Below are 56,125 nucleotides of genomic sequence, written 5' to 3'. Positions count from 1 at the left end.
TGGGCGTGCGGCGGAACAGCACTACGCCCAGCAAGTCTTCCAGCGCGCGGATCTGCTGGCCGACGGCGGCGGGGGTAACGGCCAGCTCATCCGCCGCGCGGGTGAACGACAGATGCCGGGCAGCGGCATCGAACACGCGCAGGGCGTTGAGCGGCAGATGGGTGCGCTTCATGCTCCCGCGCCTAGCCCGCCGTGGCCGGGGCCGCCAGCGGGAAGAACGGGATCGCCGCTTCCATCAGCGAGCCATCCTCGCAGCGGAAGGTATAGAACCCTTCCATCGAGCCGTACGGGGTGCCGAGCGGGCAGCCCGAGACATAGTCATGGCTGCCGCCGGGCGGAATGATCGGCTGTTCGCCCACCACGCCTTCGCCTTCGACGAAGTTGACCATGCCCCGGCCATCGGTGATCTGCCAGTGCCGGGTCAGCAGCTGCACGGCCTGGTCGGCATGGTTCTCGATCCGGATGTGATAGACCCAGAACCACTTGCCGGCCTCCACCCGCGACTGTTCGGGCAGGAAATTCACCGTGACGCGCACGGTGATCCCGTCGGTGGTGGCGGCATGCTGGAACAGCTCTTTCATGGGGCGCAAGGTAGCGATTGACCGGCGAGGCGACAAGGTCATGACTGCGCCAGCAGTATAACCCCCGCCACCATCAGCGCGCAGCCCGCCAGCCGCGCCCGGCCCACCGGTTCGCGCAGCAGCACCATGCCCAGCAGCGCGACCAGCATCATCGACATCTCGCGCATCGGCGCCACGACGCTGAGCGGGGCGCCCTGCTGCATAGCCCAGAGCACCAGGATATATCCGAAGGGGGCCAGTACCGCGACTGTCCAGGCACTGACCCAGTGGCCCTGCATGACGGCAATGCTGCCCTGCCGGTCGCGCAGGACATGAGGGGTGAGCAGCAGCGTGCGGACCACGTTCGCCCCCCAGTCCAGCAGCACGGGCGAAAGCAGCAGCAGCTTTACCGCCGCGCCATCGACCAGGGTGTAAGTCGCGATCAGGCTGCCGGTCAGCAGCCCCCAGCGCAAACCTGCCATGGCTCCCGGCCGGGTGAAGGTCGCCAGACGGCCATCGGTGGCGATCAGCAGGATCCCGCCGACCACCCCGGCGAGGCCGAGCAGCCGCAGCGGCCCCGGCACTTCCGCCAGCAGGACAAATGCCCCCAGCGAGGACAGCAAGGGTCCGGTCCCGCGCGCGATCGGATAGACCACCGAGAGGTCGGCCTTGCGATAGCCGGCCTGGAGCGCGTGGCTGTAGGCCAGGTGGAGGAACCCGCTGGCCACCATCGCTGCAGCCAAGATCCAGCTCCAGACAAAGCCGTCCTGCAGCACGATCCACAGCGCCCAGGGCGCGAAGACCAGCGAGGAAAGCAGCGTGGTCCAGAACAGGAAGACCCCGCCGGCATGGGCGGCGCGCTTGGCGGCCAGGTTCCAGGTGGCATGGCAGACCGCCGCTAGCACCACCAGCAGCAGCGCGGTGGTGCTCAAGCGCTAGAGCCCGACAGCCTTCAGCGCCTGGTCTAGGTCCTCGATCAGGTCATCGGGATCTTCGAGGCCGACGTTGAGCCGCAGCATCCCCTCGCTCACGCCCATTTCCTCGCGCGCCTCGGCGCTGACCGAGTAATGGGTGGTCGAGGCATTGTGACACATCAGCGAGCGGGAATCGCCGATGTTGTTGGAGATGTCGATCAGCTGCAGCGCATTCAGCAGGCCGTGGGCCTGGGCACGATCCTCGACCTCGAACGAGAAGATCGAGCCGCAGGCATCCATCTGCTTCACTGCCAGTTCGTACTGGGGATGGCTGGGCAGGCCCGGATGGTTGATCCGCCGCACCCGCTTTTCGAGGAACGCGCCGACCTTCACCGCATTCTCGCTCTGCCGCCGCACCCTGAGGTCCAGCGTCTCAAGCCCCTTCAGCACCACCCAGGCGTTGAACGGCGCGAGGTTTGGCCCCGTATTGCGCTGGAACGGCAGCAGCGCGTTGTTGATGAATTCGGCGCTGCCCGAAACCGCCCCGGCCAGCACGCGGCCCTGCCCGTCCATCAGCTTGGTGGCCGAATAGGCCACCACATCGGCGCCCCATTCGATCGGCCGCTGCAAGGCCGGCGTGGCAAAGGCATTGTCGACCACGGTGACGATCCCGTGGCGGCGGGCCAGGGCGCAGACGAATTCCAGATCGACGATGTCCATCGTCGGGTTGGCCGGGGTCTCGAAGAAGAACACCTTGGTATTGGGCCGGATCGCGGCTTCCCACTGGGCATTGTCGCGCGCGTCGATGGTGGTCGACTGGATTCCGAACCGCGGGAACAGCTGATCGACCAGCCAGCGGCACGAACCAAAGGCGGCGCGCCCGGCCACCACGTGATCGCCGTGGCTGAGCTGGCACAGCAGCGCGGCGGTCATCGCCGCCATGCCCGATGCCTGGACCCGGCAGGCCTCGGCCCCGTCCATCAGGGCGATGCGTTCTTCCAGCATGGCCACGGTCGGGTTCTGGAGCCGCGAATAGGTCATCCCCGGATCTTCGCCCCGGAACCGCGCGGCGGCGGTTTCGGCGTTGTCGTAGGAAAAGCCCGAGGTGAGGAACAGCGCTTCGCTCGTCTCCCCCTGCTCGCTGCGCCAGGTGCCGCCGCGCACGGCGCGGGTGGCAGGCCGCCACTTGGCGGTGATCGAACGGTCGGTTCCGGTGGTGCGCTTCATGATTGCGCGGCTCTAAGCGGCAGGCGGCGCGCCTGCAAGAGCCCAGCAACAGCATTGCCACACCCGCCGCGCCCCGGTAATCGGCGCTCCATGCCCGCCGCGCCGCGCTTCACGACCGAACAGGACCCGGCCGACTGGTGCGCCACCATCGCGATCCTGTTCCTGGCGCTGCTGTGGTGGCGGCTGGGCATTCCCAGCCAGATCTATTTCGACGAGGTGCACTACGTCACCGCCGCGCGGCACTATAACGAGGGCACGCGCTTCAACCCCGAACACCCATTGCTGGCCAAATCGATCCTGGCCGCCGCGATCCGCTGGCTGGGGGATGAGCCGCTGTACTGGCGCGTCCCATCGGCGCTGGCCGGGGCGATCGGGCTGTTCGCGCTGGGGCGGCTGGTCTGGTTCGTCACCGGAAAGCGGCTGGTCACGCTGGCAGCGATGTTCCTGGTCGCCTCCAACTTCCTGTGGTTCGTGATCAGCCGGATCGCCATGCTCGACATGATCATGGTGCTGTTCGGCATGATCGCCCTGTGGCTGGCGGCCAGCGCGGTGCGGCTGCCCCACCAGGGCCGCTGGCGGCTGGCGCTGGCAGGCGTGGCCATGGGGCTGGCACTGGGGGCCAAGTGGTCGATCGCGCCGCTGCTGCTGGTGCCGGGGCTGGTCTTCCTGGTCTGCAAGCTGCGCGATCATGGCTGGCGCGGGCTCTATCGCCGGACCGGCGGGGCCGTGCCGGGGATTACCCTGGCCGAGGCCGGACTGTGGCTCGGCCTGGTGCCGCTGGCAGTCTATTGGCTGACCTACTGGCAGGGCTTCTTCTGGGCGAAGAACCCGATCGACCCGTTCGATCCGCTGGGCTGGCACGCCTACATGCTGCAATTGCAGGACAGCGTGACCCGGCCCCATCCCTATCGCTCGGTCTGGTACGAATGGATCGGCAACTGGCGCGCGATCTGGTTCCTGTACCAGGATGTCGACGGGGCCTATCGCGGCATCCTGCTGATCGGCAATCCCTTCACCATGCTGGCGGGCCTTGCGGCGCTGGGCTGGTGCCTGTGGGCCGGGTTCCGGCATGGGCGCAGCGATGCGCTGGTCTTTGCCGGGTTCTATGCCTTGTCGCTGCTGTTCTGGGCGCTGTCGGGCAAGCCGGTGCAGTTCTATTACCACTACCTGCTGCCCGCCGCCTTCCTGATGGTCTGCCTGGCGCTGGCGCTCGACGCCTTGTGGCGCCGCAGGGATCGCTGGCGCTGGCTCGCCCCGGCCACACTGCTGGCCAGCCTGGCCGTGTTCATCCACTTCTACCCGATCCTCTCGGCCGGGCCGCTATGCTGCGGCCGGCCAAGTTTCGAATACTGGATGTGGCTCAGAAGCTGGCGCTGAGGCCGCAACCTGATAAGCGGCCTAGTATTTGCCCCAGACGAACTTGCTCGACAGCGCGAAGTTCCACACCGACCCCAGGATGATGCCGACGATCACGGCGATCACGTCGTGGAAGCCCATTTCCTTGAGCACGGCGGCCGAGCCGACATTGGTCAGCAGGCCCAGCGAACAGGTCAGCGCGAACTGCGCCCAGCCGCGCAGCAGCGGGCCGAAGCCGCGCAGCCGCTTGTCGGCATAGGTCAGCTCGTTGTTGAGCACGAAGTTGAAGGTCATCGCCACGATCGCGGCGACCGAGTTGGCGACGTTGAAAGTCGTGCTCTCGTCCCAGTTGCCGTAAACGAACCGCTCCCCGAAGACGAGGTGCAGCATCACCCACAGCGCGGCGAGCTGGACGAAGACCCCCAGCGCACCGACCGTGCCGAACAGGGCAAAGCGCGTCGGGATGAACCGGCCGAGCCACTTGTCGTAAAGCCCGATCAGGAATTCGAACACCACGGTGCGGTCCAGCTTGCTTTCGCCTTCCGCCCGCGCGGCGAAGTTCATCGGCAGCTCCTTGATCCGCAGCGGCGTTTCCACCGTGGCCAGGATATCGAGCAGGATCTTGAAGCCCACGCCCGACAGCTTGTGGGCATTGGCCCTGAGCGTCGCGGTGCGCAGCATGAAATAGCCGCTCATCGGGTCGGTCAGCTCGACCCCCGTCACCGAATTGGCGATGCGATTGGCAATGTTGGAGGCCTTGACCCGGTCGGGGCGCCCCCATTCCTCGGTGCTGGCCCCTTCGGCAAAGCGGCTGCCATAGGCCAGGTCATAGTCCCCGCCCTCGATCGCGGCGAGCATCTGCGGCAGCAGCGCGGGATCGTGCTGGTGGTCGGCGTCCATCACCGCCACCACCGGCGCGGCCGTGGCGCACATCCCCTCGATCGCGGCGGAGGACAGCCCGCGCCGCCCGATCCGCTGGATCACCCGCACGCGCGGATCGGTCTGGGCAATGGACCGCGCCTCGTCCGACGTGCCGTCGGGGCTGTTGTCATCGACCACGATGACTTCCCAGCCGATCCCGGCCAGCGCGGCATCGAGCCGTTCGATCATGGTGCGCAGGTTCTTGCGCTCATTGTAGGTCGGCAGGACGACGCCCAGTTGAAGGGGGCTGGGTTGCAGGGTCATGTCAGAGCCGCTCCAGCACCGCGTCGCCAATCGCCGCCGTGCCGTGGCTGCCGCCGAGGTCGCCGCCGCGAATGCCATCGGCAAGCGCCTTGGCCACCGCCGCCTCGATCCGCGCAGCCTCGGCTTCCAGCCCCAGCGAGTGGCGCAGCAGCATGGCGGCGGACAGGATCGTGGCCATCGGGTTGGCCAGCCCCTTGCCGGCGATGTCGGGAGCAGAGCCGTGGATCGGCTCGTAAAGGCCGAAGCTGCCCTCGCCCAGGCTGGCCGAGGCGAGCAGGCCGATCGAACCGACGCACATGCTGGCCTGGTCCGAGAGGATATCGCCGAACAGGTTGCCGGTGACGACGACATCGAACTGGCCCGGATTGCGGACCAGCTGCATCGCGGCATTGTCGACATACATGTGGGTGAGTTCGACCGAGGGGTATTCGCGCGCCACCTCGATCATCACGTCGCGCCAGACCTGCGAGGTTTCAAGGACATTGGCCTTGTCGACCGAGCAGAGCCGGTTCCCGCGCGTCATGGCGGCGCGGAAGGCGACGTGAGCGATCCGGCGAACCTCGTCCTCGGCATAGGACATCATGTCCCAGCCCTGGCGGCGGCCATCAGGCAGGGTGCGGATGCCCTTCTCGCCGAAATAGACATCGCCGTTGAGCTCGCGCACCAGCAGCAGGTCGATCGCTCCGGCCACTTCCGGGCGCAGGGCGGAGAAATCCTCAAGCCCCGCAAAGACCTTGGCCGGGCGCAGGTTGGCAAACAGGCCCAGTTCCTTGCGCAGGCCCAGGATCGCCTGCTCGGGCCGCAGGTGGCGTTCCAGGTTGTCGCAATCGGGATCGCCCACCGCGCCGAACAGGATCGCATCGCTGGCGCGGGCAACAGCCAGCGTTTCGGGCGGCAGCGGATGGCCGTGGCGCTTGTAGGCCACCCCGCCGACATCGGCCTCGTCCAGCTCGAGGCCCGGCAGGCCCAGCGCCTCAAGCACCCGCACGGCTTCGCGCGTCACTTCCGGTCCGATCCCGTCACCGGCGAAAACTGCAATCTTCATGGGGTCCCCAACCTCAGGCAATCCGACCCAGCCGCTCGCGCAGCATGGCGCGGGCCGCCATAACATCGCCGCGCCGATCGGCAAGCGGATAGCGCGCCACCAGCGGCCCCAGTACATCGAAGGCAGCCAGCTGCGCCGCCCAGTCGCCATCGCCGCCGCGCGGCACCTCGCCATAGCCCAGTTCGCGCAGCAGCAGCGCCTCGAAGGCGGTCATCCCCGGCAGCCAGCCCCGCGCCGAGGGGGCATGGCAAACCGCATCGAGCAGTGCAGACAGCGCCTGGTACAGCGCCGGGAACGGCTGGCGTTCCGGCAGGGCGGCGGCAGCCAGCGTGGTCGCCCAGCCGATCGCGGCGGCGGGCAGCGGCTCGCCCAGCCAGGGGCCGCGGCTGGCCACCAGTTCGACCCGCGCAGAGGGCAGCTGGCTGCCCGGCCGGGCGCGCAGTTCGGCCTCCACCAGATTGCCCGGCATCAGCACCGGGCGCAGGCTGCGCCCCCGCCCACCCGCAACATAGGCCGCGACCAGGCCATGCTCTTCGGTCAGCACGCGCAGGATCACTCCCGTTTCGCCATGCGAACGGGCGGCGCAGACAATTGCGGGGGAACGCAGGTGCATGGCGGTGGTCTAGCCGCCCGCAACCAGCTTGGGAAAGGAGGTTAAGGTAGCGGGGCCTACTTTTTCGCCTTGGCGGCGAGCGCGGCTTCGAGTGCAGCGAGCCGTTCGGCCAGCTTCTCGTTTTCTTCCCGTGCCTTGGCAGCCATATCTTTCACCGCGTCGAACTCTTCGCGGCTGACGAAATCGAGCCCGCCCATCGCCTCGCGGAAGCGCTCGCGCGCGCTTTCGCGGGCTTCGCGGCTCATGCCGGCAACGGTACCGGCGGCGCTGCCCAGCAGCTTGGCCAGATCGGCGAACAGGGGGTTCTCGCTTTGCATGGTGGCTAGATGGCCTCGCCCGGCGCAGCGTTCAAGGCCTATTCGAACGACACCGAGGTGACCGCCCCTGAAACCTCGCGCCCATCGGCATCGGGATTGGCTTCAAGGAACTGCCAGTTCAGCACCGCCGCGAACAGCACCCAGGCCAGGTACGGCACCAGCAGGGCCCCGGCCAGCGGCCGCACCCGCCAGAACAGCACCAGTGTGACCAGCACGGCAAAGTCGATCGCCAGCAGCAGGATCAGCGCCGCAGTGATCTGGTGTGCGGCGAAAAACAGCGGCGTCCAGGCCAGGTTCAGCGCCAGTTGCAGGCAGAAGGCGATGATCGCCAGGCGCCGCCCCGGCGCGCCCCGCGCGGTCACCACCATGACCAGGGCAAAGGCCATCATGACGTAAAGGATCGTCCAGACGATCCCGAAGGTCGCTGGCGGCGGATAAAGCGACGGCTTGACCAGCGAGGCGAACCACGGCGTGTTGGCCCCGCCCCCCACCGTCCCGCTGAGCGCGCCCAGCAGGACAATTCCGGGCACCAGGAACAGCGACCAGCGGATGAAGCTGGCGCGGAGCTGGGCGGGCGAAGCAAGTGCCATCATCAGAAGGTTCCGATTCGAACAGGAAAATGCCCGGCGAGGTATGGCCGCAGCCCGCCCGCTAGGCAATCACCCGGAGTGGCACCCGGAGTGGGGTGTCCCGCGATGGGCCGCGATCAGGAATTCGATATTGCCCTCGGGCCCGGTGATCGGGCTCTCAACGATCCCCTGCACGGTCCAGCCGCTGCTCTCCAGCCAGTCGCGCACCTCGGTGCAGACGCGGGCATGCAGCGCGGGATCGCGCACCACCCCGCCCTTGCCCACTTCGCCCCGGCCAACCTCGAACTGCGGCTTGATCAGGGCCACCAGCCGGCAATCGGGTGCGGCGAGATTAAGCGGCACTTCCAGGACCTTGCGCAGCGAAATGAAACTGGCATCGCAAACCACCCAGGTGCATGGCCGGTCGATCTGCGCGGGTGTCAGTACGCGGGCGCTGGTCTGTTCCTGCACGGTCACGCGCGGATCCTGGCGCAGCCGCCAGGCCAGCTGGTTGGTGCCGGAATCGACTGCGAAAACGTGGGCCGCGCCCTTTTGCAGCAGGACATCGGTGAACCCGCCGGTCGAACTGCCGATGTCCATCGCGGTCACGCCCGCTGGGTCGAGCCCGAAGTGATCGATCGCATAGGCCAACTTGATCCCGCCGCGCGAAACCCACGGGTGATCGCGTCCACGCACATCCAGCGGGGCATCGACGGGGAGCGCGTGACCGGGCTTGGCGAGCTTGGTTTCGCCGCTGAACACCAGCCCCGCCAGCACCAGCGCCTGGGCCCGGGCGCGGCTTTCCGCAAGGCCGCGCTCGACCAGCAACTGGTCAACGCGCATCTTGGGCGGCTTGGCGGATCGGGGCTGGGTCATATGGTGCGGGGCTTGTCGGCTGGCCCGCCTCATTCCATAGGGAAGCGATGAAGGCAAATTCCCTGCTGTCAGGCGCGGTCGCGGCGCTGCTGCTGGCCGGTTGCGCGGCCCGCACGCCGCCTCCGGCTCCGGCCCCGGTGGCGAGCCCCGAACCCGCTCCCGCGCCCAGCCCCGCTCCGCCGCCGCCACCGCGCCCGGCGGGGGACTGGCGCGAGGCCCCGATCACGCCCGGCACCTGGCGCTGGAGCATGGTGGATGGCCAATCGACCGCGCGATTTGCCCAGCCCGGGCTGACCCCGCTGGTCGAGCTGACCTGCCTGCGCGATCGCGGCGTCGTGCGGCTGGCCCATGCCGGTGAGGCCACGATGCCAGTGCCGCTGGTGCTGGTGACGACCTCCGGCACCTTTCCGCTGCTCAGCGATCCCGCCGCCGGCACTGCCAAGCAGGTGGCGGTGCTGATCCCGGCGCGCGATCGTTCGCTTGATGCCCTGGCCTTTTCGCGCGGCCGCTTCGCGATCGAGGTGACGGGCCTCAGCCCCAGCTACCTGCCGGCCTGGCCCGAAGTGGCGCGGGTGATCGAGGATTGCCGCTGATCCGCACGGCATTCTGCGCGGCTGTGGATTAAGCGCGAAGTCACGGATTCTGACGCAAAAAAAAACAAACGCAAGACTTGTTGTGCAGCGCGGAATGATTCACATTCCATCCCAAGGCCCATCGGGCTCGCCGATGGCCCCGGCTTCCCTGATCGGAAGTCCATGGCTCAACAGCGCGAAAGGAGGTGACCGATGTCTCATGGTTCAGCAGGGAGGTCGGTAACCCGCACAACGGAGCATTATCGCTGAGTCTGACCCAAGCGATAGAGGTTTCGTGAGCGGCGCTTCCGGCCGCTGACCATGCGAAGGGCCACCCGGTTACGCCGTGTGGCCCTTCTCATTTCTTCGCTTCGCCCTGCCCGCCCCACCCAGTTACGCCGTGCGGCCCTTCTCATTTCCGGCACCCGCAATGGCGCTATTCGGGGCTGGACCAGCCAATCGCCAGATCGGTCACGACGGGCAATGCCGCGCGCACCTTCGCCTCGGACGATTGCAGGGTAACGTCCCCCAGGATCCCGTTCTCGACCGCGCCCTTGCCCGACAGGCCAAAGCGCACCGACACCCGGCACCCGCCCGGCAGCACGCCCAGCTTGCCGCCGCGCGCATCCTGCAGATAGCCACCATAATCCCATTCGAACCCGCCAAGCTGGAACGGCTTGCCGTTGATCGCCTCGACCCTGGCCAGGCTGTCACCCAGCCGGATGCCGCCCACGCTCCAGTGACGCGCACCATCGCCCAGCAGGACGCCGGCTGGCTTGGTCATCTGCTCGTCCCAGAAGGTCACTTCCAGCCGGCGGCGCGGATCGCGCGCCCAGAGCACGACGGCCTTGACCGTGGTGCCTTCCGGTCCGGCAATGCTGGTGACAACCGCCGCCCGGCCAAACCGCCGTTTCAGGCTGGCGGCGCTATCACGCTGACTGACCGGCAGCGAACAGGTCAGCGGCTGCGCGACGGGCGCACCGGCCACAGCAGGTTTCGCGGCAGCGGCTTTCGAAGCGGCGGCAAGCGGCGCGGCCAAGAGCGCCAGGGTCAGCGTGGGGAGCCATCTCGGCACGGTCATTTTCCAATCCGTCTCTTGTCTCGAACGCCCCCGAGGCCTGCGTCAATACACGGGCATCCCCTTGGCCCGAACAGGAAATCCGCCTAAGCCGAAAGGAGATCGAGCCCTTCGAACGATAATTACATTAATCTTGCCCGTGACGTAATTTTCATTCAAAGGCCCCGAATCCAAACCGAAAGGATCCGTCTCGTCATGTCTGCCGCCCTGCCCTTCACCCATGTGCCCCACCCCGCCCCGACGGCGGAAGCGGTACGCGCCGGGCTGATTGCGGACCCGGGCTTCGGCAAGATCTTTTCCGATCACATGGTGACGATCGAATGGACCGAGGGCCAGGGCTGGCATTCGGCGACGCTTGGGCCCCGCCAGCCGATCGCGCTCGATCCGGCGGCGGCCGTGCTGCACTATGCCCAGGAAATTTTCGAAGGTCTGAAGGCCTATCGCCTGGCCGATGGCACCATGGCGCTGTTCCGGCCCGAGGCGAACGCCCGTCGTTTCAACGCTTCGGCCAAGCGGCTGGCCATGCCGGAACTGCCCGAGGACCTGTTCATCGAGGCTATTCGCCAGCTGGTGAAGGTTGATGCCAACTGGTTCCCCGGCGTCGAAGGCGGATCGCTCTACCTGCGCCCCTTCATGATCGCGACCGAGGCCTTCCTGGGCGTGCGCCCGGCCAAGGAATACAAGTTCATCGTCATCGCCAGCCCGGCGGGCAACTATTTCAAGTCGGGCGCCCCGGCCGTGTCGATCTGGGTTTCGGACTATACCCGCGCCGCCCCCGGTGGCACCGGGGCAGCCAAGTGCGGCGGCAATTACGCCGCCAGCCTGGTGCCGACCGCCGAGGCCTTTGCCCAGGGACATGACCAGGTGCTGTTCCTCGATGCGGCCGAGCACAAGTGGGTCGAGGAACTGGGCGGCATGAACCTGTTCTTCGCCATGGCCGATGGCCGGCTGGTCACCCCGCCGCTGACCGGCACGATCCTGCCCGGCGTGACGCGCGACAGCCTGTTGCAGCTGGCGGCCGAGGAAGGGTTGAACGTTTCCGAAGAACCCTACAGCCTCGATCAGTGGCGCGCCGATGCCGCCTCTGGCGCGCTGCTGGAAACCTTTGCCTGCGGGACCGCCGCCGTGGTGACGCCGGTGGGCAAGGTTGCCGGGCGCGATGGCGAATTCACCATCGGCAGCGGCGGTCCCGGCCAGATCACCCAGAAGCTGCGCGCGCGGCTGGTGGCGATCCAACGCGGCGAAGCGCCGGATCCGCACGGCTGGGTGCTGAAGCTCTAACCAAGGCCAGTCTTCGTTCTTCGTCACCCCGGACTTGATCCGGGGTCCCGCTTCTAACGCGAGGCTGACGAAGAACAGCGGGATCCCGGGTCAGGCCCGGGATGACGGGGAAGATAGAGCCGGCCCACTCTCCCCTAGCGCTTCACCTTCTCGATCAGGTCGATCAGTTCGCCGAACTTGGCGCGCTGGGCCTCGGCGTCGCCCGAGGCGATCGCTTCCGATACGCAGCAGGCGGCGTGGTCCTTGAGGATCTCGCTCTCGGCACGGGCCAGGGCGGACTTGATCGCCTGGACCTGGTTCAGCACGTCGATGCAGTACCGGCCTTCCTCGACCATCTGCGCCACCCCGCGCACCTGGCCTTCGATCCGTTTCAGGCGATTGACGATCGCTGCGTTCTGCTTACCCATCCCGACCCTCTTGAAATACCCTAGGGGGGTATATATATGACGGCGGCACGAACCGTCAACCTGGGTTGCCTTTCATCATGCCGCTGTCCCGTCGCCAAGTTCTGACCACCGGCAGTGCCGGGTTGCTGCTAGCGCCCCTGCCGGCCTGGGCGCAAGGCCACGGAATGGCGCATGGCGGTGGGCATGGCGGGCACCATGGCAAGCCCGGCGGACTCAGCTTCCCGCCCGGATCGGGCGTGCTGACCGGCACGGAAATCGACCTGACCGTCAGTGCCGGGATGCACGAAGTGGGCGGCAAGCGCGGCTTTGGCGTGGCCGTCAACGGCACGATCCCTGGCCCGCTGGTGCGCCTGAAGGAAGGCAACGAGGTGACGCTGCGGGTGCGCAACACCCTGGCCGAGGATACCTCGATCCACTGGCACGGCCTGCTGGTGCCGTTCCAGTTCGATGGCGTGCCGGGGGTCAGCTTTCCAGGCATCAAGCCGGGCGAAACCTTCACCTACAAGTTCCCGCTGCGCCAGTCGGGCACTTACTGGTATCACAGCCATTCCGGCCTGCAGGAACAGTCCGGCCACTATGGCCCGCTGATCGTGGATCCGGCCGAGCCCGATCTGATTGTGTCCGACCGCGAATTCGTGCTGCTGCTGAGCGAATTCACCGCGATGCACCCGCACAAGATCTTTGAGCGGCTGCGCACCGGCGAAGGCTATTTCAACCGCCAGAAGACCACCTGGACCGACGATTACGCCATGACCGGGGCCGAGCGGCGGATGTGGGCGCAGATGCGCATGCCCGCGACCGACATCGCCGATGTCTCCGCCCCCACCTATACCTACCTCGCCAATGGCCTGCCGATGCAGGCCGCGCCCGAATTCCTGTTCCGGCCGGGTGAGCGGGTGCGGATCCGGCTGATCAACGGATCGGCCATGACCTTCTTCAACGTCCGCATCCCCGGCGTGGAGCTGACGGTGGTGGCCGCCGATGGCCAGGCAGTGAAGCCGGTGACGGTCGAGGAACTGCAGATCGCGGTGGCCGAAACCTATGACCTGATCGTCGAACCGGCAGCCAGTGCCCATGCGATCGTCTGCGAGTCGATGGACCGGTCGGGCATGGCGCTGGCCGTGCTGTCCGACCGGGCCGGCCTGCGCCCCGCAGTGCCCGCCCTGCGCAAGGCGCCGCTGCTGACCATGGCCGACATGGGCATGAACCACGGGGATGGCGGGCACGATCATGGCGGCGGCGGCAAGTCCTCCACCAGCATGGACGGCATGCCGATGCGCGACATCAGCCTGCTGCCGCCCGATGTGAAGGTCGGCCCGGGGATCGACATGGTTTCCATGTCGCCCGTCGACAAGACCGGCGAGCCGGGCATCGGCCTGAACGATGTCGGCCACCGGGTGCTGACCTATCGCGACCTCTCCGCCCTCATCCCCAATGCCGATACGCGCGAGCCGAGCCGCCTGCTGGAACTGCACCTCACCGGCAACATGGAACGCTACATGTGGTCGTTCGACGGGCGGATGTTCAACGCCGTTTCCGACGTGCCGATCCGCTTCGCCTGGAACGAGCGGGTGCGGGTCAAGCTGATCAACAACACCATGATGGCTCACCCGATCCACCTGCACGGGATGTTCTTCGAAGTGGTCAACGGGCAGACCCCGGCGCACCAGCCGCGCAAGAACGTGCTGACCGTGCAGCCGGGTGCCAGCGCCACTTTCGATCTGACCGCCAACGAGCCGGGCGACTGGGCGTTCCACTGCCACCTGCTCTATCACATGCATGGCGGGATGATGCAGATCGTCACCGTGATGGGTCCGGAGGGCGCGAAGTGAGAACGCTCGCCCTGTCCCTCGCCATCCTTGCCCTCACCGCTGCCGGTCCGGCGCTGGCGCAGAACCACGATGCGCACGCCGGGCATGACCATCATGCCGGGCACAAGATGAAACCACCGGCCGATCCCTCGCCCGGGCCGACCATGGAACTGCCCCCGCCCGAGGAAGCCGGTTCGGGCCCGCCGCGCGCGGCCGATGCGATCTGGGGCGCGGAGGCCATGCGTCCGGCGCGCGAGGCGCTGAAGCGCGAGCATGGCGACATGCCCGTCACCTGGATCCAGGCCGACCGGCTGGAGTACCAGGCCCGCGCCGGTCACGATGGCCTGCTGTGGGACCTGCGGGGCTACTACGGCACGCCGACCAGCAAGTTCTGGTTCAAGAGCGAGGGCGAGGCGGCGCTGGGCGAAGGCGTCGAGGATGCCGAGGTCCAGGCGCTCTGGTCAAAGGCGGTCGCGCCTTACTGGGACTTGCAGGTGGGGGTCCGGCAGGACCTCGCCGGTGAAACCGATACCCATGCGGTGATCGGCATTCAGGGCCTCGCGCCCTATATGTTCGAGATCGACGCCGCCCTGTTCCTCTCTCAGCGGGGCGACCTGACCGCGCGGATCGAGGCCGAACTGGACCAGCGGATCACTCAGAAGCTGATCCTGCAGCCACGCGTCGAGCTGAGCCTGGCCGCGCAGGACAATGCGGCGCGCAAGGTTGGTGCCGGGATCGACAAGATCGAGGCCGGCCTGCGCCTGCGCTATGAGATCGTGCCTGAATTCGCCCCCTACATCGGGCTCGAACAGGGCTGGAAACTGGGCGGCAGCGCCCGTTATGCCCGCCTCGCGGGCGAGGACCCCAGCGTGACCAGCCTGGTCATGGGCGTGCGGTTCTGGTTCTGACATTCAACAGGAGTATCCCCCATGTCGTTTCGCCTCCCCACCCTGCTCGCCGCCGCCGCGCTGACCCTCTCGGCCCCGGCCCTGGCCCACGTGAAGGTCGCCAGTTCGACCCCGGCCGAAGGGGCGACCGTCGCCGCGCCGAAGACCGTGGTGCTGAACTTTTCCGATACGCTGAACCCGGCCAAGACCGGTGTCGAACTGGTGATGACCGCCATGCCCGGCCACGCCAACCACGGCATCATGCCGATCAAGAACTTCGTGCCAGCCTGGTCCAACGGCAACAAGACCCTGACGCTCAACCTGCGCCAGCCGCTGCGCACCGGCACCTATGAGGCGCGGTGGCAGTCGGCTGGCGGGGATGGTCACAAGATGGCGGGCAAGATCACCTTCGTGGTGCGCTAGGCCTCAACCCACCGGGCGGCCGCACAGCACTTCGGCGATCTGCACCGCGTTGAGCGCGGCGCCCTTGCGCAGGTTGTCGCCCACCACGAACAGCGCCAGGCCGTGTTCGACCGAGCGATCGGGACGGACACGGCCGACGAAGACGGGGTCCTGGCCGGTCGCCTGGAGCGAATTGGGCGCCTCGGTCACCACCACGCCGGGCGCCTTGCCGAGCAGTTCCAGCGCCCGCGCGGCGCTGATCGGACGCTCGAATTCGGCATTGATCGACAGGCCGTGGCCGGTGAAGACCGGCACGCGCACGCAGGTGCCCGAGACCGGCAGGGCCGGAATGTTCAGGATCTTGCGGCTCTCGTCGCGCAGCTTGAGCTCTTCCTCGGTATAGTCGTCCTCGCCCAGCACATAGTTGAGCGACGAGATGTTGTGGGCGATCGGCGCGGTCCACTTTTCCGCCGCGGGCAGGAAATCGGCCTGGCCATCGCGGGCCAGCTCCGCCGCGCGATCGCCGACCTGGGCCAGCTGGCGGCTGAGGATCTCGATCCCCGCAAGGCCCGCGCCCGACACCGCCTGATAGGTCGAGGCGACCAGCCGCTTGAGGCCGGCTTCATCGTGCAGCGGCTTCAGCACTGGCATGGCGGCCATGGTGGTGCAATTGGGATTGGCGACAATGCCCTTGGGAATATTCGCCAGCGCGTCCGGGTTCACTTCGGCCACGACCAGCGGCACGTCCGGGTCAGAACGCCAGGCCGAGCTGTTGTCGATCACCACCGCGCCCGCCGCCGCAACCTTGGGCGCCAGCGCCTTCGAGGTGGAACCCCCGGCCGAGAAGAACACCACGTCCAGCCCGGCATAGTCGGCCGTTTCGGCATCCTCGACCGTCACCGGCTGCCCGTTGAAATCGACCTGCTTGCCGGCCGAACGGGCCGAAGCGAACAGGCGCAGGGTGCCAACCGGGAAATTCCGCTCTGCCAGCAGTTCGCGCATCATCGAGCCGACGAGGCCCGTCGCCCCAACCACGCCGACATTGAGCAACTGACCTTCTGAAAAACGCTGTCCCATCCTCACATCTCCTGAAACTTGCGGGAGCCTGCGGGGACCTGGCGCTTGCTGATGGAAGGCCCCGCATCGTCCGCGGGGCTTTGGTTCGCTTGGTTTACGCCTTGATCCAGCGCGCACCACGAACCGCCCCGCTTGCGCGAGTCGGTTTAATGGTAATCGGCTTGGTGGTGGCCATCAGCATGGCGCGCGCCCTAGCCATGCTGCACTGCAATGTAAAGGCTAGGCCAGCAAGCTTCACGTTTGCGCCGCAAAAGCTATCCTTTTCGCAGGCCGGCCAGCCACCGAGCGACCTGCGGCCGCACGATCAGGGCCACCACGTCAATCGCGGCATGAAGGATCATCAGTTCGACCAGCGATGTTCCCCGCACGAACAGCAGCATGAACACCCCGCCGACCAGCATGGTCATCACCACACCCGCCCAGCCCTGATAGGCATGGGCCAGGCCGAACAGCACCGTCGCCCCGATCAGTCCGACCAGCACCGATCCGCTGACCTGTGCGATCAGCAGCGGCAGGGCGAGGCGGAACAGCAGTTCCTCGCTGAAGCCGGCGTTGAGGCACAGCGGCAGCACGGCCAGCCGTTCCTTGCCATTGCGCGGGAACAGCGGTTCGATCTCTGGCGCCAGCGGCTTCATCATCTTGCGCAGCCGCCAGGCCTGAACCGCGATCAGGATCGCCATGCCGATGCCAACCCCCATGGCGAAGCCCAGCCGACCGTCCTCCGTTTGCTGCACCTTGTCGCTGCGCAGGCCGGCCCCGATGGCCTGGAACTCCGGCGGCAGGCTGAAACCGTCGCCGGCCCGGCCAAGCACCAGCAGGGTGATCACGCTGGCGCCGGTCAGGATGACAAAACTCTGCCAGGTCCAGCGCCAGTAGCACTCCCGGCGCGCAGCGCTGTCCTCCAGCTGGCGGAACGCGACGAACTGGCGTGCATCATGCCAGGTCCAGGCGATCAGGATCGCCACCAGAACCACCAGCCAGATAGTTGCAAGCATTGGACAAGCCTTTGTTTTTCAGCCTAGATACTGCCGAACTGATCTTCACTTTCCAACTTGTCAACTCATAACTTGACAATTTGGAAAGTGACTGCCATCGCCTTTGGCGAGGAGACGCGATGCAACCCGATAGCCAGCCGGAAGAACTGAAACAGGCCGCCCGGGCAGCCCTGGAGGCGGCGAATCAGGCGCGGCAGCAACTGGCCGGGCAAGCCCATTGGTCATGGCCCCGCCACGCATTGGTCGGCCTGCAGCTGGGCGCGGTGGTCGCCAGTCCTGCCTTCGGCCCCTATGTCATGATCGCGGTTCTCGGCCTGGTGCTGATCTCCACCCCGCTGGTGATCTGGTTCGATCGGCGCCGCGACGGCTTCTTCGTCAATGGCTACAAGTCGGGCCCGACCCGCCGGGTGGCCTATCTGATGGCCGCCAGCGGCATCGGCTTGCTGATCGGCGGCCTGGCCCTGCGCGACCGGTTTGACTGGCCCTCCGCGCCGCTGGTCTGCGGGGTGATCGCGCTGCTGGTCGGCACATTCGGCAGCCGCTGGTGGGAACAGGTCTATCGCCGGGATCTGGACCGCCCGGCATGAGCGCGCCTGACGGGTTCGATCCGCTGATCCATCCGCCCGCCCGCCTGCAACTGCTGGCCGTGCTGAGCCGCGTCGACGAACTGGAGTTCGCTGCCGCGAGAGAGCTGCTCAAGGTCAGCGATTCGGTCCTGTCCAAGCACGTCGCGCTGCTGGCCGAGCCGGGCTATCTCACCCTGCGCAAGGCTGCCGTGCTGGGACGGCAGCGGACCTGGCTGGCGATCACTCCGGCGGGCCATTCAGCCTATACCGCCCATGTCGCGGCGCTGCACCGGCTGCTTGAAGGCGGTTAAGCCGCGCCCCGGCCCACGGCCGGCGATAGGCCGGATTTCCCCTGGGCAAGCAATCCTGTCGGCTTGCCCCCTTGCGTCCCGGTCCCCTGCCCGCCACCTTGCGTTGCGAAGTGCAACGAAAGGTAAGGCGCCATGGCCGATAACGAATATGTCCCGCCCAAGGTCTGGACCTGGAACAAGGAAAACGGCGGCCGTTTCGCCAACATCAACCGGCCGATTTCCGGCGCGACGCATGAGAAGGAACTGCCGGTGGGCGAGCATCCCTTCCAGCTCTATTCGCTCGGCACGCCCAACGGGCAGAAGGTGACGATCCTGTTCGAGGAGCTGCTGGAAGCCGGCCACAGCGGTGCCGAATACGATGCCTGGCTGATCAATATCGGCAATGGTGACCAGTTCGGATCGGGCTTCGTTGCGATCAACCCCAATTCGAAGATCCCCGCCCTGCTCGACCGTTCCGGGCCGGAGCCGATCCGCCTGTTCGAAAGCGGGGCGATGATGCTGCACCTGGCGGAAAAGTTCGGGGCTTTCATCCCCACCGATGCCAAAGGCCGGGCCGAATGCCTGTCGTGGCTGATGTGGCAGATGGGCAGCGCGCCGTTCATCGGCGGCGGCTTCGGCCATTTCTATGCCTATGCGCCGATCAAGATCGAATATGCAATCGATCGCTATGCCATGGAAACCAAGCGGCTGTTCGACGTGGCCGACAAGCGGCTGAGCGAAGCGCGGTTCCTGGCCGGCGACGAGTACACGATCGCCGACATGGCGGTCTATGCCTGGTTCGGCCTGCTTTATCGCGGTTTCGCCTACAACGATGCGGCCACTTTCCTGGCGCTGGACGAATATACCAATGTCGGCCGCTGGGTGGAGGAAATCCTGGCCCGCCCAGCGGTAAAGCGCGGGCAGAAGGTCAATGTCGCCACCGGCCTGATCGAACGCCATTCGGCCGCGGATTTCGCCAAGCTTGAAGAGAGCAAATAGCCCCCTTCCCTATCCCGCGCGGCGTGCTAAAGGCCGCGCGGCTGCTGGGGCGTAGCCAAGCGGTAAGGCAGCGGTTTTTGGTACCGCCATGCGAAGGTTCGAATCCTTCCGCCCCAGCCAAGCACTCTTGCGGTGATCGCGGTCCCGCCAAAAACTGCCTGCTCCGGATGGGAGAGCCACATGACCGACAGCCTGATCAGCCTTGCCCCCAGCCCGCGCGCGGTGGAGATCGCCGCCCGGGTCGAACGGTTCGTGCGCGAAGTGGTGGTGCCCTATGAGCAGGATCCGCGCCGCGATCATCACGGCGCGCCGCTGGACGAGCTGGTCTATGAAATGCGCGAACACGCCCGTGCCGCCGGAGTCCTCACCCCGCACATCCTGCCCGATGGCAGCCACCTGACCCAGCGCGAGACGGCGCTGGTGCTGATCAAGTCGGGCCTCTCGCCGCTTGGCCCGCTGGCCTGCAACACCATGGCGCCGGACGAGGGCAACATGTACCTCCTCGGCCACAAGGCCACGGCCGAGCAGAAGGACCATTTCCTGAAGCCGCTGGTCGAAGGTCGCGCCCGCAGCGCCTTCTTCATGACCGAACCGTCGGAAGAGAACGGCGCCGGGTCAGACCCGTCGATGATGCTCACCACCTGCCGCCAGGATGGCAATCATTGGGTGGTGAGCGGCCGCAAGACCTTCATCACCGGGGCGGATGGGGCGAGCGTCGGGATCATCATGGCCCGCGACGAGGCCGGCGGCGCCTGCATGTTCCTGGTCGATCTGCCCGATCCGGCAATCCGGATCGATCACGTGCCCAACACGATCGACAGCTCGATGCCCGGCAGCCACGCCACGGTCACGATCGACAACCTGCGCGTACCCGCCAGCCAGATGCTGGGTGAGCCCGGCGAAGGGTTCAAATATGCGCAGGTGCGCCTGAGCCCCGCCCGCCTGTCGCACTGCATGCGCTGGCTGGGCTGCTGCATCCGCGCGCACGAGATCGCCAGCGACTATGCCTGCCGCCGCATGGCCTTTGGCAAGACGCTGATCGAGCATGAGGGCGTCGGCTTCATGCTGGCCGAGAACCTGATCGACATCAAACAGGCCGAACTGATGATCGACTGGTGCGCGGGCGTGCTCGACACCGGCAGCCTGGGCACGACCGAAAGCTCGATGGCCAAGGTAGCCGTGTCCGAAGCGCTGATGCGGATCGCCGACCGCTGCGTTCAGGTGATGGGCGGCACCGGGGTGACCGACAAGACGATTGTCGAGCAGGTGTTCCGCGAGGTGCGCGCCTTCCGGATCTATGACGGCCCGACCGAGGTCCACAAGTGGAGCCTGGCCAAGAAAGTGCGCCGCGACTGGCGCGAAGCGAACGCCTGAACCGGAGAGACGATCATGCAAGCAGTCCAGGCCTTTATCGAAGCCAATGGCGGCCCCGAGGTGATCCAGTGGCGGAACGTCGATCTGCCCGCCCCCGGCCCCGGTGAAGTGCTGATGCGGCACGAAGCGGTGGGGCTGAACTTCATCGACACCTATATCCGCACCGGGCTCTATCCGGCCAAGCTGCCGACCGGGCTGGGCTTCGAAGCCGCCGGGGTGGTCGAGGCAGTGGGCGAAGGCGTCACCCACGTTGCGCCGGGCATGCGCGCGGCCACTTTTGGCGGTGCGCCGGGGGCCTATGCCACGGCGCGGATCGTCGCGGCGCGCGATGTCTATGCCCTGCCCGATAGCGTCGATGCGCAGACCGCTGCCGCCGTGTTCCTGAAAGGCGCGACGGCCGAAATGCTGGCCGAACGCTGCGCTCCGGTTGCGCCGGGCGGCTGGGCGCTGGTCCCGGCGGCGGCCGGCGGCGTCGGGCAATTGCTGCTGCAATGGCTGCAGGCACGCGGCGTGCGGGTGATCGGCACGGTCGGTTCGCCCGACAAGGTCGCGCTGGCCCAGGCTTGCGGGGCTGAACTGGTGTTCCTTGCTGACGATCCGGACCTTGTCGCCAAGGTGCGCGAGGCCACCGGCGGCAAGGGCGTGGCCGTATCCTATGACGGGGTCGGCGCGGCCAGCTGGCGCACCTCGCTCGATTGCATGGCCCCGCGCGGCACGATTGCGAGCTTCGGCAATGCCAGCGGCCCGGTAACCGGCGTCGCCCTGCGCGATCTCGCCACGCGCGGCTCGCTCTATGTCACCCGCCCCGGCGTCTATGACTATTACCGCAACCCCGATGAAGCCCGCGCCGGTTCGGCCCGGGTCTGGGAAATGGTAGCCGAGGGCGTGCTCAAGGTGTCGATCGGCCAGACCTATGCCCTGACCGACGCGGCCCAGGCGCACATCGACCTTGAAGCGCGCCGGACGGTGGGATCGACGCTGCTGTTGCCCTAGGCCGCTTCGCGCGCGAACCAGATGACGTGGCGGGGGCCCTTGCCCTTGCCATTGGCATCATAGCGGGCACGAACCTCGACTTCCTCGACCTCGAACCCGACGCTTTCCATGCGGCGGACAAATTTGTCGTCGCGTTCGGCTGACCAGATCGCCAGCACCCCGCCGGGGGCCAGGGCCTTGCGGGCATTGTGCAGGCCCGCCTTGCCGTAAAGCCGATTGTTTTCCGGCCGGACCAGGCCGTCCGGACCGTTGTCGACATCGAGCAGGATCGCGTCGAACGGTTCGGGCGCGAGCAGGATCGCATCGCCGACATCGTCCATCACCAGCCGGACGCGCGGATCGTCAAGGCAGCCGGCGGCGACCTCGGCCATCGGCCCGCGCGCCCACTGGATGATTTCCGGCACCAGCTCGGCCACGGTGACCCGCCCTTGCGGACCGAGCCGGGCCAGCGCGGCGCGCAGGGTAAAGCCCATGCCATAGCCACCGATCAGCAGGTTCGGTGCGGAGCGCCCCTTCAGCCGGTCGAGCGTCATCGTCGCCAGGGCCTCTTCCGAGCCGCGCATGCGCGTGCTCATCAGCTCGTTGTGGCCCATCACGATCATGAAATCGCGGCCGTGGGCGAAGAGTTTCAGCTCCTCGCCGCCCGGCACCTGGGCGCTGCCCAGCAGTTCGCGGGTAATCACGCCGCGCGCTGGGCGCGTTCGCCGGCTTCGAGGTTGAGCGCTTCGGCCAGCAGGAACGCGAGTTCGAGCGACTGCGCCGCGTTGAGCCGCGGATCGCAGTGGGTGTGATAGCGATCGGCCAACCGTTCATCGCTGATCGCGATGGCCCCGCCGACGCATTCGGTCACGTCCTGCCCGGTCATCTCGATGTGGATGCCGCCCGCATGGGTGCCTTCGGCGCGGTGGACCGCGAAGAAGCCCCGCACTTCGCGCAGGATCCGGTCGAACGGACGCGTCTTGAAGCCGCTTTCCGCCTTGATCACGTTGCCGTGCATCGGATCGCACGACCAGACCACCGGGTGCCCTTCGCGCTGGACCGCGCGGACCAGCGGCGGCAGGCCGGCTTCCACCTTGTCATCGCCGAAGCGGCTGATCAGGGTGATGCGGCCCGCCTCGCGGCCGGGGTTCAGCAGGTCAAGCTGGCGCAGCAGCTCGTCGGGCGAGAGCGAGGGACCGCACTTCATGCCCAGCGGATTGCCCACACCGCGCAGGAACTCGACATGAGCTGATCCCTCGAAGCGCGTGCGATCGCCGATCCACAGCATGTGGGCGGAGGTATCGTACCAGTCCCCGGTCAGCGAATCCTGGCGGGTCATCGCCTGCTCATAGGGCAGGTGCAGCGCCTCGTGGCTGGTGTAGAAGCTCGTGCCCTGCAGCTGCGGCACGGTGCGCGGATCGATCCCGCAGGCTTCCATGAAGTCCAGCGCCTCGCCGATCCGGCTGCTGACTTCGGCGAACTTGTCAGCCCAGGGCGAGCGGCCCATGAAATCGAGTGTCCACTGATGGACCTGGCGCAGGTTGGCATAGCCCCCGGTCGAGAAGGCGCGAACCAGGTTGAGCGTGGCGGCCGACTGCGAATAGGCCTGGAGCAGCCGCTGCGGATCGGGAATGCGGGCTTCCGGCGTGAACTCGATCCCGTTGATATTGTCACCCAGGTAGCTCGGCAGTTCGACCCCGTCGATCACCTCGACCGGCGATGAGCGCGGCTTGGCGAACTGGCCGGCCATGCGGCCCACCTTGATCACCGGCTGCTTGCTGGCAAAGGTCAGCACGACCGCCATCTGCAGCAGCACGCGGAAGGTATCGCGGATGTTGTTGGGGTGGAATTCGGCAAAGCTTTCGGCGCAGTCCCCGCCCTGCAGCAGGAAGCCCTTGCCCGCCGCGACCTGGGCCAGATCGGCCTTCAGCGCGCGCGCCTCGCCGGCGAAGACCAGCGGCGGAAAAGTGGTGAGCGTGTCCGTTACCCGGCCAAGCGCCGCGGCATCGGGATAGACCGGCAGATGCCGTGCCTCACGCGATTGCCAGCTTTCGGGGGTCCAGTTGCTTGCCACTTGTCTTGCTCCTTCCAGGCCGCGCGCCATAGCGCCGTCTGTTCGCAATTGCAAAAGACGAAAAGCCGATCGCCCTCAAAAGGAAATATTGTTACCGATCAGCGGCCCTCGGTCTGCCGCTCGGACTGCATTGCGGCCGCGGCGGCCATGGCCTCGCTCTCGGTCGCGGCGACGGCTGATGCCGGTCCCTGCGGCAGCACCGCCGCCCGCCACGACCGGCCCGGGCCAAGGTACTTGCGGGCCAGCGCCTGCATCGCCTCGGGCGTGGTGCGGGTGTAATCGGGCAGCAGGGTGCGCAGCGCGCCGAACTTGGCCGGTTCGGCCGTGGCCCCTTCCAGCTGGAACATGAAGAAGGCGCTGCTGGTGCTGGCGCGCGAGATCTGCTGGCGCAGCGGTTCGATTACCCGCTCCAGCTCGTCGGCGCTGGGCGGGCTGGCGATCAGGTTGGCGGCGATTTCCTCGGCCGTGGCGAAGAACACCGGCACGTCCTTGGGCGCCAGCTGGGCCATAGCGGTCATCGCCCCGCCGTTCTCCAGGTCCTGCGGCCAGCTGTTGAACACCTGCGGGGCATAGGCCGCGCCCAGCTTTTCGCGCATCGCGTCCATCAATCGGTTCTGGAACAGGTTGGACAGGATCTCGAGCTGGCGGCTTTCCGAAATGCCGGCCATGCCGCCGCCGGTGGTCCAGGCGATCAGCGCCGCCGCCTGCGAGGGATCGCCGCGATGATCGAGCACGATCGGGCGGGCCGAAGCCGGCAGGGTCGGGACCCGCGCCGGTTGCAGGCCCTGGCCCAGCGGCTGGCGCGGTGCCAGCGCGCCAAAGCTGCGCGACAGCGCGGCAATCGCCGCCTCGCGGGTGAAATCGCCGAACAGCTGCACTTCGATCGGGCCGCGTTCGAGGATCGGCTGCCAGACCTGGCGGAAGCCGGCCGGGGTTGCCGCCTCGACCTCGCGCGGGGTCGCGGTGCGGAAACGCGGATCGCGCCCGCGCTGGAGGAACTCCAGATCGCGTTCCAGCACGCCCTGCGGTGATGCGGCAAAGCTTTCATAGCGCAGCCGCGCCGCCGCCTTGGCCCGCAGCACCGGGTTCGCATCCCAGCGCGGCTGGGCGAACTTCTGCGCGAACAGGTAGAGCTGGTCGGTCATATCGGCCGAGCGGGTATCGGCCGAGAACTGGAACGAGGAATCGCCGATCTCGAAATCGTAGCCCATCTTGCGCCCGGTGCTGATCCGGTCGAGCTCTTCCTGGCCGAGCGTGCCCTGGCCAGACCCGACCAACGCCATGTCGCCCAGCGCGATATAGGCCGCATCGCCGCTGCTGAATGCGCGATAGCCGGCACCGAACCGGACCTTGACCGAGACCCGGCCCGGCTCGTCGGTGGTCGGCCAGAGCAGCACCTTCACGCCGTTGGCGAATTCGAGCTGTTCGATCCCCAGCAGGCCGGTCGGCGTTTCGGCCACCAGCTGGCCCGGCTCGCCCAGCGGCGGCATGTCGGCAAACGAGATCGGCTTGCCGCCCGGGCGGGCGCGATCATCGGGCACTGCGGGGCGGGCCAGGGCCGCGGCCAGCTGGGTCGCCTCGGCCTCACCGGCCTGCGGGGTGACATAGACCGCGCGGGTCACCGCGCCGGTAAACAGCCGCCGGGTATGACGGTGCACCGCTTCCGGCGTGAACAGCGCGCGCGAACGGTTGAAGATGTCCAGCACCGTTTCGGGCGAGGCAATGGTTTCGCGGATATCGACCGCAGTCACCAGGTCATCGGCCAGCTTGGCCCCGGCCAGCAGGCGGCGCTGCTCGACCGAGCTTTCAAAGGCAACGCTGAATTCGGCCACTTCGCGCTCGATCTCGTCCTCGCTGGGCGGCGTGGCCAGGGCATCGGCGATCACCCCGCGCACTTCGGTCAGCGACTTGGTCCAGTCCTCGCTCAACGGCGTTATCGAGACAAAGGTGGCGTCGGCCGAGCGGCTGACCTTTTCCTGCCCGACCTGGGCGAACAGGAAGCTGCCCCCGGCCCGGGCCCGCGCCTCGAGCCGGCGGTTGATGATCGCCTGGGCCAGCGAATCGAGCATCAGCCCCTGGTTGTAGACAATGGTATCCTGCACCTGCCGCCAGGGCCGCAGCACGGCATAGGTGATGCCGCGCGGCAGTTCGGGTTCGACCAGCACGCGGGTCTCGCCCACCGGGTTGGCGGGATCGGCCCCGGCCGGGGCGACCGGATCGCCAAACGGCGGCGCCGGCGTGGGCTTGCCGGTGACCGGCCAATCGGCAAAGTGGCGCCGCACCATTGCTTCCATCAGCGCCGGCTCGATATCGCCAGCGATCACGATCACCGCGTTCTCGGGCCGGTACCAGCGGGTGTGAAAGGCCCGGACGCTGGCCTGGCTGGCGGCCTGGAGCGCCTCGGTCGTGCCGATCACCTGGCGCACGGCCAGCCGCTGTCCGGCAAACAGGGTCTGCTGCGTCGCTTCGGCCACGCGTTCGCCGGTGCCGCCGCGCTCGCGCTTTTCGGCGAGGACAATCGGCACCTCGGTGCGGACATTGGCCTCGGTCAGCGCCGGGGCAATCATCATGCCCGACAGCAGCTTAAGCGATTCGTCGAGCTTGTCCGGCGTGGTATTGGGCAGGTCGAGCTTGAAGGTGGTGGCAACCGGGCTGGTTTCGGCATTGGTATCGCTGCCGAAGGTTGCGCCCAGCCGCTGCCAGGTGGGGATCGCCGCCCCTTCGGCCAGGTAACGCGACTGGCGGAAGACCAGGTGCTCCAGCAGGTGGGCATAGCCGCGCTCGTTATCCGCCTCGTGCAGCGAGCCCACGTCCATGCGAATCCGGATCGCGACCTGCCCCTGCGGGACACCGTTCTTGCGCAGGGCATAGCGCACCCCGTTGGGCAGCTCGCCGAACACCCATTCCTTGTCCTGCGGCACGTCGCTGCCACGATAGAGCCAGGGGGTCTTGGCGGCAGCTTCCGCCTTCGGGGCTGATTGGGCAAGGAGCGGTTGGACGCCCTGGACAGACAGCGGCAGCAGCAGGGCGAGCGCGGCTAGGGCGCGAAAACGCAAGGTCATGTCCCGGTTATAGGCATGCCACTGTGAAGAGCCAATGAATAAGGGGGCGATCTGCACCGCCCCCTTCTTCATTTCCGGCGTTCATTTCCGACCGGCTTTTTCAGCTTACCACTTGAACCGCACCGACGCGCCATAAGTGCGCGGCTGGTTGGGATAGGCCGAGACCGAACCCGACTGGGCAACCGAGTCGAAGATCTGGATGATGTACCGGTTGTTGGTGAGGTTGCGGCCCCACACGGTGAATTCCAGACCATTCATCAGCGCATAGGTCGCCGATGCACTGATCTCGCTCACCTCGCGGCGGAACGGACGCGCGGCATCGAAGGCAGGCTGGTAGGAGGTCACCTGGCCAAGGGCATTGCGCTGGATAAAGCCCGGCAGACCCTCGATCACCTGGACCGGGGATTCGTAGTGCCAATCGCTGCGCAGGATCAGGCGGTCGCCATTGGCCAGTTCCTTGTTCCACTGCGCGCCGATGGTGGTCGACAGGCCCGGGATCCCGGCCGGCCGGGTGCCCGACAGGTCACCCAGCGCCGAAGCGACAAAGCTGTCATACTGCGGATCGAGATAGACCAGCGCCAGGTTCAGCGAGAGCGACTTGGTCGGCTTGACCATCCCGTCGAACTCGACCCCGACGGTCGACTGCTTGCCGGCATTGGCCAGGGCAAAGCCGGTTCCGGTGAAGACGTTCGACTGGAAGCCGGTGATGGTCTGCTTGAACAGCGTCAGGTTGGCGCTGGCAATGCCCCAGTTGGCCTTGAGCCCCAGTTCCATCACCTTGGCATTTTCCGGCCCGGCAAAACGCGAACCGGTGGTCAGGTTCGGCACGGTCAGCCCGGCAGTCCGCAGCGCGGGCAGGTCGCTCGCCAGCGGGCGGCTGTCACGCGAGAGGTTGAACGAGCTGGCCTTGAACCCGGTGGCGTAGGACACATAGGCGTTGAGGCTGTCGGTCACGTCCATCGCCAGCCGCGCGGTCCAGGTCCACTTGCCGTCGCGGGTCTTGCCGCTTTCCACCGCGTTCGGGATGTTCAGGAACGGCGGCAGGAACTGCAGCGGGCGCAGGCCCAGCAGCGGGTTGACCGCCGGGTTGGCCGCATTGGCATTGGCAAAGCTGGTCGCCCCGGTCACGATCGCGTTGTAGATCGCGGGTTGGGCACCGGCGAAAGTGGCGATCTGGGTCGCGTTGGCCGGGCCGGACAGGCTGAGCGCTGCGCCGACCTGCTGGGCGATCACGGTGTTGCGGATCACGCCGCCGCCAATCGCCACGAAATCGAGCGCCGAAAAGGTATCGGTGCTGACGGTCCGGCTGGAGACGTCCTTCTTGTCCTTGGTGTAGTTGGCCCCCAGGGTCAGGGTGAAGCGGTCACCCAGCTGGACGTCGATATTGCCGAACACCGACCAGGCGGTGTTGTCCATGGTGAAGTCATCGAACACGCCCTGGCCCGGCCGCTGGAAGGTACCGACCGGCACGCCGAGAATCAGCGATTCAAGCTGCGCGATCGCCCCACCCGACAGGAGATCGGCATAGGGCCGGAACTGCGTGCCATAGGTCAGCGAGTTCTTGAACTTGACCTTCTCGTCGAAATAGAACCCGCCCAGCATGATATCGACCACGTTCAGGAAGTTGGCATTGAGCCGCAGTTCCTGGGTGAAGGTATCAAGCTCCACATCGCCGACGTTCTGACCGATCAGGTTGGCGCTGGTGAAGTCGGAATCCTGGTTGGTCAGGCTGGCGCTGTTGCGATAGGCGGTGATCGAGGTCAGCTTGAGCGGGCCGACCTGGTAATCGACCTGGCCCGAAAGGCCCCAGTTCTCGATCTTGTTGGTCGAGGGGAAGTTCGAATAGGTCACATCGGCGAACGGGGTCGCCGCATTGTTGACCCGGCCGCCCAGGGCCTCGATCGCGGCGGTCGCGCCCGACCGGCGGACGTTGACCACGGCGCAGCAGACTTCATCGATCTTGTCGTAATCGGCGATCAGGCGGATCTTGAGCGCGTCGGTCGGCTCGAACCGCAGCTGGCCGCGCACGAACCAGCGGTCGCGCTCGTTGCTGTCGCCATTGTAGCCCAGGTCGGTGACATAGCCGTCCCGCTTGTTGATCCCGGCCGAGAGGCTAGCGGCCAGCGTGTCGGTGATCGGGCCGGTGACATAGCCCTTGAGCACCATGGCGTCATAGTTGCCATAGGTGCCTTCGATGCTGCCGCCGAAGTTGAACGAGGGTTCGCGCGTGATCATCGAGATCACGCCGGCGCTGGCGTTCTTGCCGAACAGGGTCGACTGCGGGCCGCGCAGCACTTCAACGCGCTGGACATCGGGCAGGTCGCCGATCTGGGCAGCGGTGCGGCTGCGATAGACGCCATCGACGAAGACGCCGACCGAGGGTTCGATGCCCGGGTTGTTGGCGCCGTTGCCGAAGCCGCGGATGATGAAATTGGTGTTCGCGCTGGACTGCAGCTGCGACACGCGCAGCGAGGGAACCAGCGTCTGCAGGTCCTTCAGGTCGCGAATCTGGGCGCGCTCGATGGTTTCGGCGGTGGTCACCGAAACGGCCACCGGCACGTCCTGCAGGGTCTGTTCGCGCTTGGTCGCGGTGACGATGATCTCGTTGCCGTCAGCCACTTCCTCGACCGCTTCGGGAGCGGGCGGAGCCTCCTCCTCGACCGGGACGCTCTGGGCATAGGCGATTGTGGGAAAGGCGGAAGCGCCGATCAGGGCGGCGCGCAGGATCAGTTTGTTCATGACCCGCGCCCCTAACGGCCGGACTGGGAAAAATCAATACCCTACAAGGTACCGCTACACTTGCCGTATGGCGCTGCATCGGCTAGGGGCGCGCGCAATGTTGCGGCGCAGCAAGCGCCACGCCCTCCCCCGTTTTGTGAGATCTCGAAATGTCCGCCCCGCTGCCGCTGCGCAATATCGCCATTATCGCCCACGTCGACCACGGCAAGACCACGCTGGTCGACCAGCTGTTCCGCCAGTCGGGCACTTTCCGCGACAATCAACGCGTTGAAGAGCGCGCGATGGATTCGAACGACCTCGAAAAGGAACGCGGGATCACCATCCTGGCCAAGTGCACCTCGGTCGAATGGAGCGGTACGCGGATCAACATCGTCGACACCCCCGGCCACGCCGACTTCGGGGGCGAGGTGGAGCGGATTCTCAGCATGGTCGACGGCGTGATCCTGCTGGTCGACAGCTCCGAAGGGGCCATGCCGCAGACCAAGTTCGTCACCGGCAAGGCGCTGGCGCTGGGCCTCAAGCCGATCGTCGTCGTCAACAAGATCGACCGCCCCGATGGCCGCGCGCAGGAAGTGCTGGACGAGGTGTTCGACCTGTTCGTCAGCCTCGATGCGACCGACGAGCAGTGCGATTTCCCCGTGCTCTACGCCTCGGGCCGCAACGGCTATGCCAGCGAGGACCAGGACGCCCGCGAGGGTGACCTGACCCCGCTGTTTCAGAAGATCGTCGATCACGTGCCGGCCCCGGCCGCCGATGTCGATGGGCCGTTCAAGTTCCTCGTCACCCTGCTCGATCGCGACAACTTCCTCGGCCGCATCCTGACCGGCAAGGTCCAGTCGGGCACGGTCAAGGTCAACTCGCCGATCCACGCGCTCGACGCGCAGGGCAACGTGATCGAAACCGGCCGCGCCTCCAAGCTGATGGCCTTCCGCGGGCTGGAGCGCGTCCCCGTCGAGGAAGCCCGCGCCGGTGACATCATCTCGCTGGCCGGTCTGACCGAGGCGACCGTGGCCAACACCATCTGCGACCCGGCCGTGACCGAGCCGCTCCATGCCCAGCCGATCGATCCGCCGACCCTGTCGATGCGCTTTGCCGTGAACGACAGCCCGATGGCCGGCCGCGAAGGCACCAAGGTGACCAGCCGCATGATCCGCGACCGCCTGATGCGCGAAGCGGAATCGAACGTTGCGATCCGTGTCACCGAATCCGCCGACAAGGACAGCTTCGAAGTGGCCGGGCGCGGCGAACTGCAGCTGGGCGTGCTGATCGAGACGATGCGCCGCGAAGGCTTCGAACTCGGCATCAGCCGCCCGCGCGTGCTGTTCCGCGAGGACGAGAACGGCCAGCGCACCGAGCCCTATGAAACCGTCGTGATCGACGTCGACGACGAATATTCGGGCACGGTCATCGACAAGATGGCGCTGCGCAAGGCGGAAATGACCGACATGCGCCCCTCGGGCGGTGGCAAGACCCGCATCACCTTCTCGGCCCCCAGCCGCGGCCTGATCGGCTATCACGGCGAATTCCTGTCCGACACGCGCGGCACCGGGATCATGAACCGCCTGTTCGAGAAGTACGGCCCCTACAAGGGCCAGATCGAAGGCCGCCAGAACGGCGTGCTGATCTCGAACTGCGCGGGCGAGGCCGTGGGCTATGCGCTCAACAGCCTGGAAGACCGCGGCGTGCTGTTCGTGCGCCCGCAGGACAAGATCTATGAAGGCATGATCATTGGCGAGAACGCCAAGCCCGACGATCTTGAAGTCAACCCGATGAAGTCGAAGCAGCTGACCAACTTCCGCTCGACCGGCAAGGATGACGCGATCCGCCTCACCCCGCCCCGGATCATGACGCTGGAACAGGCCATCGCCTATATCGACGACGATGAAATGGTCGAAGTGACCCCGCAGTCGGTCCGGCTACGAAAGGCGATCCTCGACCCGCACGAGCGCAAGAAGGCGTCGCGCAAGAAAGAAGCGGCATAACTATCATGGAAAACGCAGGCTCGCTGCCTGGCGCAGCGGGTGCTGCGCCTTTTGCCGCCCTTCCCGCCGCCCTCGCCGCCGCGCTGACCGCGCGGGGCTGTGCCGCACTCACCGCCGTCCAAGCGGCCGTGATCGAACCCGACGCCCAGGGCCGCGACCTCGTCGTCTCGGCCCGCACCGGTTCGGGCAAGACGGTCGCCTTTGGCCTCGCCATGGGTGCCGAATTGCTCGGCGCTGGTCAGGCCCTGCCCCCGGCCGGCGCGCCGCTGGCGCTGGTCGTCGCCCCCACCCGCGAACTGGCGCTGCAGGTCAGCCGCGAGCTGACCTGGCTCTTCGCCGGGACCGGTGCCACCGTCGCCACCTGCGTCGGCGGGATGGATCCCTCGCGCGAACGGCGCACGCTCTATCAGGGAGCGCATTTCGTGGTCGGCACCCCCGGCCGCCTGCGCGATCATCTGGAGCGCGGCGCGCTCGACCTTTCGGCGCTGAAGTTCGTGGTCCTCGATGAGGCCGACGAAATGCTCGACATGGGCTTTCGCGAAGACCTTGAGGAACTGCTCGACGCGACGCCCGGCGAGCGCCGCACGCTGCTCTTTTCGGCCACCCTGCCCAAGCCGATTGTGGCGCTGGCCAAGCGTTACCAGCACGATGCCCTGCGGATCAGCACCGTTGGTGACGAACAGGGCCACGGCGACATCGCCTATCAGGTGGTCACCGTCTCACCCTCCGACATCGAGAACGCGGTGGTCAACCTGCTGCGCTTCCACGAGGCGGAAACGGCCATGCTGTTCTGCGCCACGCGTGACAATGTCCGCCACCTCCACGCCACGCTGGTCGAGCGTGGCTTTGCGGCCGTCGCCCTGTCGGGCGAGCACAGCCAGAACGAGCGCAACCAGGCGCTGCAGGCGCTGCGCGACAAGCGCGCCCGCGTTTGCGTGGCGACCGACGTGGCCGCGCGCGGGATCGACATCGCCTCCTTGAGCCTGGTCATCCACGTCGAGATTCCGCGCGATGCCGAGGCGCTGCAACACCGCTCGGGCCGCACTGGCCGTGCGGGCAAGAAGGGCACCGCTGTCCTGATCGTGCCCTACCCGCGCCGCCGCCGGGTGGAGATGATGCTGCGCGGCGCGCGGATCGATGCCGAGTGGATGGACGTTCCCGGCCCCGAGGCGATCCGCGCCCAGGATCACGAACGCCTGATCGCCACGCTGACCCAGCCGATCGAGCCGAGCGAGGCCGAGAGCGAACTCGCTGGCCGCCTGCTCGCCACCATGGGGCCGGAGGAGCTGGCGCTCGCGCTGGTCCGCGCCCATGCCAGCCGTCTGCCCGAACCCGAGGAACTGATCGACCTCTCGGCCCGCGTGAAGCCCGATGGCCAGGCGCGGCCCGTGCATCACCGCGAAGGCTTTGACGATACCGTCTGGTTCCGGATGGACATCGGCCGCCGCCACAACGCCGATCCGCGCTGGCTGCTGCCGCTGCTCTGCCGCCGCGGCCACGTGACCCGCAACGAGATTGGCGCGATCCGCATCGCCGCCAACGAAACCTTCTTCCAGATCCCCCGCGCCCTGGAAGCCAAGTTCCGCGCCGCCGTCGCCCGCACCGCCAATCCCGGCAGCGAGGACGAGAGCGGGATCACCATCGACCTCTCCCTCGAAACCCCGCGTGACGCCGCGCGGGAGAACCGGCCCAGAGGCCCGCAGCGTCCGGATCGCAACAATGATCGGGGCAACGACCGGGGCCCGCGCCCCGGCGGCGGTCGCCCGCCCTTCAAGGGCAAGCCCAAACCCCACCGCAAGGGGCCGCGCCAGCCGTAACGAAGCATTTCAGCTTCCTGGCGGCGACCTATCAGACGTCGCCCTGGCTGACAGTCGCCGTGCCTTGCGGCCGCGACCACAGCATCATCAGCAGCGCCGTGAGAATGAACAGGGCAAAGCCGGACAGCAGCCACGGGTGGATGAACCACTGGTCGCCCCACTCGAACTTGCCCCGCTGCATGCGCGCGATATGGCTGAAGTTCTGGTTGGCGGCCACGACCAGCCCCAGCGCTCCCACGGCGCTGCCGATCATCCGCAAGATCCAGTGGTGATAGCAGGGCAGCAACAGGATCACCCCGATCACGCCGATGGCGCTGCGCTGCACCCGGCAATAGGGGCATTGATAGACCCATTGCGCCAGATCGACACCCCAGGTTGCCAGGGAGACGATGATCGCAAGGATCGCCAGCAGCCTGCGGTTTGTCTCCAGAAAGTCGGCAGCGAATGGCGACATGGACGAACCCTCCCGGTGTGACATTGCTACGCGGACGATAGGCCTCGTGTCCGCCCTGGGCAATGTCCCTTGATGGCTGTGGAACACGCTCAAAAAACCGTGGCCGCGATGAACCGTTTTCGTCTTCCCGCGCACTATGCTGTTGTCGCGCGACGCGGCGCTGGCCGGGGATGAGATTGCAATGACCGCAAACAGCACAATCCGCGCGATCGCATGGCTGATCGTCGGCTCGCACACGATTGGCGTGGTGGCCAACGGCGTCAGCCTGGCCCTGGGCGATCCGCGCTATGCGCCGGGCCTGTGGCTGACCTTCGGGTGCCTCAAGCTGGCCGGTGTGATCGCGGGGCTGCTGTTGCTGCGCGGGCGGCGGGCGGGGGCCTGGCTGTTTGCCTTTTCGCTGATTGCCGGGGCGGGCGTGGCGCTGGCCTTTACCGGGCCTTATCCGGCTACTCTGTGGGTGGCGGCGGGTCTGGCGCTGGCTGCCGTGGTCGGCGGCTTTGCATTTGTCATGGGGCGCAACTGGTCCAGCCTGCGCTGATCGAACAGCAACCGGCTCTGCGGCCAGCCTTTTTCCTACACGGCGGCAATGTGGCATGATCCGGCCACGTGACACCCCGCGCCGCCCGCTCTCGACCGCCATTCTCGCGCTGGGCCGGGGCGGCGGTTTTTCTTGTCCCTGGACTGTGGTCCAAGTGGTCCAAGGCGTGGTCCATGGCCTGCATTATGCCGTGTTGCAGGCGCTGGCAGAGCGGCCTAGTCAGCGCTCCAGACGCAATTCCCGGAGTGACCACCATGACCCGCGCCATCGCCCTTGCTGCCGCTCTTGCAGTCACGCTGACCGCGCCGGCCGCCGCGCAGGAAGCCAAGCCTCGCCCGATTGCCGAGCAGATCGGCGCAGGGGGCCGCCCGGCGGGCGCGGCCTGGTCACGCAGTCCGGTCTATGCGCAGAACGGCATGGCGGCGACGGCCCATCCGCTGGCGACGCAGGTCGCGCTCGACGTGCTGAAGGCCGGCGGCAATGCGGTGGACGCGGCGATTGCCGCCAATGCCGCGCTGGGGCTGATGGAGCCGACCGGCAATGGCATCGGCGGCGATCTGTTTGCAATCATTTACGATCCCAGGACCGGCAAGCTTCACGGCCTCAACGGGTCGGGCCGCAGCCCCAAGGGGCAGACGCTGAAGCAGCTCAAGGCCAGGCTGGACGATGCCAAGAGCCTGCCGGCGCTGGGCCATCTCTCGGTCACTATCCCCGGCACTGTCGATGCCTGGTTCACCATGCACGACCGCTTCGGCAAGCTGGCGATGAAGGACGTGCTGGCCCCGACGATCCGCTATGCGCGGGAGGGCCATCCGGTCGCCCCCGTTATCGCCGAGTATTACCGCCGCGCCTATCGCAATTTCGATCGCAATGCGGACAAGTTCGATTTCACCAATGCCCGCGCCACCTGGTTCGCCAATGGCGCGCCCAAGGCGGGCGAGGTGTTCCGCAACCCGGACCTCGCCAATACGCTGGAGCGGATCGCCACCAATGGCCGCGACGAGTTCTATCGCGGGCAAAGCGCGCAGGTGATGGTCGATTACCTGAAACGGCAGGGTTCGGCCTATACGATTGAGGACTTTGCCGCCCACCGCAGCGACTGGTTCGATCCCGTTTGCGTGGCCTATCGCAAGGGTTACGAGCTGTGCGAGCTGCCGCCCAATACGCAGGGCTTTGCCGCGCTGCAGATGGTCAACATCCTCAAGAACGTGGACCTCGCCCAGTGGGAGCGCGGCAGCCCGCAGGTGCTGCACTACATCACCGAGGCGAAGCGGCTGGCCCATGCCGACGTCGCAAAGTTCTATGCCGATACGGGCTTTGCGCCCTTCCCGATGGACCTGCTGTCCGACGAATATGGCCGCAAGCGCTTTGCCCTGATCGATCCGGACAAGGCGACACCGGAGTTTGCACCCGGCGAGCCCAAGCCCGAGCCCAAGCTCGATGGATCGGGCGACACGACCTATATGACCGTGGTCGACAAGGACGGGCTGATGGTCAGCCTGATCCAGTCGAACTATCGCGGGATGGGCAGCGGTCTGGTGCCCGATGGGCTGGGCTTCATGTTCCAGGACCGGGGCGAGCTCTACAGTCTCGATCCCAAGCACGCCAATGCCTATGCACCGGGCAAGCGGCCGTTCCAGACGATCATCCCGGCCTTCGTGAAGAAGGATGGCCAGCCGTACATGACACTGGGCCTGATGGGCGGCGGGATGCAGCCGCAAGGCCATGTCCAGGTGCTGATCAACCTGGTAGATTACGGCATGAACCTGCAGGAAGCGGGCGATGCGGCGCGGCTCAACCACGAAGGCGGGCGCGAGCCGACCGAGCCCACCACCGGGCCGAGCATCGATCCGCTCGGCACGCTTTATGTCGAACCCGGCATCCCGGCGGCGACCGTCGCGGCGCTCAAGGCCATGGGCCACAAGGTGGAGGTGGTGAAGGACGGGGCCATGTTCGGCGGCTACCAGGCGATCGCCCGCGATCCCAGGACCGGCGTGCTGATCGGGGCGACCGAGATGCGCAAGGACGGGCAGGCGCAGGGGTACTGAGCGGGAGGAAATGTCATTTGTGCTCAGCCGGATACCTAATCGCAAGGATTGGCGGGTAAGGCAGGCGCATGACCGAGCACGATCCGCGCCTCAAACCTGACCTTGCGGCCGAGGCGGCGGAGACCCCGCCCGGCCTGACCGCGCGGCAATTGAGCGAGCTCGAATTCCACCGCAGCCACGCCGCGGCGCGGGCCGAAGTGATCGACCTGCCGGTCTCGACCGACATCATCACGTCGAGCGAGCGGCGACCCTGGAACGCATACTGGTCGCTCTATGACCGGATCATGGCGGCAGGCCCGGCGGGCAAGCGGGTGCTGATCCCGGGCTGCGGCTTTGGTGACGATGCGATCCGCCTGGCCATGCTGGGGGCCGAAGTCAGCACCTTCGATCTCTCGCCGGAATCGGTCGAGATCGCCCGCGAACGGGCCCGGCGGGCTGGCCAGGCCGGGATCGACTTCCGCGTCATGCCGGCCGAAAGCATGGCCGACTATTCGGCCGATCACTTCGACCTGGTGGTCTTCGTCGACATCCTCCACCACGTCGATATCGCCGCGACCATGGCCGAAGTGGTGCGGGTTATGCAGCCCGGCGGCACGATCATCGGGGACGAGCTCTATACCCATTCGCTGCTCCAGCGGATCCGGACCAGTGCCCCGGTGGAACGGATCGCCTATCCGCTGTTGCAGCGCTTCATCTACGATGGCGAAACGCCCTATATCACGCCCGACGAAAACAAGATCGACGAGGCAGAATTCGCGATCGTGCGCGCCGCGCTGCGCGATGCGCGGATCGATTTCTTTGGTCTCGCCGAAGGCCGCCTGTTCCCCTCGCGCCCGCGCTGGAGCTGGGCTGCGCGGATCGACCGCGCGCTGATGGACACTGCGCCGGAGCCGCTCGCCGCGCGGCTGGGCAGCCGGGTGCTGTTCAGCGGGACCGTGGCGAAATAGGGCGCCTGCACCGAATCTGCACGGCATAGGCGCCGCAAGTCCTCAGCACCGCCGCCATGCCGTGCATCCTGTTGCCGCAGAGGGATGGCAACAGGAGGCTGCAATGACTGCACAGACATTCCGACTACCCCGGCTGCACGGCAGCTTTGCCGTGAAACTGGCCATGGCCGCCGCGCTGATCGCGCTGGCCGACCAGGTGTTCTTCATTCGCGAACTGAGCTTCGGCTGGCTCGGCCTGTTCGGCACGGCCCTGGCCCTCACCACCGTGCTGGCCAACCCCGCTTTGCGGCACGATCGGCGCGCACTGATCGCGCTGACCTTTGCCCTGGCAATGGCAGGAGCGATGATCTGGGATGCAGCACCCCTGCCCTTCCTGCTGTTCTGGGTGGCACTGGGGCTGGCGATCCTGCTGCCCGGTACCGCGCGGTTCGACGATGGCTGGCGCTGGGCGCAGCGGCTGATTGCCCACGGGTTCAAGGCGCTGTTCGGTCCGCTGATCGACCTGTTCAAACTGAGCCGTGCCCGGAACCGCCGACCTGTTGGAACCGGCCTGCGCCGCCTGCTCCCTGCCCTGTTCCTGCCGCTGGCCGGATCGGCGGTCATCCTGACCCTCTTCACCTTTGCCAACCCGGTGTTCGAGCAGGCGATCGACAGCCTGACCATGCCCCTGCTGGATGAACGCACTGCCGGGCGGATCATCTTCTGCGGCGCGATCTTCGTGATCACCTGGGGTGTGCTGCGCCCGCGCCGCGCCCGGCCTTACTTTGGCACCTTTGACGGCTCGGGCGATCTGGCGATCCCCGGCGTCAACCCGGCCTCGGTCCTCATCTCGCTGATCGCCTTCAACGCGCTGTTCGCCATGCAGAACGCAATGGACCTCGCCTGGCTGTGGGGGCTGCTGCCGCTGCCTGATGGCATGACCCTGGCCGACTATGCCCATCGCGGCGCCTATCCGCTGATCGCCACCGCACTGCTGGCCGCGCTGTTCGTGCTGATCACCCTGCGTCCCGGATCGCAGACGGCCGACAATCCGCTGGTACGCAAGCTGGTCACGCTCTGGATCGCGCAGAACCTGGTGCTGGTCGCCTCCTCCATGCTGCGGCTCTACGATTACATCGACGCCTATTCGCTGACCCGCCTGCGGATCGCGGCCCTCGCCTGGATGGCGTTGGTGGCGGTGGGCCTGGCGCTGATCGGCTGGCGGCTGCTGCGCGGGCATAGCGCGCGCTGGCTGATCAACGCCAACTGCGCGGCGGCCATGCTGCTACTGGGGACCTATGCCTTTGTCGATACCGGCGCGTTCGCGGCCCAGTGGAACGTGCGCCACGCCCGCGAAGTGGACGGGACCGGCGCGGGAATCGACCTGTGCTACATGGCAGAACTGGGCACCCCGGCGTTGCTGCCGCTGATCGATCTGGAGGACCGCCCGCTCGACCCGGTGCTGCGCGAGCGGGTACGCGAACTGCGCGCGCAGGTGCAGTACCGCCAGGGCCAGATGCTGGATAACGGGGCCTGGACCCTGCTGGGCGAGCGGCGACTGGCCCGGGCCGAGGCGCTAGGCCGCCAAACGCCGCGTGCCTGGCCCGGCGCGCGCTATGACTGCAGCGGGACGCCGCAGGATCCTACGGCAAGCTATCTGGACCAGATCGGTTGACGGCGGCAATGGAACCGGCGCAAACCAGAACCATGGCCCGCCGTGTCCTGATCGTCGACGATGACCCGCATATCCGCGAGGTGCTGACCTTTGCCTTCGCCAAGTCGGGGGTCGAGACGGCCGAGGCGGGCGATGGCGAGGAAGCCCTGGCGCTGATCGGCCAGAACCCGCCCGACCTGGTCGTGCTGGATATCAACATGCCGCGGATGGATGGGCTGGAAGTCTGCCGTCGTCTGCGTGCCAGCGGCGACCTGCCGATCCTGTTCCTGTCCAGCCGCGACGATGAGCTGGATCGCGTGCTGGGGATAGAGCTGGGCGCCGACGATTACGTGGTCAAGCCGTTCTCCCCGCGCGAGGTGGTGGCCCGCGCCCAGGCGATCCTGCGCCGCTCGGCGCGCGAGACCGTCGCGCCAGTAGCCGCATCGACCACACCGGCGCAACCGCTTGGCCGGGGTGGGCTCAGCCTCGATATCGATGGCTGGGCCGCCCAGTGGCAGGGGGCAGAGGTGGCGCTGACCGTCACCGAGTTCACCCTGCTGCGCACCCTCGCCAGCGCGCCCACGCGTTTCTTCAGCCGCGATGAACTGATCGATCGGCTGCACGGCCCCGGCTTTGCCATTACCGACCGCACGATCGACAGCCACGTGCGCAACCTGCGCCGCAAGTTCGCTGATGTGGGCTGCGACAGTCTGGTCGAAACGCGTGCAGGCGTCGGCTATCGGCTTGGGCCTTGCGCTCCGGCATGATCGCAGCCCTGCGCAAGCTGGCCCGCGCGCTGTGGCCCATGCCGCGGCTGCGCTGGCTGCTGTTCGGCACACTGTTGTTCGTGGCCGCCCTGCCCGGCATCGCCGCGCTGGGCCTGAGGGTTTACGAGAACGCGCTGATCCGCCGCACCGAAGCGGAACTGACCGCGCAGAGCGCCGCGATTGCCGCCAGCGCCGCGCTGCTCTGGCCCGGCCCGGCTGCCACCGCCCCGCCCGAGCCGCAGGATGACCCGGCCGATACCCTGAGCGAAAGCTACGAGGATACCCCCACCGGCGTCGATCTGCGCTCATCGCCCGTCCTGCCCGAACGACCGGCTGCCGCCGCAACCCCCGCCCGCGCCGATCCGGTCGCACAGCAGGTGGCTGACCGGATCGCCCCGGCCATAGCCGAGACCAAGCGCGCGACCCTGGCCTCGATCCTGTTGCTTGACCGGCAGGGCCTGCTGCTCAACGGCCGCGACCGCGGGCTGAGCCTCGCTCAGGTACCCGAGGTGCGCTCGGCGCTGGGCGGTGCGCCCGCCACGGTGCTGCGCCACAACGATGCCTACCTGCGCGATACCCCGCTGGACTGGATCAGCCGCGCCACCTCGATCCGCATGCACCAGGCCCGACCGATCACGGTGCGCGGCGAAGTGGTCGGCGCGGTGCTGGTCTCGCGCAGTCCGCGCGCGCTGTTTCGGGGGATGTGGGAGGATCGCGGCAAAATTGCACTGGGCGTCGGCGCGATCTTCTCGCTCTTGCTGGTCCTCACCGCAGTGCTGGCTCGTGCCATCGTCAGTCCGGTCGAACGGCTCAGCCGCGCCAGCCGCGCGCTCGCCCAGGGCCGCCATGCTGCGCCGCGCCGACCGACGCTGGAAGTGCGCGAGATCGGCAGCCTCTATGACGATTTCGCCGCCATGTCGGCCGCGATTGCACGCCGCTCGCGCTACCTGCGCGATTTCGCGGCGGCGCTGAGCCACGAGTTCAAGACGCCGCTGGCCGGCCTCTCTGGCGGGATTGAGCTGTTGCAGGACCATGGCGAAACGATGAGCGCGGCGGAGCGCGAGCGGTTCCTTGCCAACATGGCCGCCGATGCCGGGCGGCTTTCGCGCCTCGTCAGCCGCCTGATGGAACTGGCGCAGGCAGACATGGGTCGCAGCGATCCATCAGCCCGCGCGGACCTAGACCCGCTGCTGACCCAAGTGGCGGACGGCCTGCGGCGCGAGGGCTTCGCCATCACCATGATCCTGCCGCCCGACCTGCCGCCGCTGATGGCAGAGGCCGGCGCGCTGGAAGCGATCCTCACCACGCTGATCGAGAACGCCCGCCAGGCCGGAGCGCGGCACCTGACCATCAGCGCCGCGCTGGTTGACGGCGCAGTCGCGATCCGCCTGGCCGACGATGGGCCCGGCATTCCCGCAGCCGACCGCGATCGGGTGTTCGACCCCTTCTTCACCAGCAAGCGCGCCAATGGCGGCACGGGCCTCGGCCTGCCGATCGCCCGGGCACTGGCGGAGAACGGGCGCGGACTACTGGAACTGGCGGAGAGCGCGGCGGGTGCGGTCTTTATCCTGACCCTGCCGACTGCCTGACTCGCACCGGCCGCCGCAATCGGCTAGAGCGCAGGACAATGGATACAGCCGACCTTCGCATCGCCCTGTTCAGCGGCAACTACAATTACGTCCGCGACGGGGCCAACCAGGCGCTCAACCGACTGGTGGGCTACCTGCTGCGCCAGGGCGCGGCGGTGCGGGTCTATTCGCCCGTGGTGGATGAACCGGCCTTCCCGGCCACCGGCGATCTGGTCGGCGTGCCAGCCTTCGCCTTTCCCGGGCGCGGGGAATACCGCGTGCCGATGCTGCTCAGCCCCCGGGTGCGGGCCGACCTGAAGGCGTTCAACCCCAACGTGGTGCAGATCTCCTCGCCCGATTTCGTCGCGCACCGCGCGGTTACCTGGGCCCGGCACCGCAAGATCCCGGTGCTGGCTTCGGTCCACACCCGGTTCGAAACCTATTTCCGCTATTACAACATGGCCTGGCTGGAACCGGTGGTCGAAGCCCTGCTGCGCCGGCTCTATCGCCGCTGCGATGCACTGGTCGCCCCGTCGGAATCGATGGCCCAGGTGCTGCGCGATCAGCGGATGAATTATGACATCGACATCTGGTCGCGCGGGGTCGATCGCGAGATCTTCGACCCCACGCTGCGTTCGCTGGAATGGCGCCGCGAACTGGGGATCGGCGATGACGAGGTGCTGGTCGGCTTCCACAGCCGGCTGGTCATGGAAAAGGGGCTCGACGTCTTTTCCGACACGATCGACGAACTGCGCCGCCGGGGCGTGAAGCACCGCACGCTGATCGTCGGCGATGGCCCGGCCCGGCCGTGGCTGGAAGCGCGCTTGCCGCAGGCGGTCTTTGCCGGCTTCAGGGGCGGCAAGGATCTTGGCAAGGCGGTCGCCAGCATGGACGTGCTGTTCTTCCCCTCGACCACCGAAACCTTCGGCAATGTCAGCCTCGAAGCCATGGCCAGCGGCCTGCCGGTCGTGGCTGCGGCAGCCACCGGCAGCCAGAACCTGGTCGCCAATGGTCGCTCGGGCCGGTTGATCCGCCCCGGCGCAGTCCACCAGTTCGCCGAGGCGCTGCGCGCCTATATCGAAGACCCGGCGCTGCGCACTGAGCACGGCAAGGCCGGGGAACTGCGCAGCCGGGATTTCAGCTGGGACCAGATCAACCAGGTCGTGGCCGACACCTACCTGCGGTTGATTCGCCAGAAGGCCGCGCTGACCCGGCGTTGATCGCCTAGCGCAGCACGCCTTTGGCAAAGGCCCCGCGGCAGAACCACCACAGGAACCCGATCACGGCCAGGATTACCACTGGCTGGGCTGGTTCAAGCACGCCAGCCACGGCCTGAGCCGCGAAACTGGCCAGCGCACCGACGAACGAGAGCAGGAACGCTTCGACTGCCCTGCGTGATCGGACGATCATCAGCACCGAACCAAGGAACGAACCCCAGATGCCGAGCGCCCAGCCGATGCTGGCCCAGACCGGCATGGTGGCGATGTAATCCTGCATTTCCGTCGGTGCGGCCGCCAGCATCGCCGGATCGCCCAGCCGGGTCATGATGTAGAGATAGGCCCCGAAGCTGTTCCACAGCAGGCCGATCACGGCCACGGCCCAGAATTGCCACCCCGGAGTGGCCGGTGCGCCATCATTCATCGCATGTCTCCCCCATCCCGTTTCAGGATGGGGGAGAAGGTATCACAGGTAACCGGATGCGCAAATCGACGGGGTCAGAGCTTCTCGATCCGGCGGGCGAGGTCGTCGATCGCCGAGACGATCTCGTCGATCATCTCCGGTCCGGCTTCGCCCGCGCGGATCTTGTGCATCAGCACCTGGCGCAGGTTGCCCATGGCACGGCGCAGCGATGCCGCATCCGGACGGCTGCGCTCTTCGCCCATTGCGGTAAGCCGGGCCATCAGCGCTGCGACTTCTTCCGACCGCTCGGCCAGGTGAGCCGTGCCATCGGCGGTCACCGCAAAGCTCTTGCGGCTGCCTTCGCCGCGCTGTTCGGCAATCAGGCCCATGTCCTCCAGCAGGGTCAGCGTGGGATAGACCACGCCGGGGCTGGGGGCATAGGCGCCGTGGGTCAGTTCCTCGATCGCCTTGATCAGATCATAGCCGTGGCGCGGCTCGTCGGCGATCAGCTTGAGCAGCACCAGCCGCAGCTCGCCACCTTCGAACATCCGGCGGCGGCTGCGACTGCCGCTTTCGCCGGGCGTCGCATCCCACGAGAAGGCAAACGGCCCCCAGCTGCGCGAGCCGCGCCAGCGCGCACCGGCCTGCTTGCCGCAGCCATGGCGTGAGTATGAATAGAACATCGGAGTGATCCTTTCGATTCCAAGATGCAGTCAAGATATATCTAAGATGCATCGTTTCAACCCCCCTCGTCCGAATCCCTCGGCGGCCCTATGGTCGCGCCGATGGCCGACCTCTTTGCCGCAGACCTGCCCCCAGCCCAGCCGGACGAACCGCGCGCCGATGCGCCGCTGGCTGACAAGCTGCGGCCGCGCAGTCTGGCCGAGGTGATCGGGCAGGAACACCTGACCGGGCCCGAAGGCGCGATCGGTCGGATGGTGGCCGCCGGCCGCCTCTCCAGCATGATCCTGTGGGGGCCGCCCGGCACCGGCAAGACCAGCACGGCGCGGTTGCTCGCCGATGCTGTGGGTATGCGCTTCGTATCGGTCAGCGCGGTGTTCTCGGGCGTGGCCGACCTCAAGAAGGCCTTCGCCGAGGCGGAGACCGCGGCGAAGATGGGCCAGCGCACCCTCCTGTTCGTGGACGAAATCCACCGCTTCAACCGCGCCCAGCAGGACGGCTTCCTGCCATTTGTCGAGCGCGGCACGGTGACGCTGGTCGGCGCGACGACCGAGAACCCAAGCTTCGCGCTCAACGCCGCGCTGCTCAGCCGCGCGCAGGTGCTGATACTGCACCGGCTGGATGCGAGGGCGCTCGACATGCTGCTGGCCCGCGCCGAGGACCTGGCCGGGCTGCTGCCACTGACGCCAGAGGCGCGCGAGGCGCTGGTCGCGAGTGCGGACGGCGATGGCCGTTTCCTGCTCAACCAGGCCGAAACGCTCTACAATGCCAACATCGCCGAGCCGCTCGATCCGGCCGCGCTGGGGGCCTTCCTGCAACGCCGCGTCGCCGTCTACGACAAGGACCGCGACGGGCACTACAACCTGATTTCCGCGCTCCACAAGGCGCTGCGCGGTTCCGATCCGCAGGCCAGCCTCTATTACCTCGCCCGGATGCTGACCGCCGGGGAAGAGCCGCTTTACGTGCTGCGGCGACTGGTGCGCTTTGCCAGCGAAGACATTGGCCTTGCCGATCCGCAGGCGCTGACCCAGTGCCTGGCCGCCAAGGATGCCTATCAGTTCCTTGGCAGCCCGGAAGGCGAGCTGGCGATCGTCCAGGCCTGCCTCTACCTCGCCACCGCGCCCAAATCGAACGCGGCCTATGTCGCGCAGAAGGAGGCCTGGCAAAGCGCGAAGGAAACCGGCAGCCTGGCCCCGCCCGCGCACATCCTCAACGCCCCGACCAAGCTGATGAAGGACATCGGCTATGGTGCGGGCTATGCCTATGACCACGAGGCCGAGGACGGCTTTTCCGGCGCCGATTACTGGCCCGAGGGGATGGCGGCGCAGCAATACTACCGCCCGGTGGAACGCGGGTTCGAGCGCGAGGTGCTGAAGCGGCTCGAATGGTGGGACAAGAGGCGGCGCGAGCTGCACGGGGAATGAAGCCCGCCAAGATCAAACAAGGCCGCTTTCAACATTTCGCCGCAGTCGACTGGTCCGGCGCGGCAGGTGAGCGCCATCATGGCATTGCCGTCGCGCTGTGCGGGCCGGGCAAAGCCGTCCCTGAACTGGTTCGCCCTGGCCACCGCTGGTCGCGCCCCGAAGTGCTCGACTGGCTGCTGAACGATCTGCCCGACAGCACCATTGTCGGCTTCGACATGGGGATCAGCCTGGCCCATGCCGATGCCGGGGCCTTCTTCCCCGGCTGGGCGGAAAGCCCCGCAACCGCGCGAGAGCTATGGGCGCTGATTGACCGGGTCTGCGCCGATGATCCGCACCTGTCGGCCAGCAGTCTGGTCGATCACCCCGAAGCCGCCCGCCATTTTCGCCGCCATGGCGGGCGCGTGGGCGATCTGTTCGGTGGGGGCCGCGGCCGCTTCCGCGTCACCGAGCGCGCGCAAGAGGCGATGGGTTGCCGCCCCTATTCGAACTTCAACCTGGTCGGCGCGGCCCAGGTCGGCAAGTCGAGCCTGACGGGGATGCGGCTGCTGCACCGCCTGGACGGCCGCCTGCCGGTCTGGCCAATCGATCCGCTGCCCGAGACAGGCTCGGTGGTCTGCGAGATCTACACCACCATCGCCGCGCGAGCCGCCGGCCGGCGCACCGGCGCTTCCAAGATCCGCGATCATGGCGATCTTGCTGCTGCGCTGGCAGCATTGGGATCGACCCCGGCGGCCGGCTCCGGCGCGATCACCGACCATGCCGCCGATGCCCTGATCACCGCCGCCTGGCTGCGGATCGCGGCGCACGACCGGGCCCTGTGGAACCCGATGGGCCTGACTGCGGAAATTGCCCAAACAGAGGGGTGGACCTTTGGCGCGGCCTGACGCAAAGGACACCAGCACAAAGACCACGTTGCCGGCTTAGCTCAGTTGGTAGAGCACCTGATTTGTAATCAGGGGGTCGCGGGTTCGATCCCTGCAGCCGGCACCACATAACTTACGAAGGGGCGGTCATTAAATGCTTGCAGAGATGATCACGCGGCTGTTCGAGCGGTCGCTCGACGATGCAGCGCAAGCCGCCGCGCGCGAAGGGCAATGGCTGCCCGCGCTGTGGGCCGAGGTTGAGGAAATGGGCCTGCCGCTGGCCCTGCTGACCGAGGACCAGGGCGGCTTCGGCCTGTCCTTTGCCGAAGCGGGCGAAGCGCTGCGCTTGCTGGGCAGCCATGCCATGCCGCTGCCGGTCGCGGAAACGATGGCCGCCAACCAGCTGCTCGCCGCCGCCGGTCTGCCGCTGGCCGAAGGTCCCTCCGGGCTGGCCCGTGCTGACGATCTGACCATCAGCAATGGCCGCCTGTCTGGCACCGTCGCCCGCGTCGCCTGGGGTGAGCAGCTCGATTGCCTGGCCCTCGCCGTGGGAGACAAGCTTTACCGTGTGCCGCGTTCGGGCTGGTCGGTGGCCGAAGCCGGCACCGCGCTCAATTTCCACCCGCGCCCCAGCCTTGCGCTTGACTGGGCCATTGATGCCGAGGCCGCGCTGCCGTGGTGCCCGCTGGCCGGCGGCGCGACCGTGCGCGCCTACCAGATCGCCGGGGCGCTGGAAGCGGCCCTGGAAATGACGCTCAGCCACACCGCCACCCGCGTCCAGTTCGGCAAGCCGTTGCAGAAGAACCAGGTGGTGCAGCACGAACTGGCCAAGCTGGCCGGCGAACTGGCCTGCGCCACCGCCGCGGCCGACCTGGCCGGGGAAGCCCTCGCCCGCCGTGACGTGCTGGGCGTGGCCGCGGGCAGCCAGCGCGCCCGCGAAGCCGCTGGCGCAGGGGCCAGCATCGCCACCCAGATGCACGGCGCGATCGGCTTCACCCGCGAGCACCGTCTCCACCTTTACACCACCTCGCTGTGGACCTGGCGCGACGAGTTCGGCGGCCAGGTATCCTGGGCGAAACTGCTGGGCTCCGCCGCAATCGATGCGGGCGGCCCGGGCTACTGGCCGATGGTGACTGCACTATGACCGCGATTCCCTTCCCCGCCCCGCCGGCCGACAGCGCCGAGGTAATTGCCCTGCGCGCCGAGTTCCGCGCCTTCCTGGACCAGCAGCTGGCCAGCCGCACCCCGCGCCAGCGCAGCGACAACTGGTATGGCTATGACCGCGGCTTCAGCCGCGCGATGGGCCAGGCCGGCTATCTCGGCATGACCTGGCCGAAGCAGTACGGCGGGCATGAACGCAGCGCCTTTGAACGCGCGGTGATCGTCGAGGAATGCCTGGCCGCCGGGGCGCCCGTCGGCGCGCACTGGATCGCCGATCGCCAGTCCGGCCCCTCGATCCTCAAGTTCGGCACCGAAGCGCAGAAGCAGGCCTTCCTGCCGCGCATCGCGGCGGGCGAACTGTCGTTCGGGATCGGGATGAGCGAGCCGGATTCAGGCTCCGACCTTGCCGCCACCCGCACCAAGGCGGTGAAGGACGGCGATGTCTATCGCGTGACGGGGACCAAGGTCTGGACCAGCTTCGCCCACGAAGCGGACTATGTGATCCTGTTCTGCCGCACCAGCGGCACCCCGGCAGATCGCCACATGGGCACCAGCCAGCTGCTGGTCGATCTCAAAAACACCCCCGGTCTGACGATCAAGCCGATCATTGACCTGGCCGGCCAGCACCACTTCAACGAAATGCATTTCGAGGACGCGATTGTCCCTGCCGATATGCTGCTCGGTGAAGAGGGCCAGGGCTGGGACCAGGTGATGAGCGAGCTGGCGTTCGAACGCTCCGGCCCCGAACGCTTCCTCTCCTCGATCGAGCTGATGGTCCAACTGATCGAGGTGCTTAAAGGTCGTGACAGCGATGCCGCGCAGATCACCGTGGGCCGTGTGACCGCGCGCCTCGCCGTGCTGCGCCGCCTGTCGCGCTCGGTCGCAGGGATGCTGCAGGAGCACCAGAACGCCAACCTCCAGGCGGCGATCGTCAAGGACGTGGGCGCACTGTTCGAACAGGCCCTGCCCGAGATTGCCCGCGAACTGATCGATGCGGAAGCCGATCCGCGCGCCGCCGGGGCCTATGCCTCGGTCCTGGCGAACATCGTCCACAATTCGCCCAGCTGGTCACTGCGCGGCGGTACGCGGGAAATCCTGCGCGGGATCATCGCGCGCGGGCTCGGCACGCGCTGAGGCAGTTGCAATTGTAACCGGATCGGGGAATGGTTGGGATCATGACCGACCAAACCATGACCTATGCCCGCTACCTAGCGCTGGATGACCTGCTGGCCTGCCAGCATCCGCAGTCGGATTGTGATGACGAGATGCTGTTCATCGTCATTCACCAGACCAAGGAACTGTGGCTCAAGCAGATGATCCGCGAGCTGCGGCTGGCCAAGAGCCAGGTTCAGACCGATGCGCTGGTCCCGGGCTATAAAGCGATGGCCCGGGTCAGCCGGATCCAGGCGGTGATGACACTGAGCTGGGACGTGCTCGCCACCATGACGCCGAGCGATTACACCCGCTTCCGTGATGTGCTGGGGCCGTCGAGCGGGTTCCAGTCGGACCAGTTCCGTACCGTGGAATACATGCTGGGGCTGAAGGACGCGCGGTTCCTGGCCTATCAGGAGGACCGGCCCGAGGCGCGCGCGGCGATGGCGGCGGCGCTCGCCGCGCCCAGCCTGTGGGACGATGCGATTGCCGCGGCGGCGCGGGCGGGCCTGGCCATCCCGGCCGAGGTGCTGGAACGCGATGTCACGCAGCCTTATGAGGCCAATGCGGCGGTCGAAGCGGCCTTCCTCGAAGTCTATCGCCACACCGACCGCTATTGGGAGCTCTACCAGCTCGCCGAGAAACTGGTCGACCTCGACGATGCCATGGCGACCTGGCGGCACAAGCACGTGCTGACCGTGGAACGCGTGATCGGCGGCAAGCGCGGCACCGGCGGCACGGCCGGGGCGGCCTATCTCCATTCGACTCTGGGCAAGCGCGCCTTTCCGGAACTGTGGAGCCTGCGGACCTCGCTATGAGCTTCAAGCACCTGTTTTCCCGCGCCCTCGCCGCCAATCCGGATCGGCTGCATTTTGCCGCGCATAGCCACCACCTGTGGCCCGATGCCAGTTGGGCGGGCCATGCCGAAGCCTGGGACGATGCCGCGCGGCTGGCCGATCACAAGTGGGACCGGGTGTTCGGCGAAGTGATCCCCGCCGCCCAGCGCCATATCGCCGCCGAACTGGCCCTGCCCGATCCGGCCACCATCGCCTTTGCCCCCAATACCCACGAACTGCTGGTGCGGATCGTCTCCGCCTTGCCCATGGCCTGCCCGCGCGTGCTGGCGAGCGATGGGGAATTCCATTCCTTCCGCCGCCAGTCGCTGCGCTGGGCCGAAGCCGGTCGGATCGAGCTGACCACCGTGCCGCTGGATGAAGTGGTCGCGCGGGCCGAGGCGGGCGGCTTCGACCTGATCTTCGTCAGCCAGGTGCAGTTCAATTCAGGCCGTGTGCTGGAAGGGCTCGAGCGCCTTGCCGCCCTCTCCCGCCGCGATGGACCGTGGGTGGTGATCGACGGCTATCACGGCTTCATGGCCACGCCGACCGACCTGTCGGGCATTGCGGACCGAGCGTTCTACCTGTGCGGCGGCTACAAATATGCGATGGCGGGCGAAGGCGTGTGCTTCCTGCACTGTCCCCCCGGCTTCGGCCCGCGCCCGGAGTTTACCGGCTGGTTTGCCGCCTTCGATGACCTGGCCGCGAAGCAGGGCGGCGTCGGCTATGCGCCGGATGGCCGCCGGTTCCTCGGCAGTACCTTCGATCCTTCCGCGCTCTATCGCTTCAACGCGGTCCAGCAGATGCTGGCCAGCGAGGGCCTGATCACCGCCGCGATCAGCGCGCATTGTGACCGGCTCAAGGCCCGCTTCCGCGCTGCCGAGCCGCTGCCGGGCCTCGCCCTGATCTCAGACCCGCGCGCGCGCTTCCTGGCCTTCAAAGGCGAAGCCGCCCCGGCACTTTACGCCATGCTCGACAGCAAGGGCGTGGTCACCGACCTGCGCGACGATGTGCTGCGGATCGGCTTTGCCCTGTACCAGGATGAAGCCGATGTGGACGCCCTGCTGGCGATCCTGAAGCCCTGACACGAGAAAGCCCCGCCGGATCGCTCCGGCGGGGCCTTTCGTTTCAGACGCTAGCCCGCGATCAGAACTTGATCGAGGCTTCCACGCCGAAGACGCGCGGTTCGTTGACCATCGCGGTCAGGTTGTTGAAGTCGATCCCCGAGACGGCCGAAACATCGTTGGTGATGTTGCGGGCGAAGGCGGCGACATCGAACTTGTCGGTGCGGTAGCCCACGCGCAGGCCGCCTTCGAGCATGTTGTCGTCGCTGAATTCGAGCGACTCATACAGGAAGAACTGCACCTTCGAGCGGTATGCCCAGTCGGTGAAGATGTAGGCTTCGCCATCGCCCATCGGAGCGGCGTAACCGGCCGTCCAGTTGGCAATCCAGCGCGGGCTCTGCGGCAGCTGGTTGCCGTTGATCGAGAAGATCCCCGGGCTGCCGACACGGACCGGATCAAGCACGGTGCACGGCGCGCCACAGCCAGCGACGAAGGCGCCCGCATCCTTGATCTCGTTGTGGTTGTACGACAGGCCGGCGGTCAGGGTCAGGCCCTCGACCGGCTTGGCTTCGAATTCGGCTTCGAAGCCATAACCATCGACCTTCGCGGCATTGAGCAGCGTGGTGAAGTTCGAGGCCCCACCCACGGCAGTCAGCTGCAGGTTCTTGGTGTCGAAGTAGAACCCGGTCAGGTTGAAGCGCACCTTGCCATCGGCCAGGGTCGACTTGAGCCCGGCCTCATAGCTCATCGTGGTTTCGCTCTGCGCCACCGAGGGGGTGCGGCCAAACAGCAGGCGGGCCTGGATCGACGGGGCGCGATAACCCTTGGCCACGCGGGCGAACAGGTTGACGTCCTCGCTCACCGGCATCGAGGCGGCGAGATCCCAGGTCAGCACGTCATCGGCGACGCGGGTGGTGACGGTCGGCACCGGACCACCGAAGCCCAGGAAGCCGGGGCGGGTGTCGGTCGGACGGGCCGCAACCATGGTGCGCTTGTCATCGTTGTAGCGCATGCCGCCCTGCAGCTTGAGGCCATTCTCGAACTCGTAAGTGAGCGAGCCGAACAGGCCCCAGGCGGTGCTGTCCTGGCGCTGGGTGGCGACGGCAGCCGGGGTGGTATCGGTCGGGCCGCCGAAGTCGAAGCTGGTGATGTCCAGCTTTTCGTTCAGGTAGAACAGGCCGAACTGATAGCCCAGGCCACCGGTGTTGTTGCTGGCAAAGCGCAGTTCCTGGGTGAACTGGTCCAGGCTGGGCACATTGTCCTGCGACTGGGCCGAGAAGGGGATCACGCCCGGGCCCATGGTGGGGGCAAAGACATTGCCGAAGCCGCCATCGATATCGCCCCGGCTGTAGAGGTTGCCGTTCCAGTAGCTGGTGACCGAGGTGATGGTCAGCGGACCGGCGTCATATTCGGCGGTCATGCCGGCGTTGTAATTGCGCAGGCTCTGGAAGTTAAGGCCATCGGCGCGGGTCTGGTTGCGCTTGAACTCGGTGGTCGGGCCACCCAGGCCGATCAGCTTGTTGCTGCCCTTGGCAAAGGCATTGGCGCGGAACAGGCGGGCGGTACCGTCGAAATCGCGGATCTGGCCCACGAGACGAACGGTGAAGGCATCGCTCAGGTCAGCCTGGATCTGCAGGCGGGCGGCGATATCGTCGAACCCTTCGAGGTTGTTCTCACCGGCAACGTCGAGGTTATCGACCCAATCGTCGCGCCGCTGATAAAGCACCGACAGGCGGGCCGAAATGCCATCGGCCAGTTCACCGCCAACGCCGCCTTCGACGTTGACCGTCTGGAAGCTGCCCCAGCTGGCGCGCAGGTAGTTGTTCTTCGAGGTCGGCTTGGCGGTATCGAACTTGACGATCCCGGCCGGGGTATTGCGACCGAACAGGGTGCCCTGCGGCCCGCGCAGCACTTCGACGCGATCAAGGTCGAACACCGGGAAGCCCTTCAGGATCGGGTTTTCCAGCACGACATCGTCATAGACCAGGCTGACCGGCTGCGAGGCGTTGAGATCGAAGTCGGTGTTGCCCAGGCCGCGGATGTAAAAGCGCGGGAAGGTGCGGCCGAACGAGCTTTCGATGTTCAGGCTGGGCACACGGCCCGACAGGGCGCGGATGTCGGCACCTGCGCCGCTGACGGCGGCCAGGGTTTCACCACCCAGGGTGGCGACCGAAACGGGCACGTCCTGCAGGTTTTCCTCGCGCCGCTGGGCGGTCACGATGATTTCGCCGAGGCGGGCTTCGTCGCTCGATTCCTGAGCGAAGGCGGGGGCCGAAGTGGCAACGACGGCAATGGCCGAAAGGCTCAGCAGCAGCTTGGTGCGCATGGATTGGATGGTCCTTGTTGGGAGGGGTATGGACGAGCGCGCCGTTAGTCCAAACCGCCCGTCAGGAAAACCACCGTCGCACCGATCGCCTGTCGATTCGGTTGCAGGTGTGACCGATTAGCCGCGCCCGCGATAGCCGGCCACGCCCTGGTCGGGCACCCACAACCCTTCGGGCACCGGCCCGGATTGCCAGAACACGTCGATCGGGATGCCACCGCGCGGATACCAGTAGCCGCCGATCCGCAGCCAGCGCGGCTGCATTTCGGCCAACAGGCGCTGGCCGATGCCGACGGTCACGTCCTCGTGAAACCCGGCATGATTGCGGAACGCGCCGAGGAACAGCTTGAGGCTCTTCGACTCGACGATGGTTTCCCCGGGAGCATAGTCGATCACCAGGTGCGCGAAATCGGGCTGGCCGGTCACCGGGCAGAGCGAGGTGAATTCCGGCGCGGCGAAGCGCACCATGAACAGCGCCCCGGGGCGCGGGTTGGGCACATAGTCCAGCACGGCCGCTTCGGGAGAGGCGGGAAGCGCGCTGGTCTGGCCCAGGTGAAGGGGTTTGAGTGTGTCCGACATGACACAGCCAATGCCCCGAACGCGCGCGATGCACAACCCGGCCTCTTGGCGGGGGAAAGTTCACTCCCCATTCAGTGCCTTTATCGCTAGGGGGCTTGCCGCGCGCCGGGGGCGCCGGCGCAGACAGTTGAAGGGGCAAGACGTGAACGGGCGACAGGCAAGGGCATCTCTGGCAATGGCCTTGGCCGCGCTGGCGCTGGGCCTGCCCGCCATGCCGCTGGCGGCGCAGAGCACCTTCAGCCTGCCCCCCGGCCAGTCGACCCCAACGGCCCGCCCGGCCGGTCCCTTCGATCCCAACGATCCGACCACCAGCGCCGCCCGCCCGCGCCCGACCACGACGGCTGCGCCGACACCCGGCCCCGCCGCCACGCCCACAAGCGCTGCTCCTGCGACAAGCGCCGCATCGAGCGCCACACCGCGCGCGGCAACGACCGCCACGCCGCGCTCGGCGACCAGGACGACGCAGGCAACGGCCAGCGCTGCGCCCCAAGCCCCGGCCAGCACCGCGCCAGGTCCACTCGATAGCCTTGCCCTGCCCGGCGCGGCAGCTTCTGCGCCCCCCGCCGCCGATCCCTTCCCAACCGCGCTGCCGAGTGCCCCATCCGCCGCGGCGACTCCGCCCGCCAAGGAACCCTCCGCCCTGCCCGCCTGGTGGCCCTGGGCAGCCGGGGTGCTCGGCCTGCTGGCCGCACTGGGCGGCCTGTTGTTCTGGCGCCGCCGCCGCGACGATGCCGCACCGCAAATCGCGTTCGAGCCGCCGGTCGTTTCAAAGCAGCAGCCGGAAACCGCCTCCGAACCGGAACCGGCCCCGGTCGCTGCACCAACCCCGGCACCAACCCCAGCGCCAACAGCGCCGGTTGGTAACAACAGCGGCTTGCAGCTTGAACTGGTGGCCCGCCGCCTCGACGCTTCGTTGGTGGCCGCGACGCTGGCTTACAGCCTGAAGGTGACCAACACTGGCCCGGAACCGCTCGGCGCGCTGACCTTTGAGGCCGATATGGTCGGCGCCCATGCCTCGCGCCCGGTCGAACAGCAGATCGCCAGCGCCGAACAGCGGCTCGAACAGCGCCACGCCCTGACCGAGCTGGCACCCGGCGAAAGCGCCGAGTTCAAGGGCGAGTTCCGCCTGCCGCTGGCCATGATCACCCCGATCCGTGCCGGTAACGCGGCCTACTTCGTGCCGCTGGTGCGGCTGCGCGTGGAAGCGGTCGAAGCCGACGCCGCTTCGGCGGTATTGGCCCAGACCTTCGTGGTGGGCGAACTGCCCGACCAGCCGGGCGGCGCGCTCCGCCCGCTCCGGCTCGACCTTGGCCCGCGCACCTTCGCGCGCCTTGGCCAGCGCGCGGTCGGCTAAGGTCCGGTTTGCGGGGGTCCGAATCCCCCTCGACGCCAGCCCCGCGCCGGGTTAAGCCTCTTCGCAAGTGCAGCGAAGAGGAGCGCGCGCACCCGCACGGGCAAGAGCCCGGCCCAAGCCAGGAGGACGCGAGGAATATGGACAGTCTTGTCACCACCGAGTGGCTGGCCAACGAAATGGGTGCCAGCGATCTCAGGATCGTCGACGCCAGCTGGCACATGCCCGCAAGCGGCCGCAACGGGCTTGAGGAATACCTGGCGGGCCACATCCCCGGCGCGGTCTTCATGGACCTGGCCGATCTGGTCGATACCGCTTCGCCGGTTGACAACACCCTGCCACCGCCCGAAAAGTTCGCCAGCCGGATGCAGTCGCTGGGCCTTGGCGATGGCAGCCGCATCGTGATCTACGATGACAGCGCGGTGAAGACCGCGGCCCGTGCCTGGTTCATGCTCAAGCTGTTCGGCGCGCACGATGTCGCGATCCTCGATGGCGGGATCGCCAAGTGGAAGGCCGAGGGCCGTCCGCTGGCCGAAGGCCGCGAAACGCTGCGCCACCGCCACTTCACCGCCTGGCAGGATGAAGGCAAGGTCCGCACGAAGGAGCAGATGCTGGCCAATGTCAGCAGCGGGGCCGAACAGGTGCTCGATGCGCGCGGGGCGGCTCGGTTCACCGGCGAGGAAGCCGATCCGCGCCCGAACATCGCTGCGGGGCACATCCCGGGCGCGCGCAACCTGCCCTATTCCGAACTGTTCAACGCCGATGGCACCTTCAAGGACAAGGCCGGCCTCGCCGCCGCCTTTGCCGGTGCCGGGATCGATCTCGACAAGCCAGTGGTGACCAGCTGCGGCAGCGGCGTGACCGCCTGCGTGCTGCTGTTCGGCATGCACCTGCTCGGCAAGGAAGATGCCAAGCTCTATGATGGCAGCTGGACCGAATGGGGCGCCGATCCGGCGACGCCCAAGGAACTGGGGGCCGCAGCCTGAGCAGCAAGGACCAGCCTGACGACCTGCGCCCCGCCACCCGCCTGGTTGGCGCGGGGCGGCGTGCGGAATGGACCGGGACGCCGGGCGAGCCGGGGGCGGTGGTCAATCCGCCCGTATGGCGCGCCTCGACCCACCTCTATCCCGATGCGGCCGCGCTGCATGCCGGCAAACCCAATGCCGACGGTCATTTCTATTACGGCCGCCGCGGCGCGCCGACCCAATGGGCGCTGGCTGACGCGCTGACCGCGCTGGAGCCCGGCGCGGCGGGCACGGTGCTCTATCCATCCGGCGTGGCGGCGATTGCGGGGGCGCTGTTGGCCGTGCTGCGGCCGGGCGATGTCCTGCTGATGTCCGACAATGCTTATGAGCCGACCCGCAACATGGCGCGCGGCCTGCTGCGCGACATGGGGATCGAAACGCGCTGGTTCGATCCGCAGGACCCTGCCGCCTTTGCCGCCGCGGCCTGCGAACGCTGCAAGGCCGTGCTGCTGGAAAGCCCCGGCAGCCTGACGCTGGAAGTGCAGGACGTGCCTGCCCTCGCTGCCCTGGCGCGCGAACGCGGCATTGCCGTGGTGCTCGACAACACCTGGGCCGGGCCGCTGGCCTTCCCGGCGCTGGAACGCGGTGCCGACATTGCCGTGATGAGCCTGACCAAGCACGTGGGCGGCCATTCCGATCTGATGATGGGCAGCGCGGCGGCGGGCGAACGGCTCTATCAGAAGCTGCGCAAGACGGCGCAGGCGCTGGGCCAGGTGGTCTCGCCTGACGATGCCGCCCTGGCGCTGCGCGGTCTTCGGACGATGGGCGTGCGGCTGGAGCGCGAAACGGCGACTGCGCTGGCCCTGGCCCAGTGGCTGGCGGACCGGGCGGAAGTGGCCCATGTGCTTTGCCCGATGCTGCCCGGATCGCCGGGGCACGAGTTGTGGCAACGCGACTTCACCGGCGGCTGCGGCCTGTTCAGCCTGGTCTTCACGGGCAAGGATGGCACGGCGCGCGATGCCTTCATCGATGCGCTCGGCCTGTTCGGGATCGGCTATTCGTGGGGCGGCTTCGAAAGCCTGGTCAGCCCGGTCGATCCGGCCTCGG

At 67.3% G+C, this 56,125-nt stretch carries 52 protein-coding genes and 2 tRNA genes (2 of these 54 only partly in view); 31 read left to right on the top strand and 23 right to left on the bottom strand.

The features are described 5' to 3' along the window. The 4 genes in view from O9281_RS01040 to O9281_RS01025 are tightly spaced (at most 38 nt apart) and all read right to left on the bottom strand, a layout consistent with a single transcriptional unit that may run on beyond the window. Positions 1-172: the beginning of a LysR family transcriptional regulator gene (locus O9281_RS01040; RefSeq protein ID WP_298181876.1), read on the bottom strand. The gene continues 614 nt to the left of window position 1, outside the view; the window shows 172 of its 786 coding nt (coding positions 1-172); the start codon lies at positions 170-172; the stop codon falls past the left edge of the window. A 10-nt stretch (positions 173-182) separates the two neighbouring features. After that, a complete protein-coding gene (gene apaG, locus O9281_RS01035) occupies positions 183-581 on the bottom strand; it encodes a Co2+/Mg2+ efflux protein ApaG (protein ID WP_298181875.1) in 399 nt (132 codons plus the stop codon). A gap of 38 nt (positions 582-619) precedes the next feature. Then, positions 620-1,492, bottom strand: coding sequence for a DMT family transporter (locus tag O9281_RS01030; RefSeq protein WP_298181873.1), 873 nt, complete (start codon positions 1,490-1,492; stop codon positions 620-622). Between the two features lie 3 nt (positions 1,493-1,495). Continuing rightward, positions 1,496-2,701, bottom strand: a complete 1,206-nt coding sequence (locus tag O9281_RS01025) for an aminotransferase class I/II-fold pyridoxal phosphate-dependent enzyme (protein ID WP_298181871.1) — start codon at positions 2,699-2,701, stop codon at positions 1,496-1,498. 90 nt (positions 2,702-2,791) lie between these two features. Between O9281_RS01025 and O9281_RS01020 the strand changes: the two genes are divergently transcribed. Beyond that, positions 2,792-4,078, top strand: a complete 1,287-nt coding sequence (locus tag O9281_RS01020) for a phospholipid carrier-dependent glycosyltransferase (protein ID WP_298181869.1) — start codon at positions 2,792-2,794, stop codon at positions 4,076-4,078. 21 nt (positions 4,079-4,099) lie between these two features. Here the strand turns inward: O9281_RS01020 and O9281_RS01015 are convergent, their stop codons facing one another. The 6 genes from O9281_RS01015 to O9281_RS00990 all read right to left on the bottom strand — a co-directional run bounded on the left by O9281_RS01015 (position 4,100) and on the right by O9281_RS00990 (position 8,662). After that, positions 4,100-5,242 carry a glycosyltransferase family 2 protein gene (locus O9281_RS01015; RefSeq protein ID WP_298181867.1) on the bottom strand — a complete coding sequence of 381 codons (1,143 nt, stop codon included), beginning with the start codon at positions 5,240-5,242 and terminating at the stop codon, positions 4,100-4,102. A gap of 1 nt (position 5,243) precedes the next feature. Then, a complete protein-coding gene (gene leuB / locus O9281_RS01010) occupies positions 5,244-6,287 on the bottom strand; it encodes a 3-isopropylmalate dehydrogenase (RefSeq protein ID WP_298181866.1) in 1,044 nt (347 codons plus the stop codon). A gap of 13 nt (positions 6,288-6,300) precedes the next feature. Further along, entirely contained in the window at positions 6,301-6,900 is a 600-nt protein-coding gene (locus tag O9281_RS01005) for a recombination protein O N-terminal domain-containing protein (protein ID WP_298181865.1), read from the bottom strand. Between the two features lie 56 nt (positions 6,901-6,956). Continuing rightward, complete coding sequence (locus tag O9281_RS01000) at positions 6,957-7,217, bottom strand: accessory factor UbiK family protein (protein ID WP_298181863.1); 261 nt, start codon at positions 7,215-7,217, stop codon at positions 6,957-6,959. A 38-nt stretch (positions 7,218-7,255) separates the two neighbouring features. Further along, the gene (locus O9281_RS00995; protein WP_298181861.1) at positions 7,256-7,810 is read right to left on the bottom strand and encodes a TspO/MBR family protein; all 555 of its coding nucleotides are present in this window, start codon (positions 7,808-7,810) and stop codon (positions 7,256-7,258) included. A 66-nt stretch (positions 7,811-7,876) separates the two neighbouring features. Next, entirely contained in the window at positions 7,877-8,662 is a 786-nt protein-coding gene (locus tag O9281_RS00990) for a TlyA family RNA methyltransferase (RefSeq protein ID WP_298181859.1), read from the bottom strand. Positions 8,663-8,709: 47 nt separating this feature from the next. Between O9281_RS00990 and O9281_RS00985 the strand changes: the two genes are divergently transcribed. Next, a complete protein-coding gene (locus O9281_RS00985) occupies positions 8,710-9,255 on the top strand; it encodes a hypothetical protein (RefSeq protein ID WP_298181857.1) in 546 nt (181 codons plus the stop codon). Positions 9,256-9,670: 415 nt separating this feature from the next. On the opposite strand, the gene O9281_RS00980 is transcribed toward O9281_RS00985, so the two are convergent. After that, a complete protein-coding gene (locus tag O9281_RS00980; RefSeq protein ID WP_298181855.1) occupies positions 9,671-10,315 on the bottom strand; it encodes a hypothetical protein in 645 nt (214 codons plus the stop codon). Positions 10,316-10,507: 192 nt separating this feature from the next. Between O9281_RS00980 and O9281_RS00975 the strand changes: the two genes are divergently transcribed. Continuing rightward, positions 10,508-11,593, top strand: a complete 1,086-nt coding sequence (locus O9281_RS00975) for a branched-chain amino acid aminotransferase (RefSeq protein ID WP_298181853.1) — start codon at positions 10,508-10,510, stop codon at positions 11,591-11,593. A gap of 134 nt (positions 11,594-11,727) precedes the next feature. Here the strand turns inward: O9281_RS00975 and O9281_RS00970 are convergent, their stop codons facing one another. Next, entirely contained in the window at positions 11,728-12,000 is a 273-nt protein-coding gene (locus O9281_RS00970; RefSeq protein WP_298181852.1) for a metal-sensitive transcriptional regulator, read from the bottom strand. A gap of 77 nt (positions 12,001-12,077) precedes the next feature. On the opposite strand from O9281_RS00970, the gene O9281_RS00965 reads away from it, so the two are divergent. Genes O9281_RS00965 through O9281_RS00955 form a run of 3 tightly spaced genes read left to right on the top strand, consistent with a single transcriptional unit; the run spans position 12,078 to position 15,121 of the window. Then, complete coding sequence (locus O9281_RS00965) at positions 12,078-13,832, top strand: copper resistance system multicopper oxidase (protein WP_298181850.1); 1,755 nt, start codon at positions 12,078-12,080, stop codon at positions 13,830-13,832. Then, positions 13,829-14,719, top strand: a complete 891-nt coding sequence (locus O9281_RS00960; RefSeq protein WP_298181848.1) for a copper resistance protein B — start codon at positions 13,829-13,831, stop codon at positions 14,717-14,719. Before O9281_RS00965 ends, O9281_RS00960 begins: the two co-directional genes overlap by 4 nt. A 21-nt stretch (positions 14,720-14,740) precedes the next feature. Further along, positions 14,741-15,121 carry a copper resistance protein CopC gene (locus O9281_RS00955; protein ID WP_298181846.1) on the top strand — a complete coding sequence of 127 codons (381 nt, stop codon included), beginning with the start codon at positions 14,741-14,743 and terminating at the stop codon, positions 15,119-15,121. Between the two features lie 3 nt (positions 15,122-15,124). On the opposite strand, the gene O9281_RS00950 is transcribed toward O9281_RS00955, so the two are convergent. Both O9281_RS00950 and O9281_RS00945 read right to left on the bottom strand, forming a co-directional pair. Next, complete coding sequence (locus O9281_RS00950; RefSeq protein WP_298181844.1) at positions 15,125-16,177, bottom strand: aspartate-semialdehyde dehydrogenase; 1,053 nt, start codon at positions 16,175-16,177, stop codon at positions 15,125-15,127. A 254-nt stretch (positions 16,178-16,431) separates the two neighbouring features. Then, positions 16,432-17,172 (bottom strand): CPBP family intramembrane glutamic endopeptidase, encoded by a 741-nt coding sequence (locus O9281_RS00945; protein WP_298181842.1) that lies wholly within the window; start codon positions 17,170-17,172, stop codon positions 16,432-16,434. Positions 17,173-17,291: 119 nt separating this feature from the next. On the opposite strand from O9281_RS00945, the gene O9281_RS00940 reads away from it, so the two are divergent. The 6 genes from O9281_RS00940 to O9281_RS00915 all read left to right on the top strand — a co-directional run bounded on the left by O9281_RS00940 (position 17,292) and on the right by O9281_RS00915 (position 21,394). Continuing rightward, positions 17,292-17,759, top strand: coding sequence for a hypothetical protein (locus O9281_RS00940; RefSeq protein ID WP_298181839.1), 468 nt, complete (start codon positions 17,292-17,294; stop codon positions 17,757-17,759). Beyond that, positions 17,756-18,049, top strand: a complete 294-nt coding sequence (locus O9281_RS00935) for a transcriptional regulator (RefSeq protein ID WP_298181837.1) — start codon at positions 17,756-17,758, stop codon at positions 18,047-18,049. Before O9281_RS00940 ends, O9281_RS00935 begins: the two co-directional genes overlap by 4 nt. 132 nt (positions 18,050-18,181) lie before the next feature. Further along, the gene (gene yghU / locus O9281_RS00930) at positions 18,182-19,027 is read left to right on the top strand and encodes a glutathione-dependent disulfide-bond oxidoreductase (protein ID WP_298181835.1); all 846 of its coding nucleotides are present in this window, start codon (positions 18,182-18,184) and stop codon (positions 19,025-19,027) included. 45 nt (positions 19,028-19,072) lie between these two features. Continuing rightward, positions 19,073-19,147, top strand: a tRNA-Gln gene (locus tag O9281_RS00925). A 60-nt stretch (positions 19,148-19,207) separates the two neighbouring features. Then, positions 19,208-20,401, top strand: coding sequence for an acyl-CoA dehydrogenase (locus O9281_RS00920; RefSeq protein ID WP_298181833.1), 1,194 nt, complete (start codon positions 19,208-19,210; stop codon positions 20,399-20,401). A 15-nt stretch (positions 20,402-20,416) separates the two neighbouring features. After that, a complete protein-coding gene (locus O9281_RS00915) occupies positions 20,417-21,394 on the top strand; it encodes a quinone oxidoreductase (RefSeq protein WP_298181831.1) in 978 nt (325 codons plus the stop codon). Here O9281_RS00915 and O9281_RS00910 read toward each other — a convergent pair. The 4 genes from O9281_RS00910 to O9281_RS00895 all read right to left on the bottom strand — a co-directional run bounded on the left by O9281_RS00910 (position 21,391) and on the right by O9281_RS00895 (position 29,248). Beyond that, positions 21,391-22,077, bottom strand: coding sequence for a spermidine synthase (locus tag O9281_RS00910; RefSeq protein ID WP_298181829.1), 687 nt, complete (start codon positions 22,075-22,077; stop codon positions 21,391-21,393). The two genes, O9281_RS00915 and O9281_RS00910, sit on opposite strands and share 4 nt — an antisense overlap. Further along, positions 22,074-23,447, bottom strand: coding sequence for a class II 3-deoxy-7-phosphoheptulonate synthase (locus O9281_RS00905; RefSeq protein WP_298181827.1), 1,374 nt, complete (start codon positions 23,445-23,447; stop codon positions 22,074-22,076). Before O9281_RS00905 ends, O9281_RS00910 begins: the two co-directional genes overlap by 4 nt. 98 nt (positions 23,448-23,545) lie before the next feature. Continuing rightward, positions 23,546-26,509 (bottom strand): pitrilysin family protein, encoded by a 2,964-nt coding sequence (locus tag O9281_RS00900; protein WP_298181825.1) that lies wholly within the window; start codon positions 26,507-26,509, stop codon positions 23,546-23,548. 105 nt (positions 26,510-26,614) lie between these two features. After that, positions 26,615-29,248 carry a TonB-dependent receptor gene (locus O9281_RS00895; protein WP_298181823.1) on the bottom strand — a complete coding sequence of 878 codons (2,634 nt, stop codon included), beginning with the start codon at positions 29,246-29,248 and terminating at the stop codon, positions 26,615-26,617. A 149-nt stretch (positions 29,249-29,397) separates the two neighbouring features. Here O9281_RS00895 and typA point away from each other — a divergent pair, with 149 nt between their 5' ends. Continuing rightward, entirely contained in the window at positions 29,398-31,230 is a 1,833-nt protein-coding gene (gene typA, locus O9281_RS00890) for a translational GTPase TypA (RefSeq protein WP_298181821.1), read from the top strand. 5 nt (positions 31,231-31,235) lie between these two features. Then, entirely contained in the window at positions 31,236-33,047 is a 1,812-nt protein-coding gene (locus O9281_RS00885; RefSeq protein ID WP_298181819.1) for a DEAD/DEAH box helicase, read from the top strand. A 31-nt stretch (positions 33,048-33,078) separates the two neighbouring features. On the opposite strand, the gene O9281_RS00880 is transcribed toward O9281_RS00885, so the two are convergent. Continuing rightward, a complete protein-coding gene (locus tag O9281_RS00880; RefSeq protein WP_298181817.1) occupies positions 33,079-33,501 on the bottom strand; it encodes a hypothetical protein in 423 nt (140 codons plus the stop codon). Between the two features lie 181 nt (positions 33,502-33,682). On the opposite strand from O9281_RS00880, the gene O9281_RS00875 reads away from it, so the two are divergent. The 7 genes from O9281_RS00875 to O9281_RS00845 all read left to right on the top strand — a co-directional run bounded on the left by O9281_RS00875 (position 33,683) and on the right by O9281_RS00845 (position 42,222). Beyond that, positions 33,683-34,039: a hypothetical protein gene (locus O9281_RS00875; protein WP_298181816.1), complete on the top strand. Its 357-nt coding sequence runs from the start codon at positions 33,683-33,685 to the stop codon at positions 34,037-34,039. Between the two features lie 254 nt (positions 34,040-34,293). Further along, positions 34,294-36,087 (top strand): gamma-glutamyltransferase, encoded by a 1,794-nt coding sequence (gene ggt / locus O9281_RS00870; protein WP_298181814.1) that lies wholly within the window; start codon positions 34,294-34,296, stop codon positions 36,085-36,087. Positions 36,088-36,155: 68 nt separating this feature from the next. After that, positions 36,156-37,034: a class I SAM-dependent methyltransferase gene (locus tag O9281_RS00865; protein ID WP_298181812.1), complete on the top strand. Its 879-nt coding sequence runs from the start codon at positions 36,156-36,158 to the stop codon at positions 37,032-37,034. Positions 37,035-37,137: 103 nt separating this feature from the next. Further along, the gene (locus O9281_RS00860; RefSeq protein WP_298181811.1) at positions 37,138-38,688 is read left to right on the top strand and encodes a DUF4153 domain-containing protein; all 1,551 of its coding nucleotides are present in this window, start codon (positions 37,138-37,140) and stop codon (positions 38,686-38,688) included. Between the two features lie 32 nt (positions 38,689-38,720). After that, complete coding sequence (locus tag O9281_RS00855) at positions 38,721-39,434, top strand: response regulator transcription factor (protein ID WP_298181809.1); 714 nt, start codon at positions 38,721-38,723, stop codon at positions 39,432-39,434. Beyond that, positions 39,431-41,023 carry a HAMP domain-containing sensor histidine kinase gene (locus tag O9281_RS00850; RefSeq protein WP_298181808.1) on the top strand — a complete coding sequence of 531 codons (1,593 nt, stop codon included), beginning with the start codon at positions 39,431-39,433 and terminating at the stop codon, positions 41,021-41,023. The genes O9281_RS00855 and O9281_RS00850 overlap by 4 nt, the downstream gene beginning before the upstream one ends. 38 nt (positions 41,024-41,061) lie before the next feature. Next, positions 41,062-42,222, top strand: coding sequence for a glycosyltransferase family 1 protein (locus tag O9281_RS00845; protein ID WP_298181805.1), 1,161 nt, complete (start codon positions 41,062-41,064; stop codon positions 42,220-42,222). A 4-nt stretch (positions 42,223-42,226) separates the two neighbouring features. On the opposite strand, the gene O9281_RS00840 is transcribed toward O9281_RS00845, so the two are convergent. Then, positions 42,227-42,643 (bottom strand): hypothetical protein, encoded by a 417-nt coding sequence (locus O9281_RS00840; protein ID WP_298181803.1) that lies wholly within the window; start codon positions 42,641-42,643, stop codon positions 42,227-42,229. A 74-nt stretch (positions 42,644-42,717) separates the two neighbouring features. Further along, a complete protein-coding gene (locus O9281_RS00835) occupies positions 42,718-43,305 on the bottom strand; it encodes a PadR family transcriptional regulator (protein ID WP_298181801.1) in 588 nt (195 codons plus the stop codon). A 102-nt stretch (positions 43,306-43,407) separates the two neighbouring features. On the opposite strand from O9281_RS00835, the gene O9281_RS00830 reads away from it, so the two are divergent. The 7 genes from O9281_RS00830 (at position 43,408) to O9281_RS00800 (ending at position 49,821) form a co-directional block, all read left to right on the top strand. Then, positions 43,408-44,727, top strand: a complete 1,320-nt coding sequence (locus O9281_RS00830; protein ID WP_298181799.1) for a replication-associated recombination protein A — start codon at positions 43,408-43,410, stop codon at positions 44,725-44,727. Further along, positions 44,724-45,611, top strand: coding sequence for a hypothetical protein (locus O9281_RS00825; protein WP_298181797.1), 888 nt, complete (start codon positions 44,724-44,726; stop codon positions 45,609-45,611). The genes O9281_RS00830 and O9281_RS00825 overlap by 4 nt, the downstream gene beginning before the upstream one ends. 30 nt (positions 45,612-45,641) lie before the next feature. Continuing rightward, positions 45,642-45,717, top strand: a tRNA-Thr gene (locus O9281_RS00820). Positions 45,718-45,744: 27 nt separating this feature from the next. Continuing rightward, positions 45,745-46,734 carry an acyl-CoA dehydrogenase family protein gene (locus O9281_RS00815; protein ID WP_298181795.1) on the top strand — a complete coding sequence of 330 codons (990 nt, stop codon included), beginning with the start codon at positions 45,745-45,747 and terminating at the stop codon, positions 46,732-46,734. Then, complete coding sequence (locus O9281_RS00810; protein WP_298181793.1) at positions 46,731-47,885, top strand: acyl-CoA dehydrogenase family protein; 1,155 nt, start codon at positions 46,731-46,733, stop codon at positions 47,883-47,885. Before O9281_RS00815 ends, O9281_RS00810 begins: the two co-directional genes overlap by 4 nt. A 41-nt stretch (positions 47,886-47,926) precedes the next feature. Beyond that, entirely contained in the window at positions 47,927-48,721 is a 795-nt protein-coding gene (locus O9281_RS00805) for a tryptophan 2,3-dioxygenase (protein WP_298181791.1), read from the top strand. Beyond that, positions 48,718-49,821, top strand: coding sequence for a class V aminotransferase (locus O9281_RS00800; protein WP_298181790.1), 1,104 nt, complete (start codon positions 48,718-48,720; stop codon positions 49,819-49,821). The genes O9281_RS00805 and O9281_RS00800 overlap by 4 nt, the downstream gene beginning before the upstream one ends. A 61-nt stretch (positions 49,822-49,882) precedes the next feature. Here O9281_RS00800 and O9281_RS00795 read toward each other — a convergent pair whose 3' ends face one another. Then, positions 49,883-52,126: a TonB-dependent receptor gene (locus O9281_RS00795; RefSeq protein WP_298181788.1), complete on the bottom strand. Its 2,244-nt coding sequence runs from the start codon at positions 52,124-52,126 to the stop codon at positions 49,883-49,885. Between the two features lie 117 nt (positions 52,127-52,243). Next, positions 52,244-52,702 (bottom strand): preQ(1) synthase, encoded by a 459-nt coding sequence (gene queF, locus O9281_RS00790; RefSeq protein ID WP_298181786.1) that lies wholly within the window; start codon positions 52,700-52,702, stop codon positions 52,244-52,246. Between the two features lie 175 nt (positions 52,703-52,877). Here queF and O9281_RS00785 point away from each other — a divergent pair, with 175 nt between their 5' ends. The 3 genes from O9281_RS00785 to metC all read left to right on the top strand — a co-directional run. Beyond that, complete coding sequence (locus O9281_RS00785; RefSeq protein ID WP_298181785.1) at positions 52,878-54,056, top strand: hypothetical protein; 1,179 nt, start codon at positions 52,878-52,880, stop codon at positions 54,054-54,056. Positions 54,057-54,193: 137 nt separating this feature from the next. Next, entirely contained in the window at positions 54,194-55,039 is an 846-nt protein-coding gene (sseA, locus tag O9281_RS00780) for a 3-mercaptopyruvate sulfurtransferase (protein ID WP_298181783.1), read from the top strand. Continuing rightward, on the top strand, positions 54,991-56,125 hold the 5' portion of the coding sequence (gene metC / locus O9281_RS00775) for a cystathionine beta-lyase (protein WP_298181781.1). The gene runs 140 nt beyond the window's last position; only the first 1,135 of its 1,275 coding nucleotides appear in the window; its start codon is at positions 54,991-54,993; the stop codon falls past the right edge of the window. The genes sseA and metC overlap by 49 nt, the downstream gene beginning before the upstream one ends.

The sequence above is a fragment of the Novosphingobium sp. genome, assembly GCF_027531025.1.
Lineage (GTDB): Bacteria > Pseudomonadota > Alphaproteobacteria > Sphingomonadales > Sphingomonadaceae > Novosphingobium.
This window is presented reverse-complemented; position numbering and strand designations above follow the sequence as displayed.

Excerpts from the sequence above, each read along its gene's own strand:
- apaG (WP_298181875.1), bottom strand. The coding sequence starts at position 581 with ATGAAAGAGCTGTTCCAGCATGCCGCCACCACCGACGGGATCACCGTG.
- O9281_RS01025 (WP_298181871.1), bottom strand. The coding sequence starts at position 2,701 with ATGAAGCGCACCACCGGAACCGACCGTTCGATCACCGCCAAGTGGCGG.
- O9281_RS01020 (WP_298181869.1), top strand. The coding sequence starts at position 2,792 with ATGCCCGCCGCGCCGCGCTTCACGACCGAACAGGACCCGGCCGACTGG.
- O9281_RS01015 (WP_298181867.1), bottom strand. The coding sequence starts at position 5,242 with ATGACCCTGCAACCCAGCCCCCTTCAACTGGGCGTCGTCCTGCCGACC.
- leuB (WP_298181866.1), bottom strand. The coding sequence starts at position 6,287 with ATGAAGATTGCAGTTTTCGCCGGTGACGGGATCGGACCGGAAGTGACG.
- O9281_RS01005 (WP_298181865.1), bottom strand. The coding sequence starts at position 6,900 with ATGCACCTGCGTTCCCCCGCAATTGTCTGCGCCGCCCGTTCGCATGGC.
- O9281_RS01000 (WP_298181863.1), bottom strand. The coding sequence starts at position 7,217 with ATGCAAAGCGAGAACCCCCTGTTCGCCGATCTGGCCAAGCTGCTGGGC.
- O9281_RS00995 (WP_298181861.1), bottom strand. The coding sequence starts at position 7,810 with ATGATGGCACTTGCTTCGCCCGCCCAGCTCCGCGCCAGCTTCATCCGC.
- O9281_RS00990 (WP_298181859.1), bottom strand. The coding sequence starts at position 8,662 with ATGACCCAGCCCCGATCCGCCAAGCCGCCCAAGATGCGCGTTGACCAG.
- O9281_RS00985 (WP_298181857.1), top strand. The coding sequence starts at position 8,710 with ATGAAGGCAAATTCCCTGCTGTCAGGCGCGGTCGCGGCGCTGCTGCTG.
- O9281_RS00980 (WP_298181855.1), bottom strand. The coding sequence starts at position 10,315 with ATGACCGTGCCGAGATGGCTCCCCACGCTGACCCTGGCGCTCTTGGCC.
- O9281_RS00975 (WP_298181853.1), top strand. The coding sequence starts at position 10,508 with ATGTCTGCCGCCCTGCCCTTCACCCATGTGCCCCACCCCGCCCCGACG.
- O9281_RS00970 (WP_298181852.1), bottom strand. The coding sequence starts at position 12,000 with ATGGGTAAGCAGAACGCAGCGATCGTCAATCGCCTGAAACGGATCGAA.
- O9281_RS00965 (WP_298181850.1), top strand. The coding sequence starts at position 12,078 with ATGCCGCTGTCCCGTCGCCAAGTTCTGACCACCGGCAGTGCCGGGTTG.
- O9281_RS00955 (WP_298181846.1), top strand. The coding sequence starts at position 14,741 with ATGTCGTTTCGCCTCCCCACCCTGCTCGCCGCCGCCGCGCTGACCCTC.
- O9281_RS00950 (WP_298181844.1), bottom strand. The coding sequence starts at position 16,177 with ATGGGACAGCGTTTTTCAGAAGGTCAGTTGCTCAATGTCGGCGTGGTT.
- O9281_RS00945 (WP_298181842.1), bottom strand. The coding sequence starts at position 17,172 with ATGCTTGCAACTATCTGGCTGGTGGTTCTGGTGGCGATCCTGATCGCC.
- O9281_RS00940 (WP_298181839.1), top strand. The coding sequence starts at position 17,292 with ATGCAACCCGATAGCCAGCCGGAAGAACTGAAACAGGCCGCCCGGGCA.
- O9281_RS00935 (WP_298181837.1), top strand. The coding sequence starts at position 17,756 with ATGAGCGCGCCTGACGGGTTCGATCCGCTGATCCATCCGCCCGCCCGC.
- yghU (WP_298181835.1), top strand. The coding sequence starts at position 18,182 with ATGGCCGATAACGAATATGTCCCGCCCAAGGTCTGGACCTGGAACAAG.
- O9281_RS00920 (WP_298181833.1), top strand. The coding sequence starts at position 19,208 with ATGACCGACAGCCTGATCAGCCTTGCCCCCAGCCCGCGCGCGGTGGAG.
- O9281_RS00915 (WP_298181831.1), top strand. The coding sequence starts at position 20,417 with ATGCAAGCAGTCCAGGCCTTTATCGAAGCCAATGGCGGCCCCGAGGTG.
- O9281_RS00900 (WP_298181825.1), bottom strand. The coding sequence starts at position 26,509 with ATGACCTTGCGTTTTCGCGCCCTAGCCGCGCTCGCCCTGCTGCTGCCG.
- O9281_RS00895 (WP_298181823.1), bottom strand. The coding sequence starts at position 29,248 with ATGAACAAACTGATCCTGCGCGCCGCCCTGATCGGCGCTTCCGCCTTT.
- typA (WP_298181821.1), top strand. The coding sequence starts at position 29,398 with ATGTCCGCCCCGCTGCCGCTGCGCAATATCGCCATTATCGCCCACGTC.
- O9281_RS00885 (WP_298181819.1), top strand. The coding sequence starts at position 31,236 with ATGGAAAACGCAGGCTCGCTGCCTGGCGCAGCGGGTGCTGCGCCTTTT.
- O9281_RS00880 (WP_298181817.1), bottom strand. The coding sequence starts at position 33,501 with ATGTCGCCATTCGCTGCCGACTTTCTGGAGACAAACCGCAGGCTGCTG.
- O9281_RS00875 (WP_298181816.1), top strand. The coding sequence starts at position 33,683 with ATGACCGCAAACAGCACAATCCGCGCGATCGCATGGCTGATCGTCGGC.
- ggt (WP_298181814.1), top strand. The coding sequence starts at position 34,294 with ATGACCCGCGCCATCGCCCTTGCTGCCGCTCTTGCAGTCACGCTGACC.
- O9281_RS00865 (WP_298181812.1), top strand. The coding sequence starts at position 36,156 with ATGACCGAGCACGATCCGCGCCTCAAACCTGACCTTGCGGCCGAGGCG.
- O9281_RS00860 (WP_298181811.1), top strand. The coding sequence starts at position 37,138 with ATGACTGCACAGACATTCCGACTACCCCGGCTGCACGGCAGCTTTGCC.
- O9281_RS00855 (WP_298181809.1), top strand. The coding sequence starts at position 38,721 with ATGGCCCGCCGTGTCCTGATCGTCGACGATGACCCGCATATCCGCGAG.
- O9281_RS00850 (WP_298181808.1), top strand. The coding sequence starts at position 39,431 with ATGATCGCAGCCCTGCGCAAGCTGGCCCGCGCGCTGTGGCCCATGCCG.
- O9281_RS00845 (WP_298181805.1), top strand. The coding sequence starts at position 41,062 with ATGGATACAGCCGACCTTCGCATCGCCCTGTTCAGCGGCAACTACAAT.
- O9281_RS00840 (WP_298181803.1), bottom strand. The coding sequence starts at position 42,643 with ATGAATGATGGCGCACCGGCCACTCCGGGGTGGCAATTCTGGGCCGTG.
- O9281_RS00835 (WP_298181801.1), bottom strand. The coding sequence starts at position 43,305 with ATGTTCTATTCATACTCACGCCATGGCTGCGGCAAGCAGGCCGGTGCG.
- O9281_RS00830 (WP_298181799.1), top strand. The coding sequence starts at position 43,408 with ATGGCCGACCTCTTTGCCGCAGACCTGCCCCCAGCCCAGCCGGACGAA.
- O9281_RS00825 (WP_298181797.1), top strand. The coding sequence starts at position 44,724 with ATGAAGCCCGCCAAGATCAAACAAGGCCGCTTTCAACATTTCGCCGCA.
- O9281_RS00815 (WP_298181795.1), top strand. The coding sequence starts at position 45,745 with ATGCTTGCAGAGATGATCACGCGGCTGTTCGAGCGGTCGCTCGACGAT.
- O9281_RS00810 (WP_298181793.1), top strand. The coding sequence starts at position 46,731 with ATGACCGCGATTCCCTTCCCCGCCCCGCCGGCCGACAGCGCCGAGGTA.
- O9281_RS00805 (WP_298181791.1), top strand. The coding sequence starts at position 47,927 with ATGACCGACCAAACCATGACCTATGCCCGCTACCTAGCGCTGGATGAC.
- O9281_RS00800 (WP_298181790.1), top strand. The coding sequence starts at position 48,718 with ATGAGCTTCAAGCACCTGTTTTCCCGCGCCCTCGCCGCCAATCCGGAT.
- O9281_RS00795 (WP_298181788.1), bottom strand. The coding sequence starts at position 52,126 with ATGCGCACCAAGCTGCTGCTGAGCCTTTCGGCCATTGCCGTCGTTGCC.
- queF (WP_298181786.1), bottom strand. The coding sequence starts at position 52,702 with ATGTCGGACACACTCAAACCCCTTCACCTGGGCCAGACCAGCGCGCTT.
- O9281_RS00785 (WP_298181785.1), top strand. The coding sequence starts at position 52,878 with ATGGCCTTGGCCGCGCTGGCGCTGGGCCTGCCCGCCATGCCGCTGGCG.
- sseA (WP_298181783.1), top strand. The coding sequence starts at position 54,194 with ATGGACAGTCTTGTCACCACCGAGTGGCTGGCCAACGAAATGGGTGCC.